The organism is Mycobacterium sp. NPDC003323 (assembly GCF_053589535.1).
The window spans coordinates 1-50,129 of record NZ_JBSFSB010000026.1 but is presented as its reverse complement, the minus strand read 5'-3'; the positions used below and the strand labels follow the sequence as shown (position 1 = coordinate 50,129).

Below are 50,129 nucleotides of genomic sequence, written 5' to 3'. Positions count from 1 at the left end.
ACCGGATCTTGTAGGTGGTGTACCCGTCACGCTCCCAGCTGGAAAACGACCGCTTCGGCTCCCGCTCGGGCTCCTTGTCCGGGCGCGGTTCCTGCTTGACCCCGGTCCGCAACTGGGTCACCGTGGCGGTCTTGGCCAACTCGGCATAGTGATCATCGGAGCCATCGCCGGCATGCTCGGCGATCACCCCGAACTGATCGATCGAAAACCGCCCCTCCCGCAGACTCGCAGCCAACCGGGGAAACACCTCCAAACGCTGCGCGATCGCCACCACCACCTCGGCATTGCGCGGTGACATACCGAACCGCCACGCCACCAACTCCCCCAACGACCGACACCCGGTATGACCCCACAACGACGGACCCGCCCCGCCATCGATCTCGGCCACGATCTCCACCAACCGGCCATCCACGGCGTTACGTTGGCCGATCAGCTCAGCCGCCTCGTCATACAACCGCAACAACCGATCCAACACCGCATCGACCACATCAGTCGCGTATGGCGTTGTCGGAGGAGGCATATCACCATCCTAAAGAGGAGGTCCGACAAGCGCAGTCACCGCGGATTCAAACGGCGGCGGTTGTCGGATTCCGGCCCCGCCGCTACTCTGGTAACCGAATACTATCGATATAACGGTTACGGAGGTGGACCGATGCGCAACTCGACCAGGACCCGTCACCTTGATCGCACCGTCGACGGGCTCACCGTCAGGTACCGGGAGTCGGGCCTCCCGGCGAGCACGGGCATCGTGCTGCTGCACGGGTCCCCCAGTTCTTCGCACTCATTCCGAGAGATGCTGCCGATGCTGGGAGAGCACCACTACGTCATCGCCCCGGACCTGATCGGTTTCGGTATCTCCGACGCCCCCGACCCCGACGAGTTCGAGTACACCTTCGAACATCTGGCGGTCGTCGTCGAACAGTTCCTGGAAGGCCTGGGTGTCGACAGCTATGTCCTCTATGTGACCGATTTCAGCACACCGGTGGGCTATTACCTGGCCACCCGCCATCCGGAACGCATCCTCGGCATCGTGTTGCAGAACGGCAACGCGCATCCGGCCGGCCTCGGCCAGATATGGGATGCGGCCCGCCGATACTTCGCCGATCCCACACCGGAAACCCGCGCGGCAACGGGTGATTGGTTCAACTTCGAAGGCACTCGGGCGACCTATCTCGGAGGTGTGCCACAACGACTGGTGCCGTGGCACGCGCCGGAGGCCTGGGAATTGGATTGGCAGCGACTGTCGCGACCCGGCAACATCGACATCCACGAACGACTCTTACTCGACTATCGCCGCCATGTCGACCGCTTCCCGGTCATCGCCGAGTATCACCGCACCCATCAGCCTCCATGCCTGCTGTTCTGGGGACGCCACGACAACGCCTTCGACATCGCCGAGATCCTCGCCTTTCATGACGCGCTGGAAAGGGTCGAAGCCCACATCTACGATGGTGGTCACTTCCTCACCGAGACCCACAGCGTCGAGATCGCCTCCGCAATGTCCACTTTCGTCCGCGATATCCACGAGGCACGCCTGCAGCATGCCTGACCCGAACGGCACGGTGTGGGTCGACGACCACTTCATCGGCGGTCACGTCGCGCTGGATTTCTGCAACACGGTCTATCGGCGTCTTCCCGAACTGGGTGCCGACCTGCTCGACAGCCCGAAGACATTGCACCGCTGGCTCGTCAGAGCATCGCTGCTACCCGAGTCGGCCGGACCCATCGACGAAGGCGTGCTCAAATCGGCCGTGAAGCTCCGGGCCTCGCTCTGGGCCGCATTCGACGCTCAGTGCCGCGGCGCCACCTTCGGTCCTGACGTGCTCAAAGCTGTTCTGACACACGCCCGCCGAGGCGCTGAGCACGTTCACGTCGACGAACACGGCGCGGTCTCGGCCGACGCAGGCGAGGGCGCCGTTGCCGCGCTTGCCGTTTCCGCACTCCAACTGCTGTTGAGCCCGCCCTCGCCGCGCGCACGCACCTGCGACGGCTGCGGATGGTTCTTCATCGACACCTCCCGCGGTCGGCGTCGGCGCTGGTGCAGCATGAAGACCTGCGGTAACGAACACAAGGTCGCGCGGTTCCGCGCCGGGCAGCACACCGGGACCTGAGCTGACTCAGCGTTCTTGAGCCTCTGCGCCATCAGCGCGATATGTGACGGTCACCGGAAACGTCTCGGCTTGGATCCCCTCGCTGCACTCACATCGCCGCCAGAAGGTGCCGTCCCACGGGTCGTCATACCAGCGGATCATCATCGGGCATCGCGCACCGTGACTGCACTCCCCCGCTGCGCATCTGCTGCACTCGATCATCGCCGATCCTTGCTCCTGGCACGCACCCACGGCCTGTCGCCCCGAGTCGCTCCCCGGCGGAAAGGTACGGCGGGCGACGATGCCATCTGCAGATTGTCGCAGAGGCACACCGACGTATGCGCGCCGTGACCTGCCGAGCCCGAAATGCGGGGTCCACGCGATGCAGCTGGCTCGGCACGCCACAATCGATCCATGGCCGACACCACCGCCCTCCCGCTGAGTCCGCCGGGGCACACCCCGCGCCGGGTCATGACGATCGCCGGGTCCGATTCCGGTGGCAGCGCCGGACTGCAGGCCGATATGCGCGCGTTCGCGATGCTGGGTGTGCACGGGTGCGCCGCGGTGACCGCGGTGACGGTACAGAACACGTTGGGCGTCAGTGCGTTTCACGAGGTTCCGGTCGACGTCGTCGCCGGGCAAATCAGTGCGGTGGCCTCCGATATCGGCATCGAGGCCGCCAAGACCGGCATGCTGGCCTCCACTGCCATCATCACCACCATCGTCGACACCTGGCGGTCGGAGGGCCTGGCCGGCACCGTCCCGTTGGTGGTCGACCCGGTGTGCGCGTCCAACGTCGGCGAACCGTTGCTGCACCCCAGTGCGCTGGACGCCATGCGCGAGGAGTTGATCCCGCAGGCCACGCTGGTGACCCCGAACCTCGACGAGGTTCGACTGCTGGTCGGCATCGACGTCGTCGACGACGACACCCAGCGCGATGCGGCCCGCGCCCTGCACGCCCTGGGACCGCAGTGGGCGCTGGTCAAGGGCGGCCACCTGCGCACCTCGCGGATCAGTTCCGATCTGCTGTTCGACGGTTCCGAATTCCACCAGTTCGCCGCCGTCCGGGTGAACACCCGTGACGATCACGGCGCCGGTGACACCTTGGCCGCGGCGATCACCGCCGCCCTGGCGCACGGGCAGTCGGTGCCCGAGGCGGTCGGCTTCGCCAAGCTGTGGGTCACCGAGTGCATCCGGACCGCATACCCGCTGGGTGCAGGGCTGGGAACGGTCAACGGGTTGGCCCGGCTGCTGCACTAACCACGCACCGCGAGGCTTAGCGCGCGACCGAACCGGGTACGTCTCCAAGGCCATTCCCGCTGGGCTGGATATGAGGTCCGGCCCAGCGGTCGTACTAGCAGAATCGAGCCGTCACATGACCGTCCTTCGAATCGCCCGTACCTTCCCGCTCGCGGCCGCTGTGACGGGCGCAGTGCTCCTCGGCGGACTCACCGCCTGCGGTTCCGACAGTGAGTCGCCCGATACGACGACGGAGACCACCGAGTCGACGATGACGACGACCCCGTCGACCGGTCCCGCCACCACGACGCTGGCGCCGTCTTCCCCGGTTCCGCCGGCCGAGGGCGGCGCCGATGCCGGACCGGGTGGCGCGACCGCGAGTGTTCCGGGCGCCGACGCGGGTGCCGGCCCCGGCGGCGCGACCGCAGGTGTTCCGGGTGCCGGCGCGGGTGCCGGCCCCGGCGGCGCGACCGCAGGCGTCCCGGGCGCCGGAGCAGAAGCCGGTCCCGGCGGTGCCTCCGCGGGCGTCCCGGGGGCCGGTGCCGGAGCCGGGCCCGATGGCGCGGGCGCCTGCGTCGGCTCGGTGTGCGTCGGCACCCCGTAGCAGTCGCGAAACCTGGCGGCGCGTGCAGCGCCGCCAGGTTTCGAACACACTTGCGATGGGAAATCGAGGGGCATGAGCGATAACCCGACATCAGCACCGCGAGAGAACGCCGAGAAGGACACCTCCGACTGGGTGACCGGCGATGAACCCATGACCGGCGCCCAGCGCAGCTATCTGAACACGCTGGCCCAGGAGGCCGGCACCGAGGTCCCCGATGACGCGACGAAGGCGCAGGCCTCCGAACTCATCGACGATCTACAGCAGAAAACCGGCCGCGGCTGACACGACAGCGCCCGATTCGTAGCGTTGACCGTTACGAATCGGGCGCATCTGCATGCCGGACGTTACGTCGATGACACCTCGGTGGCCAGCCGCGACAGCGTGTCATTGAGCTGGTCTTCGGTGACCAACGGGAACTTCACCTTCTCCAGCAGCTTCTTGTCGGTGACCTTCGACCAGTCGTAGGTGTGCCGGACCAACGTCTCATTGGGTCCCTGAGATTCCAACTCCCACAGCCACTCCCAGCCGGGCGGCTCGGTGCCTGCGGGCGCGGTCTTCCATGCCAACAGCTTGTCCTTGGCATACCCGGACACATGGTTGTCGGTCTGATACTCGCCACCCATATGGTCGCCCTGCATGTTCATGGTGAACACCTCGCCGACCTTCTGGATCCGGTCGGCATGGTCCACGCTGCGCACGAACCCGGAGCCGTCGAGCGCCTGATGGCGCTCGGGATTGGACAGGACGTCGAAGATCGCGTCCACGGGGGCTGCAATGGTGCGTTCAACAGTGACTTTATCGTTCTCGCTCATAGGGTCACACTGCCCAATCTTGCGCTTCGGGAAACGCTTCGCCGGTGGGCGGCGCCGTTGAGGATTGAATGCTCGCCGGAACGGTTATCCGAAATGTGCACTGGCTCACAGCCGGTGCGGAACGTGTCAGAGCAAAGGGTGATATGGGCGGCGCAGAGTCCGAGATCGTCAAGTGGGATCCCGATGTCGCACGGCGCGTCACGAATCTTGTCGGACCGATCGTCGGTCGCTACTTCCGGGCCGAGGTCAAAGACCTGCCCAATGTCCCGTCCACCGGCGGAGCGTTGGTGGTGTCCAATCATTCCGGCGGAGTGCTCACCCCCGACGTGCTGATCTTCGCGCCGGCGTTCTACGACGCCTTCGGATACGACCGGCCGCTGCACATCCTCGCGCACTACGGCGTGCTGATGGGGCCGTGGGGTTCGGCACTGTCGCAAGCCGGCGCCATCGAGGCCTCGCCGGAGAATGCGTCCGCCGCGCTGCGCTCCGGCGCCGTCGTCCTGGTGTTTCCCGGCGGGGACTATGACGCGTTCCGGCCCACGCAGTCGGCCAATGTCATCGACTTCGAGGGTCGAACCGGCTACGTACGCACCGCGATCGAGACCGGTGTGCCCATCGTGCCGGTGGTCTCGATCGGCGGTCAGGAGACCCAGTGGTTCCTGGCCCGCGGCGATGGTCTGGCCCGGCGGCTGGGCCTGCACCGCATCCGCTTCAAGGCACTGCCGCTGACCTTCGGACTTCCCTTCGGACTGACGACGGTGCTGCCGGCAAACATTCCGCTGCCGTCCAAGATCGTGATGCGTGTGCTCGAGCCGATCGATGTCATCGAGCAGTTCGGCGAGGACGCCGATATCGACGAGGTGGACGCACACGTCCGAGCGGTGATGCAGACCGCCCTCGATGACCTGGCACGCCGACGCCGGTTTCCGATCCTGGGGTGACCGGCCGTCACACCGTGGCCGAGCACAGCACCTCGACCGTGGCACGACGTTCCGCCACCGTGCCGAAGATATCGGCGCACAGTTCGGTCACCCCGATGGACGCCAATTCGGCGAGCTTGTCGCCGATCTCGCCGGCACTGCCGATCAATGCGACGTCACCGGCGCGCGCGAGTCCCTCACGGTCGAGCATCGAGCGATAGGACGGCACATGATCGTAGGCCGCGTATGCCTGCCGCGCGGTTTCCGCGGCCGCCTCGACATCGCCGGTGACACATACGGGCAGGCCGGCGACGATCCGCGGACGGCTACGGTGGTGTGTGGCAGCCGCGGCGTTGATCGTCGGCACGATGTGACCGGCCAACGTGCGCAGTCCCGTCAACCACGTGACCGTTCCGTCGGCCGTCCCGCCGGCCAGCGTGAGCATCGCCGGCCCGAGTGCCGCCAGCAGAACCGGCGGCGGGGCGGATTCCGGGAAGCTCAGCGGCCGGACGGTGGCCGCAGACAACTCGTCACCGTGCACCCGGACCTCCTGACCGGCCATCGCCGGGAGGAGCGCCGACAGGTACTCGGCCAACCGCCGACGTGGACGATCGAACGGCATGCCCCACGAGTTCTCGACGATGAAGCGGTGCGACACACCGAGTCCCAACGTGAACCGGCCGCCGGAGGCGGCCTGCAGGCTCATCGCCGATGCCGCCATCGCCAGGGGATGCGTCGGGTACACCGGCAGCACTGCGGTGCCGAGATGCAGCCGACTGGTCTGCTGGGCGGCCACGGTCAACGCCGTCAACGCGTCCCAGCCGAAGATCTGCGGAGTCCACGCGCCGTGGAAACCGGCGTGCTCGCACTCCACGATATCGTCGACGAAGTTCGCGAATGTGCCCTCGGGGAACACCATTCGGCTGATCAGCATGTCTTTACGCCCTTAGGAATCGCCGGCAATCGCTCCGACAATAGACCGCCGCCGCGAGCCGATGGCCGCCGACGACCACACCGGGGCCAGCGGACGCACAATGCGCCGCCCAGTGGCGGTATCGGGCGTCGATCCCGCGACACGGTTGTACTGTTCAGGACATGCGCACGCCTCGTAACCCCGACGGTGACGCCCCATTGTGGAAGCGGATGGCCTTCGAGCTGAAGTGCTTCGTCAAGCGGCGGATCGCAGCCAAAGGCGTGCCGGTGGACCCGCCGAGCAAGCCATATCTGATCGTGCCGATCCTCGGGCAGTCCAATGCGTTCGGCATGGGACTGCCACTGGACCGTGAGGGTGCCGACAAGCCCCATCCGATGGTGCACCAGTGGGCCAACAGCGGGCCGTCGAAGAACACCGTCATCTTGGGAGCTGATCCGCTGCTGCACGAAACACCCGCACGCCGAGTCGGTTTCGGAGTCACTTTCGGCAAGGCGCTTGCCGATGCCACGAACCGAGCGGTGCTGCTGGTCCCGTGCGCACGAGGTGACACGTCCTTTCACCCCAAGAACGGTTACACCTGGGATATCGCCGACACCGCGACACGGCGCAACCTGTATCGCGAGGCGACCCGCTCGATCGATGCCGCCCTGGCGAGTCATCCGGGCAGCACCGTCGCAGTGGTGCTGTGGCATCAGGGCGAATCCGATGTACCCCTGATGGACGGGCCGACCTACCAACGCAAACTCGACGCGCTGTTCGACGATCTGCGCGCCCGATACGGTTCCGACACCCCGATCATCCTCGGCGGGATGGTGCCCGAGGAGATGGAGCGCAGCGGCAAGGACTATCCGGTCATCAACGCCGTCCACGAGGACACTCCCCGTCGCAAACCCCGCACCGCCTTCGTGCCAGGTCACCGCGACTCTTTCAACAGTGACATCGACCGCCACTACAACGCCGAAGGCATCCGGGCGATGGGCCGCGACATGTGGCTGGCGTACCAGCACATCGCCGCCGACGCACTCACCGGGTACCGGCACTGAATCAGTCCGGCTCGGGCACCTCGGCCTGCCACCGGACTCGACGCTGCTGATCGGTCTGCTCCCACCACGGCGGCTGCCCGCGTTCGCCGAGGGCGACCTTTGCGGCCTGCAAACCGGCGCGCGCGGCGGCCTCGTCCGGCGTTCCCTTGACGCGGCGCACCTGCCGGCGCCATGCCATCAGCACCCGCACCAGCTCGGCTCGACGATCCTCGGGGATCGCCGGATCCGTCGCCCGCCAGCGTCGTCCGTCGACGACGAGATAGCGCCCGTCATCGGTGATCTGGGGTTCGCCCACCACCCAAGGGTATGCCGCGCACGGTGGATCGAACTCTTCCGCAACGAAAAAGGGGCGGGACCGTCGCGCGGTCCCGCCCCCTGATTCGGTTCGGTTCGATCAGTCCAGATCGAAGCGGTCGTTGTTCATCACCTTGACCCACGCCTTGACGAAGTCCTCGACGAACCTGGCCTGGTTGTCGTCCTGGGCGTACACCTCGGCGACGGCGCGCAGCACCGAGTTCGATCCGAACACCAGATCATTGGCCGTCGCGGTCCACTTCACCTCACCGGTGCCGCGGTCGTAACCGGTGTAGACGTTCTCAGCCGACTCCGATCCCTTCCACTCGGTGCCCATGTCGAGCAGGTTCACGAAGAAGTCGTTGGTCAGCGCTCCCGGCCGCTGCGTGAACACACCGTGCTTGGTGCCACCGTGGTTGGCGCCGATGGCCCGCAGGCCGCCGATCAGCGCCGTCATCTCCGGTGCCGTAAGGTTGAGGAAGTAGGCCTTGTCCACCAACAGCTGCTCCAGCGGGGCCTTCTCCCCCGGCCGCACGTAGTTACGGAAACCGTCGGCCTGGGTCTCCAGCACCGCGAACGATTCCACGTCGGTGTTCTCCTGGGTGGCGTCGGTCCGCCCCGGCGCGACGTGCACCTTGACGTCGTAGCCGCCGTCCTTGGCCGCCTTCTCCACCGCCGCGGAACCGGCCAGCACGATCAGATCGGCCAGCGAGACCTTCTTGCCCCCGGCCGCCGAACCGTTGAAGTCCTGCTGGATCTTCTCCAGCACCGGCAGCACCTTGTCCAGCTCCGACGGCTCGTTGGCCTCCCAGTTGCGTTGCGGCTCAAGGCGCAACCGGGCACCGTTGGCGCCGCCGCGCTTGTCGGTGCCGCGGAAGCTGGCCGCCGACGCCCAGGCGGTCTTCACCAGCTGCGGAACCGACAGCCCGGATTCGAGCACGGTGCTCTTCAACGACTCGATATCGGCCTCGTCGATCAGCGGGTGGTCGACGTCGGGCACCGGATCCTGCCACAGCTGCGGCTCGGCGATCCACGGACCGCGGTAGCGGCTGATCGGCCCCATGTCGCGGTGCATCAGCTTGTACCAGGCCTTCGCGAACGCCGCGTCCATCTCCTCGGGATGGTCCAGCCAGCGGCGGGTGATCTCGCCGTAGATCGGATCGACGCGCATCGAGACGTCGGTGACCAGCATGGTGGGCTTGCGCGGCGGACCGCCGAACGGATCCGGAATGGTCGCCTCGGCGTCCTTGGCCTCGAACTGCCAGGCACCGCCCGGGCTCTTGGCCAGCTCCCACTCGTAGCCGTACAGGTTCTCCAGATAGGCGTTGCTCCACTCGCTGTTGGTGCCGGTCCAGATCACCTCCAGGCCACTGGTGATGGTGTCGTTGCCGTTACCGGAGCCGAACGGGCACTTCCAGCCCAGACCCTGCTGCTCGATCGGCGCACCCTCGGGCTCGGGACCGACATCATCGGCGCTGGCACCGTGCGTCTTGCCGAGGGTGTGTCCACCGACGATCAGCGCCGCGGTCTCCTCGTCGTTCATCGCCATCCGGCCGAACGTCTCACGGATATCGTGCGCGGCGGCCAGCGGGTCCGGCTTTCCTTCGGGCCCTTCGGGATTGACGTAGATCAGCCCCATCGTGGTGGCACCGAACGGCTCGGCCAGGGTGCGGTCGCTGTCGTTGGTGCCGCCGTAGCGCTTGTCGGTGCCCAGCCAGGTGTCCTCCTGGCCGTAGAGGATCTCCTCGGGCTCCCAGATGTCCTCGCGTCCGAACCCGAAACCGGCGGTCTCGAACCCCGACTGCTCCAGCGCGGCGTTACCGGCGTAGGCGATCAGATCAGCCCAGGAGATCTTGTTGCCGTACTTCTGCTTGATCGGCCACAGCAGCCGGCGGGCCTTGTCCAGGTTGGCGTTGTCCGGCCAGCTGTTGAGCGGAGCGAAACGCTGCGCTCCCTCACCGGTGCCGCCGCGTCCGTCGTAGATCCGGTAGGTGCCGGCGGCGTGCCAGCTCATCCGGATGAACAGGCCGGCGTAGTTGCCGTAGTCGGCAGGCCACCAGTCCTGCGAAGTCCTGATCACGTCGATCACATCGGCCTTGAACGCCTCGAGGTCGAGCTTGGCGAACTCGGTGGCGTAGTCGAAGTCCACACCGAGGGGATTGCCCTTGGGGTTCTGCTTGTGCAGCACGGACACGTCGACCTGCTCGGGCCACCAGTCCTTGTTGGTCAGCGGCGCATGCGCCTTGGGGTGCGGCGAGTCGATGGCCGGGTTCTCGGACTCACTTCCGCTGTCGGTCTTGCTGTCCGAATGCGGAGGCCGGGCATCGGAGGTGTCGGACATCTTCTCGCCTTTCATCGGTTTTTGTGCGGGCTGCACTTCTGGTAAAAATTCGCGGTCGAAATCAGGAGGGTTGGTTCTCGGAGGTCCGGGCTTTCAGGCAGTCGGGACACAATCCCCAGTAGATGACCTCGGCCTCGTCGATATCGAAACCGAGATCGTCGGACGCGGTCAGGCACGGCGCCTCACCGATGGCACAGTCGACATCGCCGATGGTGCCGCAGGAACGGCACACGACGTGATGGTGGTTGTCCCCGACGCGGGTCTCATAGCGTGCGGTGGCCCCGGCCGGCTGGATGCGGCGCACCATCCCGACCGCCGTCAGTGCATTGAGCGCGTCGTAGACCGTCTGCCTGGAGATATCGGGCAGTTGGCGGCGCGCAGCAGTGAAGATCGTGTCGGTGTCGGCATGCGGGTTCATGTCGACGGCGTCCATGACGACGAGACGGGGCCGCGTCACGCGCAGTCCGGCCGCCCGCAGCGTCGTCGCACTCTCTTTGGCGTCAGCCATCTCTCCCAGTGTGGCCCCTTATGTGGAAACAATCAAGAAATCGACGAAATTCGTTGCGAATCTTGCCCGCTGGATGCGCCCGTCAAGGCAGATAACGCACACACGAAGCCGGGCGGCGAGCCACCTGAGGGGAGGCGCGCCGCCCGAACATCGTCAGAGTCGTTGACGAACAACGAGATTCATCGCGTGCGTCAATGGACCTGCGGATCCGGCGGGTTGTCGGCCGCTCGGCCCGACGCGGCGTCGCGGACGTGGTCCATGGTCGCCGCCACCATCCCGACCGTCTTCAGGGCGCCGGGAGTGGGCGGCGTGTCCGGATGCGGACGGGTCGGGGCGATCTTCTTCGCCCGTTCCAGTTTCTCACCCAGTTTGACCAGCTCGTCGTGGCTCACCGCGGCCCGAAACTTCGGCCACACAACGTCCTGCTCGAACGCGATGTGATCACGCCCCAACGCCACGAAGCGCTGCAAAGCCTCCTGATATTCGGGTTCACCGGGGGCGCTGTCCTCCAGTTGTTGCAGCAGGTGCTTGCCCTCCTGCTCCTGTTCGACGGCGCGGTCGGCCAGCTCGTCACCGTCGTCGAGTGCGTCGCGGACGGCCGGCCAGAAGTACTGCTCCTCGATGGCCTCATGCTGGGATTCGGCGATGACCAGATTGGTCACCATCGTCTGCAGGCCGCTGCGCTGCGCACCCTCCCCGGCGGGGGCGCCGTCGAGGACCTCCAGCATGCCCAGCACGCTCTTGTGATCTTCACGCAGGAATGTCAGTGCATCCATGTCTGTCTCCCGGTCACGTCGTAGCGGTGTGCTGTTCGTGGGTGAACGGCTTCTCGCCGTCGACCGCGGGCTGGCCGTCGGGGTTGTTCTCCGCGCCGGTGTTGTTACGCAGCGTCGTGCCCAGCCACTGCTGTTCGGGCTTCTCGACGTAATCCCACTCGATGCCCTCGGGCCACGGACCCTGTCCCTCGTTCCACGGGCCCCGTACCGAGCCGTCACCGTTGCTCATGTTGAATGCGACATTCTCGAAGCGCGGGTCACCGGGCAGCTGGCCGGGCGGGAAGTTCACCGGCAGCTCGTTGAGTGCGGCGGTGAACTGCTGGTAGTGCGCGATCTCGCGGGTCATCAGGAACGTCAGGGTGTCCTGCACACCCGGATCATCGGTGAACTGCTTCAGGTACTCGTAGACGACCTTGGCCCGCGACTCGGCGGCCAGGTTGTTGCGCAGATCGACGGTCGGATCACCGTTGGCGTCGATGAATGCGCCGGTCCAGTTGTTGCCGGCGGAATCCTTGACGTCGGGTCCACCACCGCTGAGCACCAGGAACATCGGATTCACGGCCACCTGGTGGATGGCCTGCTCCTTGCCGGTTTTGCTGGCCACCGCGGGCATCCAGTCACACCGCTGATGCGCCACCTTGAGGTCGTCGTTGAGGCCGTCGAGCAGCATGGTGATGGTGGTGCCGACGATTTCGAGGTGACTGAGTTCCTCGGTGGCGATATCCATGAACAGGTCGTACATCTTCGGGTTCTTCTCCCTGAGCACGAACGCCTGGGTGAAGTACTGCAACGCGGCGGTGAGTTCGCCGTTGGCCCCGCCGAACTGCTCCATCAGCAACGACGCGAATCGCGGATCAGGCTCGCTGACCCGGACTTCGAACTGCAGATCTTTGTTATGAGTGAACACGATGCCTCCCGGCTCGGTCGACAAGATGACCTCGACCGGGGCATTCGGTCGCAGGTCTGGAGGGGAACCTGCGGTCCGACTGGGCTGTAGACCGCGGTATCAGCCGTGTACCCACGACCGCCCAACCCAAACACGCACCTCACACGGGGTACGTCGCGGGACGAGGACCGTCGGACGAACGCCGACAAATCGAAACCTGTTGCAGCGCAGCATGTTCAGCGGCGGTCGGCACCGACGCCGAGCACGCCCGCGGATCCGGGCCGGCTTGGATCAGAACAACTGCGGTACCTGCGGAGGGATATCGTCGAGGAACGCCGTCACCATCGGGACCAGCACCGCCGACGCGCCTGACAATCCGATATGCGACATCGCCGGCAACACGACCAGCCGGGCCGCGGGCAGCCCGTGCAGGACACCGGTGCTCGCAGCGTGCTCGTCACCACCACCGCGTAGGCGGAACAACGCGATGGCATGTTCCAAAGTCAGTGAATCCGCATCTCCGACGATGACCATCGTCCTGGCGGTGATGGCGCGTATCTGCGCCTCGGGGATCTCCTGGTCCTCGGCGTTGAGCGTCTTCATCTTCTCCAGATAGGCGGCGAAGGCGCCCTCGCCGGGGTTGTGCTCAAGGAAGGTCCGCTGCATCGGCGTGCCGGCGAAGCTGTGCACCTCGAGCTGCGCCATGCCCGCCGCCATCGACGGATGCCAGCCGTCGCGATGGAAGCTGGCCGACATCGCCACCAGTTTGTCGACCATCGACGCATGCCGGATGGCCAGCTGCAAGGCCACGCCGCCGCCCTGGGAGTAGCCCATCACATCCGCACGCGCGACGCCCAGTTCGCCGAGCAATGCCGCCGCGTCATCGGCGAACTGTTCATAGCTCATCACCCGGTCGATGTCCGGGGTGTGGCCGTGCCCTTGCTGATCGAACGTGATGACGGCTCTGCTCGTCGCGAACGCGCTCACCCAGTCCGGCATCGCATCTGCCGCCATGAACGCCCCGGGTATCAACAGCAGCGGCGGCTTCGGACCGGCGAGCGTGCCGTACACCTCATAGTGCAGGTGCAAACCGTTGATCGGAAAGTGGCCGTGCCGCATGGGCGTCGTCATCGCGCGCTCCTCGTCGTCGGATGGTCATATGACCATCCGACCAAGAGAAACTCATCGCCGGCCGGTGCCCGATGCCATGTCGACGGCCTCGCCGTCTTGACCTGCGTCCGCGCCCGCGATCCGGGTCGCGGTGTACTCGGCGGCCTGTTCGACCATCCCCCGCGACACATAGGCGTTGTGGGCGTTGTGGTCGCCGCCGCCCGGTGCGCAGACCGGATCTTCGGGGATGCACAGATCCAACGTCCTGGGCGCGTACCGCGATCCGACCGTGATCGGCGGTGCCCCGTTGTGGATCATCTGCAGGAAGCCACTGGAGGGTTTGCCGAACAATGCCACCGCGGCGACGTGGTCGGCGACCGGTTCGGGCATCGGGCCGGTCAGCCCCGGCGGCAGGGCGAAGCCTTGCGGCACTTCGTCGGCCGTGATGTACGCGGCCACCGCGGCGCCCTGCGAGAAACCACCGAGCACGACCTCGGTATCCGGGCAGGCCGCCGACGTCTGCTGCACCCTGTTGGCCGCGTCGACCACACCGGCGGCCGCAGTGGCAAAGTCGAGAGACGCCGGATAGTTGACCGGGTAGACATCCATCGATTTGCCAGGTGTCTTGGCGCGCAACGCGTCCACGAAGGCCTGCCCGGTGCCGCCGACGCCGGGAGGTTCGAAGGTCCCGCGCGCGAACACGACCTGGATATCCGGGCAGGGATTAGCTGAGGCCTGACCCGCGACCGCCACCGACCCTGTCCCAGCGAACACCGCCGCCGCCACCGCACCCAACCAGCGATCGATCCTGTTCATCAACACCACCAATGTTGTTGTCCACCAGTGGCGGCTGCGCTGTCTTGCACCACGCGTCGCGGGTGAGCCCGCCGCCTGACCTATTCAAGCGCGGCGGACCGGGATTCGCAGCGCTCCTACCGAAGAGCGCCGAGATTCTCGACCGATCTGCGCACATCCGAGGTCAGCACCTTGGCCACCAGCGAACCGATCGGACCGCTGAGCAGACCGCCGGTGAACTCCGCGACGAGATGCAATGCCGATCCCGGCTTGCCGTCCGTCACGGTCATCTGCAGTGCGATGTGCACACCACCGCGGCCGGTGCCGCGCAACCCGATGAGCCGAGGTTCGTCGTATTCGGTGACCTGCCAGTGAATGGTGTTGCGGAAGCCCTTGACCTTGATCAGCGACGACACCTGGGTACCGACCTCGATAACCTCTGGCGGAGGACTCCGCCAGCCGGCGAAAATGGTCAGCCATTCATCGAATCGCCGCAGTTCCGAGGCCAGTTTCCAGGCCTGCTCGGGCGTCAGACTCGACGAGACCGACACATCGACTTTCGCCATATCAACTCCGTGCGGTAGGGGGTGTGCAGGTTTCGGTTACCCTGCGCCACCGCGCCCCACCACCATGACATGGATCACAGGCTGCGGCTACCGGTCGTCGGTGCCGGCCGCCGCATCCGGCGCGGCGACCACTTCGCCGCGACGAACGCGCACCTGGAATCGCTTGATGCCCCACGTGTCCGACACCGCGAAATGGACGCGTTTGGGATTGCCGAACACCGTGGTCGTCGTGACCGTGCCGACCGCGCCGGCCGGGACGATCGGAACATCGACTCCTTCGATGCGGCGGCGCGCGGCCACCACATCACCCTTGTGAAACCCTGTCATGGAACTCCCCCTCGACGTGCATGCCACGAGCGCCGTGCACCTACCCCGACCTCCATGCTGACGGCCCGCCACCGGGCTTGCAAGCCATTAACGTTCGGCGCGAGCATGTTTGGGTCGAGCACCGTCGCTCAGCAACGACAAGCGAACGGGCGCAACACGATCCGACCGGCCGCTGCGCGACAGGTGGCACCGGGTTTGCCCGCGGCATACCTGTCGGCGGGCGGCGACACCGGCGAAGGTAGCGTGGCCAGGGTGAACACGCCTCGCCTGCCTGCCGCTGTCACCCTGGTCGCCTGTGCCGCCGCACTCGCCACGACCCTGGCCGCCTGCGGCTCCGATACGGACACACCGGCCGCCTCCACGTCGACCTCGTCGGATGTGTTCAGCCCGCCGAGTGCTCCCGCGGTCGAACCGACGGCCACCGAACAGGGTTGCCCGAGTACTCCGCCGCAGTCCGGCGGGACCCCCGAGTGGACGCTGTCGGGCGCCACCGGCAGCGTCGCCGTCATCGGTTCCACCGATACCGCGGCACCCTCGGTCACCGTCGAGGGGCCGTTCAGCGTGACCGAGACCCAGGTGCAGACCCTGAAGCCCGGTGACGGCCCCGTCGTCGCCGAGAACGCGACCGTGCTGGTGTGCTACATGGGTGTCAACGGCCGCGACGGGTCGGTCTTCGACAGCAGTTACCAGATGGGTGCGCCGGTGGACTTCCCCCTCGACGGCGTGGTCACCGGATTCCAGAAGGCCATCGCGGGGCAGACCGTGGGTTCGACCGTCGCGGTGGCGATGACTCCCGAGGACGGTTATCCCGAGGGCCAGCCGGCCGCGGGCATCCACAAGGGCGACACCCTCGTCTTCGCTATCAAGATCCTCGACGCGATGAGCTGAGCTCGCTCAGCGGGCTCGCCGGGCCAGCTTGGCCGGCTCCAACACGAAGATCGTCTTGCCCTGCTGCCGGATCCAGCCACGATTGGCGAATTCCGACAGCGCCTTGTTGATGGTCTCGCGTGAGGATCCGACCAGCTGGGCCAGCTCGAGCTGGGTCAGTTCATGGTCCACCCGCAGCCCCTCCCCGTCGGCGCGTCCGAACCGTTTGGTCAGGTCCAGCAGCTGCTTGGCGACCCGGCCGGGCACATCGGTGAAGATCATGTCGCACAGGTCGTCGTTGGTGCGGCGCAACCGGCGTGCCAACACGCGCAGCAGTTGCGCGGCGATCTCCGGCTTGTCGGCGATCCACGCGCTGAGCGCCTGGCGGGGCACCGCCGCCACCCGCACCTCGGTCAGCGTCGCCACGGTGGCGGTGCGCGGTCCCGGGTCGAACAAAGCCAGTTCACCGAAGGTGTCGCCCGGCCCCATCACGGCGATCAGGCTCTCGCGCCCGTCGACCGAACGGCGTCCGACCTTCACCTTGCCCTCCACCAGCATGTACAGCCGGTCCCCGGGCTCACCTTCGACGAAGATCGTGTGATTGCGCGGGAACGACAGCCATTCCAACTCCGCGGTGAGGACCTCCATGGCCGCAGCATCGACGTCCTGGAAGATGGCGGCGCGGCCCAGCAGGGCGTTCGAGGTGACGGGATTCGACGAGCCAGGGTTCAACGTGCTTCCTTTCCCGCGTGCGGTGCGGCGACATCCTGCCCGCAGCCGGGAACGGCTCGACAAGCACTATGGAGCACTTTACAGGTGTGCGACATTTCGTAACTCCGAGGTTCGGTGTGCCGCGCGGTCCGGAGCATCCGGCCGACCCGCGGAGGAATATCATGATCATATTCATGTTCAGCGGCACCTGCCCCGTGGCCGCCCATCGGGTGGCCGGGGCTAGGCCGACGCATCACCGGGAGGCCCGAGCGGATGACTTTTCCTTGGCGGCGTTGTGTCCAGGGTGCGGCGACGGTCGCGGCGCTGACCGCCCTGACTGCCGGCACCGCGGTGCCCACCACGGCGCCGCGCGCCCACGCCGAGCCCGCGTGCCCGGACGTCGAGGTGGTCTTTGCCCGTGGCACGACCGAACGCCCCGGCCCGGGCAGTGTCGGGACCGCCTTCGTCGATGCGCTGCGCACGCAGGCCGGCGGCAAGTCCGTCGACGTGTACCCCGTCAACTACCCGGCCAGCCATGACTGGCCCACCGTGGTCGTCGGTGTCAACGACGCCGGCGCCCGGATCCGCCAGATCGCGGCCCAGTGCCCCGACACCAGCGTCGTGCTGGGGGGCTTCTCCCAGGGTGCGGCCGTCGCGCAACTGGTCACGGCCGACCCGCCGGCGATCCCGCCCAACTCGTTCGCGTACGGCACGACCTCGCCGCTGCCTGCCGAGGTCGCCGACCGTGTGGACGCCGTGGTGCTGTTCGGTAAGCCCAATGACCGGATGCTGTTCCTCATCGGACAGCCGAACGTTCCGGTCGGCACCGCGTTCCTGCCCAAAACGCTTGATCTGTGTGCGATCAACGATCCGATCTGCTCCGGCGGCCTCGACCCGGTGGCACACAACCTCTACACGGCCAACGGGATGGCCACCGACGCGGCGGCATTCGTCGCCGCGCGGGTCTGAGCACCGACCACGCAGTTTCAAGGGTTCGCCGACCGCACGCCGCTGCGACGCTTGATGTACACCATCGAGAGAGGCAGAAGGCAGTGAATGTTTACGACGCGGTCCGGAGCCGCCGCGCAGTCCGCGGGTTCACCGACGAACCCGTGTCCACCGACGTGCTCGAACGCGTGCTGACGGCCGCAGGGTGGGCGCCCTCGGGCGGCAACATCCAGCCGTGGCGCATCTACGTCATGACCGGCGAGCCGTTGGCCCGGCTGAAGAAGGTCGCCGTCGCCCGTGTCGCGGCCGGAGACCCGTGGGACGAACGGGAGTTCCAACTGTATCCGGAGAATCTCGCCTCGCCCTACTACGAGCGTCGATCCCAGTTCGGCAAGGAGCGCTACAGCGCGCTCGGTATCGCACGTGAGGACTGGGAAGCCCGGCAGCGCGCCGCCATCGCCAACTGGGATTGTTTCGGCGCCCCTGCGGCCCTGTTCTGCTTCATCGACCGCAATATGGGCCGGCCCCAATGGGCGGACCTCGGCATGTATCTGCAGACGGTGATGTTGCTGCTGCGTGCCGAGGGGTTGCACAGTTGTCCGCAGATGGCATGGTCACAGGTCCGTGCCAGCGTCGAAGAGGCACTGGATCCGCCGCCGGAACTGATGCTGTTCTGCGGAATGTCGATCGGGCATGAGGATGCCGATGTCGACTACATCCGCACCGGCCGCGCACCACTGTCGGAGATCGTCACCTTCGTCGGTTGACTCTGACAGCGCGCCACCGCACGGGCACGGGTAGGGCTAGCCGGTAGCCGGCACTGGAGCCTGCGTCAATGCGCTACGCGCGCGAGCACGGGATGCTGAGCGCAGTTCAAGATCACCCATGCAAAGGATCCCCATGTCTGCGTTGAGAAGAACCCGCATTCGCCGTATCGAACACCTGATCGTCGCCACGCTGCTGGTGGTGGCGGTGCTGGGACCGTGGGCGACCGCACGCGCGTTCGCGGAACCCGATGCGCAGTGCCCGGATGTCGAAATCGTCTTCGCGCGCGGCACTTTCGAGGCACCCGGCGTGGGAGCCACCGGTCAAGCCTTCGTCGACGCCCTCACCGCCCGGCTCGGCGGCCGTTCCGTCGACGTCTACCCGGTGAATTATCCTGCATCGCTGGACTTCCAGGCGGCGGCCAACGGAATCACCGACGCGGGCAACCGGATCGAGCACATCGCCGACACCTGCCCAGGGACCAAGATCGTGCTCGGCGGGTATTCCCAGGGGGCGGCCGTGGCCGGATACACCACCTTCGACGCGGTTCCGGCCGGCCTCACGCTACCCCCAGGCCTCACCGGGCCGATGCCGCCGGCCGTCGCCCCGCACGTTGCGGCGGTGGTGCTGTTCGGGACGCCGGACAACTGGTTCCTCAACCTGGTGGATCATGGTGCGCCACCGATCACCGTCGGTCCGCTCTACGCCGCCAAGACCTTGCAACTGTGTGCACCCGGGGATCCGGTGTGCGCCCCGGGTGGCCTGGACCGCAGCGCGCACAGCGCCTACAAGGACAACGGCATGGCAGTTCAGGCCGCCGATTTCGCGGCCGACGCGGTGTCGGCGGCACCGGCGACGGACTGAACGTCCGACCCGGGATGACCACACCGGCGGGGTGGCGTTCGAGTCCATGAGTGGGCGCGACACAAGGGAGAGGCCGGCAGATGAAGATTCGTGAACAACAGGTGGCGACATCGGTTTTGGTCATCGGATCCGGCGGTGCCGGCCTGCGCGCCGCGATCGAGCTGGCAGAGTCGGGCACCGACGTGCTGGTTGTCGGCAAAAGACCGAAAGCCGATGCCCACACCACCCTGGCCGCCGGTGGTGTCAACGCCGCGTTGGCCACCATGGACCCACAGGACACCTGGCAGCAGCACGCCGCGGACACCATCACCGAGAGTTACCTACTCGCCGATCCGCGTACCGTGCAGATCGTCACGCAGGGCGCCGCCGAGTCGATCGCGGACCTGGAGCGGTTCGGCATGAACTTCGCCCGCGAGGCTGACGGCCGAATCTCACAGCGTTTCTTCGGCGCGCACACCTACCGGCGAACGGCCTTCGCCGGTGACTACACCGGATTGGAAATTCAGCGCGCACTGGTCACGCGAGCCGAGCAACTACGGGTGCCGATCATCGATTCGCTGTACATCAGCCGGCTGCTGGTATCCGGTGACGTCATCTTCGGCGCGTTCGGTTTCGACATCGACGACGGAACCCGTTACACGATCCGCGCCGACGCCGTCATCCTGGCCGCCGGTGGCCACACCAGGATCTGGCGACGCACCTCGTCCCGACGAGACGAGAACACCGGTGACTCATTTCGGTTGGCAGTACTGGCGGGTGAGCGGATTCGCGACCCCGAATTGGTGCAGTTCCATCCCTCGGGCCTGATCGAACCCGAGGATTCGGCCGGCACGCTGGTCTCGGAGGCGGCTCGCGGCGAGGGCGGCATCCTGCGCAATGACCTCGGTGAGCGTTTCATGACACGGTACGACCCGCAGCGGATGGAACTGTCCACTCGTGACCGCGTTGCGCTGGCCGCCTACACCGAGATCAAGGAGGGCCGGGGCACAGCGCGTGGCGGCGTCTGGTTGGACGTCACCCATCTGCCTCGCGAACAGATCATGCAACGGCTCCCCCGCGTCTATCACACGGTCATGGAGCTGCAGCTTCGCGATATCACCGAAGAACCCATGGAGATCGCACCCACCGCGCACTATTCGATGGGCGGTGTGTACGTCCACGCGGAGGACCACAGCACCGACGTGGCCGGTCTCTATGTGATCGGCGAGGCCTCGAGCGGACTGCACGGCGCCAATCGACTCGGCGGCAACTCCCTGATCGAGCTACTCGTCTACGGCAAGATCACCGCCCGCGCGGCCGGCCGGTACTCACGGGAGCTAGCCGTCCAACAGCGCAGCGTGGCAGCCGTCGCGGAGGCCGGCGACGAGATTGATGCGCTGTTGGGCTCGCCGGGGTCGCACAACATCCGGGTACTGCAGCGGGCACTGCGCAACACCATGACCGACCACGCGGGCGTCGTTCGCGACGAGTCTGGACTCCTCGCCGGTTTGCGCCGACTCGAAGATATCGAGTCCCATCTGGACGACTTGTCGGTCAACCCCGACCTGGCCGGATTCGCCGATCTGGCGCACGCTTTCGATCTCAAGGCCTCAGCCCTGGCGGCCCGGGCGACGCTGGAGTGCGCGCTGGAACGTCGGGAGACCAGAGGTTGCCATAATCGCGCCGATCATCCCGCCACCGACGATGCCCTGCGGGTCAACCTGGTGTGGTCGGGGCCGGGAAAGATCGCGCACGATCCGATACCGAATGCGCCACCGGAGATCTCTGATCTGATGCACTCCGTGTCGGCAACCGGAAAACTCGTGGAATGATCCAGATGCGCGATCTCAGAACAGATCTCGCACCCTGGCGATGTCGTACTCGGCCACTGCCGCCGACACGATGACCGCGCTCTGGTCGTCCCCCGGCCCGCTTCCCCGGAACGCCTCGACCGCCGCCTGCGACTCCCATCGTTCATAGACGTTGATGCGTCCATCATCGAGCAGATCGGCACCGATGGCGAAGTCGAGACAGCCGGGCGCGGCGCGGGCAGCGGTGACGATGCCTACACATCCGGCCAGATAAGCGTCTCGGTGTCGAGGCTCGACGGCGAGGTGCCCGGCGACGATGACCACTTCCGCTCCCTTCTCCCGGTCGTGTTCGAACTCTTCGGTTAGACCCGACCGCGGCCGAAAACTCATCGAGGCACTGTGCACAGCGAACACTGCGGGTAGCATCCCGGGCATGGGAATTCGGCATTCGCGCCGGTTGTTGGTCATCGGCGCGCTGGTCGCTTCAGCGCTGGCTACCGGCGGTACGCCGGCCGCGACCGCGCAACCCTGCCCCGATGCCGAGGTGGTGTTCGCCCGCGGCAGCGACGAACCGCCCGGTGTCGGTATCACCGGCCAGTCGTTCGTCGACGCCCTGCGTGCCGCCGCCCCGGGCAAGTCGGTCGACGTCTACGCGGTGAATTATCCGGCCACCGGCGACTTCGAGAACCGGGCAGTCTTTCCCGCCACCATGTTCGACGGTGTGCGCGATGCCGGTGCCAGGGTGCGGTCCATGGCCGCCAGCTGCCCGGATACGAAGTTCGTGCTCGGCGGATACTCGCAGGGCGCCGCGGTGATCGCCTACGCGAGCAACGAGGATCTGCCCGCCGACCGGATCGCCGGAGTGGTGCTGTTCGGCAAGCCGACGGCGGCCATGCTGTCCGGGTACGGCGCCCCCGCGGCGAACATCGGACCGCAATACGCGGGCAAATCGCTGGATCTCTGCGCGCCCGGCGACAGCATCTGCGACGGTTCACAGCAATCACTGCTCTCGGTCCTGGCCCACGGGCTCTACCCGCTCAACGGCCTGACCACCGCGGCTGCTTCCGCGGCCGCCGCTCGGCTGTCCTGAACCGTCGGCGAATCCGAGCCGACCACGAGCACGGTTTCGGCAGCAAACCACCCGGGTACAGATTGGCAGGCCGCCCGCTGTCATCAGGCATGCGCGCCGTACCCGAAGGAGTTCAACGATGAGTCTTCGCAAATCCGCACAGTTCCTCGGCGCCGGCGCGCTGATCGCATCGGGTCTGGCGGTCGGCGCCGCGCCGGCCGCCACCGCCGAACCCTGCCCCGACGTCGAGGTGGTCTTCGCGCGCGGCACCGCCGAGGCGCCCGGTGTCGGGGGTACCGGCCAGGCCTTCCTGGATGCGCTGCGCGCGCAGACCCCCGGAAAGTCGGTGGCCGTGTATCCGGTGAACTACCCCGCCAGCGACAACTTCGGCGACCGAATCGCATTCGGGCGCACCGTCGTCGACGGGGTGCGCGATGCCGGGTCGCACATCCAGGCCACCGCCGCGGCATGCCCGGACACCCGTGTGGTTCTCGGCGGCTTCTCCCAGGGCGCCGTGGTCGCCGGCTACGTCACCGCCGATGCCATACCGGACGGCGTGCCGGACGAGTATCGCTCCTACATCCCGAACCCGCTGCCCGACGATGTGTCCGACCACGTCGCCGCGGTCGTGTTGCTCGGCAACCCGTCGGACGCGTTCCTGAACCAGTTCGGCGCGCCGATCGGGACGGTCGGTCCGCGGTACGCATCGAAGACCCTCGAGCTGTGCGCCCCCGGCGACACCATCTGCGATGGCACGCCCGGCGGTATGCCCTCGATGGCCCATGCGCTGTACGCCGTCAACGGCTTGACCAACGAGGCTGCGTCCTACGCCGCCGCGCGGGTGATGACGCCCGCGCCCTGACGCCGACGGCGGGGTGCGCGATCATGGGTCGATGGAGTCGACGCGCATCGACCGCTGGCTATGGGCGGTCCGGCTGACCAAGACCCGTCCCGACGCGGCGACCGCGTGCCGCGGCGGCCATGTCCGGATCAACGACCGGGTGGCCAAGCCGTCGACCACGGTGTCCCCCGGTGACCGGGTGCAGGCCCGGGTGGGCGACCGCACCCGCATCGTCGACGTGGTGCGGGTGATCCAGAAGCGTGTCGGCGCCGCCGATGCGGTGACCTGCTATCTGGACCGCACCCCGGCACCGGAACCGGTCAAGGACATCGCCGTGGCCGTCCGCGACCGCGGTGCCGGGCGCCCGACCAAGCGGGAACGGCGCGCCCTGGAGAAATGGCGGGCGAGCCTGCGCTGAGCGCTACTGGTCGGCGATGATCGTCGGCGGCAGCGGCGGGCCGACCGGAACCGGAGGCGGCGGCGGTGCCGCCGGATGCGGAACACCGGCCGGCGCAGCACCCGGCGCCCCGACCGGCAGAACCTCCGGAGGCGGGGCCGGATCGGACAGCGACACGAATCCCGGTGGCAGCGGCGGCCCACCGACATTCGGAACCCGTTCGGTGGCCGGCGTCGAGGATGCCGGATCCGTCAGCGAGGTGTAACCGGGCGGAAGTTTGGGCGCCGGTCCGGCCCCCGGAGGCGCCCCGCTCGGCACGCCCTCCGGTCCGGTCATCAACGCGTCCATCGGATTACCGTTGTTGAAGGCGCGCCACAGGTCCCTGATGTAACCGCCCGCGCCCGGAGTCTGTCCCTGCCCGTAGACGGGATTGTTGATCTCCGGCACCGGCGGTGCGCCCACCGGAGGCGGGGCCGGAGCGGCCATCGGCATCTCACCGGGCCCGAGCACCACCGGTTGCCCCGGCGGGATCGGCTCACCGGGTGGCACCGCGGGCTCGGCACCGGCGGCCGCGGCCGCGGCCAGTGCGCCACCGGCCACCAGCGCACCCGCAACCGCGAGCCGGAATCCGACCCGTCCTCGTTCGGTCATCACCGATACACGTCCTCTCCGGTCAACCCGGTGCCCGATATCGCGCCTCGGGCACGCCTGCGAGAAGGCTAGCGTCTCACGGCCCTCCCGTCACACGATGCACGCAGGTAACTGTCCGGCAGGCAAACCGCAGGTGAACGGATCCACCCCGCGTGCGCCCCGATGGGCCCGGTCTCCAAGGATGTCGCCATGCACAGCTCAGATCTGGTCGTCGTCGGCGCCGGCATCATCGGGCTCGCCCACGCCGCCGAAGCCGTGCACCGCGGCCTGTCGGTACAGATCATCGAACGCGACACCGAGGCCGTCGGCGCCTCGGTGCGCAACTTCGGGCATGCCTGCATCACCGCCCAGGACACCGCTCTGGTCCAGATCGCGCAGCGGTCCCGGCGCGGATGGCTGCGCACGGCCGAGCTGGCGGGATTCTGGGCGCCCGAGGCGGGTGCGATCGTGCTGGCCCGCAGCGCCGCCGAGGCCGCGCTGCTGGAGGAATTCCGCGATGCGCGCGGCGAGGAGGCGGTGCGGCTGCTCACCGCCGACGAGACGAGGTCACGGCTCAGCGGCCCCGATCGGCCCGCCGACCCGGATATCGTCGGTGCCGCCTGGTTGCCCGCCGATCTGCGGGTGGATCCGCGCAGCACGGTCGCGGCGATCGCCGACTGGCTCGCCGCGCAGCCCGAAGTCCGGTTCCACTGGCGCACGACGGCGCTGGGATGCGCCGACGGCGTGGTGCACACCAGTCGCGGCGAGGTGCGCGGCCGGCACGTCGTGGTCTGCGTCGGCCACGATCTGGACCGGCTGTACCCGGTCACCGCCGAGGAGAACGACGTCCTGCGCTGCCGACTGCAGATGGCGTTGGTCGACGCACCCACCGGATACACCCAGGACGCGGCGGTCCTGACCGGAACCTCGATGCTGCGCTACGGCGGGATGGCCGGACTGCCGTCGGCGACCGCGGTGCGGACCGAACTCGAACACAACAACCCGGAGCTGCTGGCCCTGGGCGCCAACCTGATGTTCACCCGCCGCCCCGACGGGAGCCTGCTCGTCGGCGATTCGCACCATTACGGGATCACCGCGGACCCGTTCATCGACGAACAGGTTTCCGAGCATCTGCTCGCGGGCGTGGCGCGCATCCTCGGTGTGGACCGGCTGCGGGTGTTACAGCGCTGGCAGGGCGTCTACGCGTCCAGTGCACGCACCGACATCCTGCGCGCCGAGCACGGGCCGAATGTCAGTTCGGTGACGGTCACCACGGGCTTGGGCATGACGCTGGCCTTCGGGCTGGCCGCACAGACCCTGGACGCGCTGTAGCACCGTCAGACCTTGTCCGGCTCGACGTCCTGGGTGCCGTCGCCGGTTTGATCCGCCGTTTCGGGTTCCAGGGCGACGCTGCGTGCCCGCGCGACGGCCGGCCCCGACGTGGACGGGTTCTCCGCCGGCTGTAGGCGCACCACGCGACCGACCGCGCGCCGCAGGCCCGGCGGCCCTTCGATCCGGACGAAGTCGCCGATCCGGCCCGCGCGATAACGCAGCGGTGATCCGATCAACTCACCCATCACCACGCCGCTGCCGATGGCCAGCGCGATGGCCACCGCCGACATCAGTTGCGCGATCCCGTCCAAGAAGCGCTCGTCGACGGCGAGGTAGAACACTGCCCGGAAGACCGCCAGACCCGGCAGCAACGGGGTGATACCGGCTGTCGCCGTCACCAGCGCGGGTGCTTGCCGGCGGATCGAGATGAAGGTCGCCAGCAGACCGACTCCGACCGCGGCGATCCCGGTCGCGAAAACCACGCCCACCTGGATATGGCCCAGCCCGATGAGCACGGCCTGCGCCGCGCCGGCCGCGATGCCCGCCGGCACCACCGATCGCACCGGCGCGTAGCAGGCAAGGGTCAGACACACTCCGGCCAGAGCGGCGCCGAATATCGCGACGCCGATCTCCACCGGCCCGCTCGGCACGATGATCGATTGCGTCGCATCGACGTGCAACGCGATGGTGATACCCGCCACCGCCGCGAGCTGCAGACCGGCCACGATGCCCACGACGATGCCCGCGGTCAGGAACAGCGCGTCACCGAGTCTGCCCACCGCGGTCACCATGTGCCCGGTCAGCGCGTCCTGCACCGAGCCCACCAGCGTCATGCCCGACAGCAGCACGACGATGCCGGTGGCCACCAGGGCCGTCGGGCCCTGATCGGCGAGGCGATAGGCGGCGACGGCGACCAGGGTGGCGATGGCGGCACCGACGGCGTGCTGGAAGAAGAACGGCGTGCCGAACCGGTTCAGCACGCGGCCGACTCGGTCGATGACGGCCGACGTCAGTGCGGCAAGGATGCAGACCAGCCAGTTGCCACCGAGCAACATCGCGATGCCCAGGGCGAAACCGGCCCAGTAGACGGTCGACAACCAGCGTGGGTACGGATGAGGACTTTCGCTCAGTACATCCATCGCCTCATGGGCCTGCTCGACCGTGACACCGCCGGAGGTGATGCGTCGCACCAGCTTGTCCAATTCGGCCAGTCGCGTGTAATCGGTTGCGCGGTGCCGCACGGCCCGGACGATCGTCACCGGCGGGCTGTCGGCGGTGGGCAGTGCCGACACGATGATGGTCGAGAAGGTGATGTCCACGACGCAGTCGCTGAGCTGATAGGCCTGCGCCACGTCCTGCGCCGTCGCGACGATGTCGGCGGTGCCGGACCCGGAGGACAGCATGACCTCGGCCAGCCGAATGGTCAGGTCCAACACCTTGCGGGTGTGCACATCACCGACCCGATTGGTACTGCGTCGGCGTTGTCCGGCGATCGGGGCGGGGTCACGTCGCCCGCGCAACGCGCCGCGCAGGCCGCGGCGCGCCCGCGCGTTGTCCGCGGTGTCTTCCGTGTGATCGGGAGCCATTGCCGACACCATACTGACGCTCGGCGCGGTCGCGGTACCACCGGCGCGCCAGAGCGCGATCAGCGCCGCCAGAACACGTGGTGGGTCACACCACTGGGGCTGGGCACGACATCGCGGTGGAACGTATCGAGTAACTCGTCGGAGGACCCCCACAACCGCGATCCGCCGCCGAGGTCGATCGGCGCGACCGCCACATGCAGGGTGTCGATCAGCCCGGCGTCGAGGAACTCGCGAATGGTCTGCGCCCCACCGCCGAGCCGGACATCCTTACCCTGGGCAGCCGCCTGTGCCTGCGCCAGCGCAACCGCGGGCTCGGCGTCGATGAAGTGGAAGGTGGTGTCCGACAGGGTGAACGATGGCCGCACGTGGTGGGTCAGCACGAACACCGGGGTGTGAAACGGCGGTCGATCACCCCACCAACCCCGCCATTCGTGATCGGCCCACGGGCCACGATGGGGGCTGAACTTGTTGCGTCCCATGATCTCTGCGCCGATATTGCGGGCGAAGTCCCGGGTGAAGTAGTCGTCGATGCCGCGGGTGCCGCCGGGTTCGGTGCGGTTGGGCCAGCTCGCGGTGGCCCCCGCCCACGACATCATGACCTCCGGATCGGCATGGCCGAAGGGCCGCTCCGGACTCTGATCGCGGCCGGCGCCGTAGCCGTCGCGGGACACCACGAAATTCTGTACGCGCAGCAATTGGGCCATCGGTTCCTCCTCGACGTCGGTGCTGGTGATCAGACCAGCATGCGCGCAGAAATTCATCGCGACCGGATCGCAGGCAGGGCCGCTGATACGCAGAACCCCCGTGCCGCCGGAACCGGCTGCACGGGGGTTCGTAGGACGCGCGGTCTAGAGCGCGGTGACGCCGACGGCCTGGGGGCCCTTGGCGCCCTGGGTGATGTCGAACTTCACTCGCTGGTTCTCCTCCAGGTTGCGGAATCCGCCGGACTGGATCTCGGAGTAGTGCACGAAGACGTCTGCTGCGTCGCCGTCAGGAGCGATGAAGCCGAAGCCTTTTTCGCTGTTGAACCACTTGACGGTTCCTTCTGCCATGGTCGTACTTCCTTCTTTTTCACATGGCCGAATGTCATGACGGCCAAGTCTGGTGGAGCGATCGACGATCGCCGGGTCGAGGCAATGCTCGCGGTGGGGTGCAGTCGCCGGCACGGGTTGTTCGAGGGTGGTGCTGACACCCGGCCGCGACTCGGCCGAAGACAGACACGTCGTGATCGATTCGCGACGTACCGGCCCAGCCTACCCATGCGTGGCGCGATCACCTAATCAAGGCGACGCGCCGGTACCTCACTGCGCGAGCACCCATGCGTATCGGTGGACGATTTTGCCTGGGCGAGCGAGGCAATCAACCGATCGGCGAGCGCAGGCCATCGGGTGCATCGTCATCCCGGCTTTTGTCCCGCTCCGCGCCAATCGTTGCGAACCGAACGATATTTGCGCGTTCGGCCGCTCCGCGACCGCGGCTGCCGAGGCGCCGAACACCGATGTGCGCCGGCTGCGCAGACGTCCCTATGATCGGCGAATACATCGTGCTCTCAAGCTTTTTGCGCAGCCGGCCGACGGCCCCTGCGTCCGTCAGAGAAGGGCTCACAGGTGACCTGGGTTCAACGCCGCGTCGTCGTGCTGCGTGACAATCGCACCTCGGGTATGCGACTGCGGATGGTCGACCTGGTTCGCCGCATCGGGGAACTGCCGGTGTGCGCCCGGCACCGGGAGCGGTGCGCGGCGCGGCATGATGCCGCGCTGCCGGCCCTGCGCGATCGGGAAGAACAACTCGTGGACCGGTTGAACGTCGAGGGAGTGGCCAGCCGGCAGGTGCGCATGAACTGCGCGGCCCGCCACGAGATCGCCCGGGCCATCGAAGAACTCAAGACCGCCGCAACCGATCAACCGGTGGCCCATCTGCCCCTCGACCGGCCGGACACCGTCGAATCGCTGTACCGGTGGGGGTTGGCCGAGGCCAACCTCGACATCGCCGAACGACTGATCGGTCAGCCCGTGCGATATCTGGGATTGGAGGTGAAGGTCGAACGGGTACGGACGGCGCAGGGGATGCAGCAGGCACGGCAGTGGCATCTGGACGCCGAGGACCACCGCATGCTGAAGATCATCATCTATCTCAACGATGTCGATTGCGGCACCGGGCCCTTCCAGTATCTGCCCGTGGCGGCGAGTGCGACCGCGCGCCGTGCGCTTCGTTGCCGTCCGGGGATCACATTCCTCACCGACGATGCCGTCGCGGCCGTCTCGCCACGCATGGGGTGGAGACAGGCGACCGGGACGGCAGGCACCGCCGTGTACGCCGACACCGGTCGTGTCATCCACCGGTTGAAAGCTCCGACGCGGCAGGACCGTTATTCGGTGACGTTCGTGTACACCAGCGATCGACCGTATGCGGTGTTCACGCGCTTCATGCCTCCGCGCGCCCTCATCGAGGCGGTGGCGGCGACGTCCACACCGCGGCAGCGCCGCGCCCTCCCCGATCGGGACTGGCTACGCTTCCAGCAGCCCGGCACCGCAACTTCGCCGTCAGATCATCTGGCGCTCAGCGAATCCGCGAGCTGATCGGCGGTCTTGACCCAGCCCGCGTGGAAGTTGTCGTACTCCTCGGGCGGCAACATCGCATGGTCGATACGCATCAGCGTCTGATCATCCTGCACCGGCTCCAAGGTCACCGACACCACGCTGGCGGCGGTGGGATCCGCCCAGTACGAATTGGCCCAGGTGAACCGGAGCAGCCGCGGCCGCTCGATGGTCAGGAACTGCCCGGTGATGAGCACGCTGACACCCTCGTCATCCAGATCGAAGCGGTACGCACCACCCACCCGTGGCTCCACGGTGACCGCGAGAACCCGAGTCGGACGCGGACACATCCAGTCCCGCAACGCATCCGGGTCCAACCACTGGTCGAACACGTCCTCGGGAACGGCAGGCATGATGCGCTGCACCCGCACGGTCGGCGCCTCGGTCACCGGTCGGCCTTCTTGCGGCGCAACCGTGCGGCCAGCGCATCGGTACGCGTCGACCAGAAGGCGGTCTGCTCGCCCATCCACTGAGCCGCCTGTGACAGACCGTCCTGGCGCAGCGAGAGCCAGTGCTCGCGTCCACGCACCTCTCGGGTCACCAGTCCGGCGTTCTCCAACACCCCGATGTGGCGGGACACCCCGGCGAAAGTCATCGGCAACGGCGCGGCGAGGTCGGTGATGCGGGCGTCACCGTCGCGCAGCACCTCAAGGAGTCGACGGCGGGTCGGATCGGCCAGCGCCGCGTAGGCCCGGTCCAACACTTGATCTTCAACCATTCTGTTGACCATACCCGGGTCGGTGTGATGTGCTCGGCAATGGATTCATTCAATCGATCTGTTGAACGATTGTGTCGCTTCGATCGGAGGACGAGATGCAGACACCACCCATCGTCGGCGCCCAGGAGTGGGCCGCCGCCCGCGCCGAACTCCTGGTCAAGGAGAAGGAACTGACCCGGCTCAGAGATGCCCTGGCCGCCGAGCGCCGGCGGATGCCGTGGACGCCGGTCTCGGGGTCTTACGCGTTCGACGGACCGCAGGGTCGGGTCACCCTGGCCGATCTGTTCGACGGCCGCCGCCAGTTGATCGTCTACCGGGCATTCCTGGACCCCGGGGTCGAAGGATGGCCCGAACACGGCTGTGTCGGTTGTTCGTTGATGGCCGACCACATCGGCAACCTCGGCCATCTGAACGCCCGTGACACCACCCTGGTCTACGTGTCACGCGCCGAACAGGCCGATATCGACCGGATCAAGGAACGCATGGGTTGGCACCATCCGTGGTTCACCATCGCGGCGGACAGCACCTTCGACGCCGACTTCGACGTCGACGAGTGGCATGGGACCAACGCCTTCTTCCGGGACGGCGACGACGTCTACCGGACCTACTTCATCGACAACCGCGGTGACGAGGTCTTCGTGAACACGTTCGCCTTCCTGGACATGACCGCCCTCGGACGCCAGGAGACCTGGGAGGACTCCCCCACCGGTTATCCGCAGTCCCCGCCGTATGAGTGGTGGCGCTGGAACGACGCCTACGAGCGACCCGCCGGTGGCTGCCGATCGTGCGCCGGGTGACACATCGGTCATGATCGAACGGTGACGCCGCCGCCGCTGACCGTTCCCGCCCTGCTCGCCGAGCGCGTCCGCGCCGCCGGGCAGGACACCTACCTGGTCACGCCCGACGGCCGGCTGTCCTATCACGATGCCGATGCCCGATCGGCCGAGATCGCCTGCCGACTGCTGGGCGCCGGCATCGGCAAGGGCAGTCGGGTCGGGTTGTTCTTCCCCAATGACATCGACTGGGTGCTGTGGTGGCTGGCATTGTCACGGGTGGGTGCGTTGGTCGTCCCGCTCAGCACGCTGTATGCGCCGGCCGAGATCGCAAAGGTGCTGCGGCTGGCCGATATCGGCACACTGATCGCCCCTGGCCGGGTGCTGAGCATCGACGTCGGTGAACGCCTCGAGACGGCGCTACCCGGACTCGGCCGGCAGCATCACGGTCGCCTGGCGGTGACTGCCGCGCCGTATCTGCGTCAGATCGTCATGACCGAGACCGGCGATCACCAGTGGGCCACCGGATGGGCAGACCTGACCGAGGCGGTGTCTCCGGACATCCTGGCCGCCGTCGAGGCCGAGGTGTCACCGGCCGACCTGGCCGTCATGGTGCACACCTCGGGCTCCACCGCCGACCCCAAGGGGGTGTTGCACAGCCACGGCACGCTGGTTCGTCAGACCTCGGGCTGGCCCGCCGCGGTACGGGCAGTCACCGGATACGCCGCACAGCCGGCGCAGCGGCCCCGAATCCTGTGTGCCATGCCGTTCTTCTGGATCGGTGGACTGCTGGCAGCCATGGGCGCGTTGCACGACTCGATCACCCTGCTGGTGCTGCCGAAGCTTGATCCCGGCACCGCGCTGGACCTCGTGGAGTCGCAGCGCGCGACCGGAGTGGTCGGCTGGCCCGCCTTCACCCAGCGCCTGCGCGAGCACCCGAGCTTCGCCGGGCGCGATCTGTCCAGCGCACCGATGCTGCGCGAGGGCCCCTTGGACATCGCGATGACCGACGTCCCCGACGGTTATCCGGTGCATCGCACCATGTCCGAGACCGCGGGCGGATTCGTGCACACCGAGCTTGCGATCGTCGACGAGCAGGGTCTGTCCGTCCCCGACGGGCAGACCGGTGAACTGCTGATCCGCGGTGTCGGGGTGATGGCGGGATACAACAAGCGTGAACGACATGAGGTATTCGATGCCGACGGCTGGTATCACACCGGCGACCGCGTCTACCGACGAGACGGCGACCCGCGCCTGTTCTACGTCGGTCGTGCCACCGATCTGATCAAGTCCGGCGGTGCCAACGTCTCACCGCTGGAGGTGGAGGCGGTCATCGCTGGGCTGCCGCAGGTGGCGCAGTGCGTCGTGGTGGGTGTCGAGCATGCCGAGCGCGGCGAGGAGGTGTGCGCGGTACTGGTGCCCGCCGAGCCGGAGATCGATGTGGCGGAATTGCGCACGCAGGCGCGCGCACAGCTCTCGGCATACAAGGTCCCGACCCGCTGGGTGCTGGCCGACGGTGACCGGATTCCGACGCTGCCCAGCGGCAAGTTCGACCGCAAGAAGCTGCTCGCGATGGTGCTCGAGGGTGAGTTGCCGACGGTGTGAGTCAGTCCAGCAGCGTGCGGAACGTACCTGCGGGCAAGGTGTTTGCGCCCGCCGCGCGTACCCGGTCGGCCAGCGCGGCATCCGAGGTGACGACGACGAGACCGCCCGGGTCGGTCGCGGCGCACACCAGACGCACGATCTCGTCATCGGCGGAGTTCGCCGCGGGTGCGGGCGCGTGGGCGACCGTGATCACCGCGGAAACGATCGGCTGCGGTTTCTCCAGTACCACCGTCACATCGATCCCCTCGGCGGTGGCCCAGACCTCCAATCTGGCCACCAGGGCGCGCAGCGCGCCGGGGCGATCGCGCCACCAGCCGTCCGGCCGGGCCCCGACCACGTTCATGGCATCGACGATGTAGCGCACCGTGGTGACGGTACGTGGCAACATCACCATGGTGGCGGGAGTGGATGAGGCGCGGCTGCGCGAGTTGCGCCGGATCACCGTCACATCTGCAGGCACCACCATCCGAATCCAGGAGTTGCCCTGACCATGCCGCATGCTGCCGACAGTCACGACGTGATCCGGGTGACCGGAGCGCGGGAGAACAACCTCAAGAACGTCGACATCGAACTTCCCAAGCGGCGCCTGACGGTGTTCACCGGAGTGTCGGGCTCGGGTAAGAGCTCGCTGGTCTTCGACACCATCGCCGCGGAATCCCAGCGGTTGATCAACGAGACCTACAGCGCGTTCGTGCAGGGCTTCATGCCGACTCTCGCCCGCCCGGACGTCGACGTGCTCGACGGCCTGACCACCGCGATCATCGTCGACCAGCAGCGGATGGGGGCCGATCCGCGCTCCACCGTCGGCACCGCCACCGACACCGGCGCGATGTTGCGCATCCTGTTCAGCCGGCTCGGGCAACCGCATATAGGCTCGCCGCAAGCATTCTCGTTCAATGTCGCCTCGGCCAGCGGCGCCGGTGCGGTGACCGTCGAGAAGGGCGGCCGCACGGTCAAGGAACGTCGCGAATTCAGCATCGTCGGCGGCATGTGCCCGCGATGCGAGGGCCGTGGCGCGATCAACGACATCAACCTGACTGCGCTGTACGACGACACCAGATCGCTCAACGGCGGAGCCTTGACGATTCCCGGATTCAGCATGGAGGGCTGGTACGGCCGGATCTTCAACGGCTGCGGCTTCTTCGACCCGGACAAGCCGATCAACGAGTTCACGAAGAAGGAACTCGACGCGCTGCTGTACAAGGAGGCGACCAAACTCAAGATCGATGGTGTCAACCTGACCTATCTCGGCTTGATCCCGCAGATCAAGAAGTCCTTTCTGTCCAAGGATCTCGACGCGATGCAACCGCATATCCGCGCCTTCGTCGAGCGCGCGGTCACCTTCACCACCTGCCCGGACTGCGACGGGACCCGCCTGTCGGAGGTGGCACGGTCCTCCAAGATCAACGATGTCAGCATCGCCGACGTATACGCCATGCAGATCACCGACCTGGCCACATGGATCGCCGATCTGGCGGCCCGGACATCATCGAAACAAGTGGCGCCGTTGCTGTCGGCGCTGCGCGACATCCTGGACTCCTTCGTCGAGATCGGTCTGGGTTACCTGTCGCTGGATCGTCCGGCCGGCACCCTGTCCGGCGGAGAAGCGCAGCGGGTCAAGATGATCCGACATCTGGGTTCGGCACTGACCGATGTCACCTACGTGTTCGACGAACCGACCATCGGGCTGCACCCCCATGACATCGCCCGGATGAACAATCTGCTGCTGCAGCTTCGCGACAAGGGCAACACCGTGCTGGTGGTCGAACACAAACCCGAGACCATCGCCATCGCCGACCATGTGGTCGACCTCGGCCCGGGCGCGGGCACCGCCGGCGGTGAGGTGGTGTACCAGGGTTCGGTCGATGGTCTGCACAAGAGCTCCACCGTGACCGGTCGGCACCTCGACGACCGCGCCGCGCTGAAGGATTCGGTGCGCGAACCCACCGGCACGCTGGCGGTACGCGGCGCCGACACCCACAATCTGCGCAATGTCGACGTCGACATCCCGCTGGGTGTACTGGTGGTGATCACGGGGGTCGCCGGGTCGGGTAAGAGCTCGCTGATCGACGGTTCGGTGGCGGGTCGCGACGGTGTGGTGTCCATCGACCAGACGGCGATCCGCGGATCGCGGCGCTCCAACCCGGCCACCTACACCGGCCTGCTCGACCCCATCCGCAAGGCCTTCGCGAAGGCCAACGGGGTGAAACCGGCGCTGTTCAGCTCCAATTCAGAGGGTGCATGCCCAGCCTGCAACGGCGCGGGTGTCATCTACACCGAACTCGGCGTGATGGCCACCGTGGAGTCACCCTGCGAGGAATGCGAGGGGCGGCGGTTCCAGGCCGCGGTGCTCGAATACACCCTGGCCGGTCGCAATATCGCCGAGGTGCTCACCATGCCGGTCAGCGAGGCCGTCGCATTCTTCGACGACGGCGAGGTTAAAGTCGCCGCGGCGCAGAAGATCCTGGGACACATGGCCGATGTGGGGCTCGGTTACCTGACGCTGGGACAACCGCTGACCACCCTGTCCGGCGGTGAGCGGCAGCGCCTGAAGCTGGCGGCGCGTCTGTCCGACAAGGGCGCCGACGCCGGAACACTGTTCATCCTGGACGAGCCGACCACCGGCCTGCATCTCGCCGATGTCGAACAACTGCTGGCACTGCTGGACCGCCTGGTGGACGCCGGGCGCTCGGTGGTGGTGATCGAGCATCATCAGGCCGTGATGGCGCATGCCGATTGGATCATCGATCTGGGTCCGGGCGCCGGTCATGACGGCGGTCGCGTCGTCTTCGAGGGACCTCCGCGCGATCTGGTTGCGGCCGGTACGACGTTGACGGGCGAGCACCTGGCTGCCTATATCGGCTGATTGAGAGCTTGACACCTGTCAAGTATGCTGTCGGCATGCTTGCCCAGGATGTGCTGACCACCGTGCCCACCACCACCGCCGAGGCCACGGCCGCCTTCGACGCCGCGCCACCGGTCGAACCGGCCTTCATGATCGGCACCTGGCAGGGTGCCGAGCTGCCGACCGCGCATCCGATGGACGGACTACTGGAGGCCAGCGGCTGGTGGGGCAAGCAGTTCGTCGACGAGGAGACCGTGCACCCGCTGCTGTTCCCCAAGGACGGCGGCACGGCGCTGTGGGCGCTGAACCCGGTGCTGGCCTTCGGCGGCCTGGGCCTGGCGACCAAGGTTCCCGCTGTACGGAATCTGTCTCTGGTGCAGCCGATTTCGGCATTGCGACCGGCGCTTCGCACCCGCTCGGCCAAGGCGCGGTTGCGCACCACGCGTTACCGCGACGTGGACAGCGCCACCATGATCTATGACAACCTGCCGATCAATGACGTCTTCCGCAAGGTGGACGACGACACCGTGCTGGGCGCGATGGATTACCGCGGCGCCACCCGGCCGTACTTCTTCGTGCTGCGGCGCAACAACTCACTACCGGTGCAGTGACCCTGGCCGGTTTCACCGCTCCCGGGCACGCCATTCGGTGATTCTGCGGCCCAGCGAATCCGCGGCGGTGGTGGCCGCCTGTCCGACACCGTCGAACAGCCCACCGAGACCGTCGCGGATCCCCCGGATCAGCGGATCGTCGGACTGGTCGAAACCGTCCTTGTACTGACGTGCGGCCGCGCTCACGTCCTCGGTCCAGCCGACCGAGTTGTCATCGGCCCGACGCGGATAGTCACCGGCCAGGATCGCGCCGTAACCTCCGCTGTCGACCCACTGCGTCAGCGCGGCCGCCCGCAGCACCGAGAACGGATGGGTCTGCAATTCGAGGTTGAGCAGCTTCAGCACGCCGTCACGCATGTCGCCGGATCGTTCATACTCGCGGGCCTGCGCCAGGAACGCCTCGGAGTCCAGCTTGTCCAGGCGGGCGCCGCCGGCAAGTTTCATCTCGACGCGGATCGCGGCATCGAAATCCTGCGAGCACAGCAGACCGGCACGGTCGCCCGAGAGTTCGGACTTGCGTTGCCATTCCAACAAAGCCGCGACAATGGCGCGCACCGCCCACCCACCGATCGGGACGAAGCCGAACGACGAGGCCAGCCTGATCAGGTGCATGAGCATGGTGCGGTAGACCGAATGTCCACTCATCGCATGTCCCAGCTCATGGCCGATGACGCAGCGCATCTCGTCGTGCGACATCAACTCATACAAACCCGACGTGATGACGATGAACGGTGTGTCCATGCCGATGCAGTAGGCGTTGACGATCGGTGACTGCTGGACGAACAGTTCCGGACGCACCGGGGCATCGAGCACGTGGACGCACTCGTCGAGCAGGGCGTCCAGATCGGCGAACTGACGGGGCCCGACCCGGGCCGCATTGGCCAGGTAGAGCAGGCGGTGCTGTCGTTCGCGCAGGGCTCCCGATATCAGCTTGAGCAGCTGGTCAAATCCCTTGAGCCGGCGCAGCGCCGTCAGCGCCGTCCGATCGGCGGGATGCTCCCAGGCCCGTGAACTGATATCCGGGAACGCAATCCGCTGTGTTGCAGGTGTTTCGGCCACCGAGCCACCCCCATCGTCACAAGATGACTCCACAGTACGGCGCGACGACTCAGGCGATGATGCGCACCAGGTAGGGAGTCATCGAGGCGGTACGCACCGGCGACACCGCCACACCGGAGTCGGTGGCCTCCACCATCTGACCGTTGCCGACGAACAGCGCCACGCTCTGGGTGCCCTCGGGTCCGTAGAAGACCAGATCACCGGGAAGCGCCTGGGCCGGCAGAACCTTCTGCCCCACCTTGTACATCTCGCCGGAGGATCGCGGCAGCTTGACCCCGACGCCGGCGAAGGCGTAGACGACGATGCCCGACGCGTCGAAGCCCACGACGTTGGCCACCGGCTCGGGGACGGTGGCGGCGCTCGGGAACAGCGGGGACGCGACCGGCGCCGGCGGAGCCAGCCCGGGGAAGTTCAGACCGGGGACGCCACCGGGCATCGGGGCCGCGGCAGGTTCCGCGGCGGCGGGCGTCTCGCGGACCGTGCCCAGTGTGGGGCCGTTGGCATCACCACCGCCGTAGGCGAACGGCACCCCGCGCTGGGACAGCGCGCGCTTGATCACGAGGTCGACGGCCTGCTGGTTGCGCACCGGCCGGGTGTTGAACGGATCGGCCGCGGCGACACCAGGAGTCGCTGTCAACACAACCAGGCCGAGCAGCAGGGCAGCGAAGCGTCTCATGGCGAAGTCAACTCTTTCGATCAGGCGGGAACCAGTGGCGACCGCTAATTGACGGCCGCCACTGGTATTTCTACCGGCCGTTTACGCCTGCAATCGGATATGACTGTGGCACAACATGAATGAGATGCCGATCCGTGACCGTTAAGTGACCGGCGTGCCCGTTTCGTGATCGGGCCGGCATCGGCGCGAGACCCCCGGACCCGATGCCGCAGAAACGTCAACGGCACCGGCGAGCGCTGCCCGAGGGCGGCGCGCACCGGTGCCGGGAACGAGGTGTGGTTACTGCAGCGCAGCCAGCGCGGCGTCGTAATCGGGCTCCTGGGCGATCTCGGGAACCAGCTCGGTGTAGGCAACCTTGCCGTCGGCGCCCACGACCACGACGGCACGACCGAGCAGACCGGCCATCGGTCCGTCGGTGATGGTGATGCCGTAGTCCTCACCGAAGCTGTCGCGGAACGCGGATGCGGTCACCACGTTCTCGATGCCCTCGGCGCCACAGAACCGATTCTGCGCGAACGGCAGATCCTTGGAAACATTCAGCACGGCCGCGCCGGTCGCAGCGGCACGCTCGTTGAAGGTACGCACGCTGGCGGCACACACCGGGGTGTCCACCGACGGGAAGATGTTGAGCAGCACGGGCTTGCCGTTGAACTGGTCGCTGCTGACCGCTCCCAGATCGGTGCCGGTCAGGCTGAACGACGGTGCGGAGGCGCCGACCGCGGGCAGCTCACCGGACGTGTTGATGGGGTTTCCCTTGAGCGTTATCTGTGCCATGCCGATCAGTCTGTCAAAGGTGGTACCGATCGCGCATCAGCGGGGTCGATGACCGGGCATGGCAGCATCGATACGGTGATCGACCTGCCGCACGGAGTACGGGCCATGGCCGCCCGCGGGCCCGCCTGGCAGCGCTGGGTGGATGCCCTGCCGAAGCTGACCGAGGGCGCGCTGCGCGACTGGGAACTGCGCGTCGACGGTGACGCCCTGTTCGGCTTCTGTTCGATCGTGCTGCCGGTGCGGACGGCCGAGGCGATACCGGCGATGCTCAAGATCGCGTTTCCCGATGACGAATCCGAGCACGAGCACCTGGCGCTGCGCCGGTGGGACGGGGCGGGCTCCGTCCGGTTGCTGCGCGCCGACCCGCATCGGCGGGCGATGCTGCTGGAACGGCTGCACCAACGAAACCTCAACGACGTCTGGGATATCGAGGCCTGCGAGATCGTCGCGGGTCTCTACGGGCGCATCCATGTGCCCGCGCTGCCGCAGCTGCGTCCGCTGGTGGGCTTCATCGAGAAGTGGAATGCCGACCTGGCCGCGCTACCCCGCAGCGCCGCCCTCCCGCACCGGCTGGTCGAGCAGGCGGTGTCGCTGGGTCGGGATCTGGTGGCCGATCCCGCCAGCGTCGGCACCCTGATCCACGGCGACCTGCACTACGAGAACGTCCTGGCCTCCGATCGGGAGCCGTGGGTGGTGATCGATCCCAAACCGATGAGCGGTGACCCGCACTACGAACCGGCGCCGATGCTGTTCGACCGGTTCGACGAGTTGGAGGGTTATGTCCGCGACGGCGTGCGGCGGCGTTTCTCCACGTTGGTCGAGGCCGGCGGTCTGGACTTCGACCGGGCCCGGGCGTGGGTGATCGTGCGGATGATGCACGACGCCATGTGGGAGCTGACCGAGAACGCCGTGCCCGACGAGCGGTACCTGACGACGTGTGTGGCCATCGCCAAGGCGGTGCAGGATTAGCTAGATATGCACCGGTAGCGACAGCATGCCGCGCAGCGTCACGTTCGGTTTGTACTGCGGCTCGCCGGCGAGTTCCGCGTTCGGGAAACGTGCGGTCACCGCCGACAGTGCGATCGAGGCTTCCAGCCGGACCAGCGGTGCGCCCAGGCAGAAGTGGGCACCATGACCGAAGCCCAGATGCCGGATGACGCGTCGGTCGGGATCGAACACGTCGGGATTCTCGTTGGCCGCCGGATCCCGATGGGCCGCGGCCAACAGCACGATCATGGTGTCGCCCTTGGGGATGTGGGTATCGCCGAAGGTGATGTCCTCGGCCGCCACCCGGCCCAGCAGCTGCGCGGCCGGATCGAATCGCAGGGTCTCCTCGATGACCCGTGGCGCCCGCGTCGGATCCGCGCCGAGGGCGGCCCACTGCCTCTTGTCGCGCAGCATCGCCAGCACAGCGGTCGCCATCATGCTGACCGTGGATTCGTGGCCGGCGATGAGCAACAGGTTGCAGGTCGAGATGATCTCGTCCTCGGTCAGCTGGTCCCCGGACTCTTCGACCGCGATCAGGGCCGAGATGAGGTCCTTGCCGGGATTGCGGCGCCGGCTGGTGATCAGGTCCCGGAAATAGGTCCGCAGCCACTTGCCGGCCTCGATGCGGTCGGTGAATCCCTCGGGAACCTCGCCGGTGGCACTGAGGAACGGGTCGACCGTCTGGGCCAGCAGCGTCGACGCGATGCCGAACTTCGGTTCGTCCTCGACCGGGACGCCGAGCAATCGACAGATCACGGCCACCGCCACCGGGTACGCCAATCCGGTGACGGCATCGAACTCACCCCGCTCCTGCGCGGTGTCGAGCAACGCGTCGACGGTGGCGACGATCTCGTCACGCAGTTCATTGATGACCCGCGGCGCGAACGCCTTGGCCACCAGACGACGCAGCCGGGTGTGATCGGGCGGATCGAGGAACAGGAACGCCGGGGTGCGGCGCCGGTCCACCAGGCCCGCCAGGCCGAACGGACGCGGTTGTTCCCCAGCGGCGATCTGCCGCTGGGCGATCGCCGACTTCATCCGGTCACTGGCCGAGGCCGGGTGCCGCAGCGCGGCGTCGCAATGTGCATACGACGACAGCACCGTCAGGCTGAGTTCGGGCAGTTGCAGCGGCCCGTATTCACGCAGCTCGCGGTACACCGGATAGGGGTCGACCCGATTCTCCGGTGCGAGCGCGCGGCCGAGCAGAACCTGCGGTGTGGACACGGAGGTCATGCCTTCATTGTGCAATCGCGGTCTGCAGGCGTCTGCGCCACCACCGGATTCGGTCCGGATCTGCCTGCGTGAACCGGTCCAGCACGTCGCGCGATGGTGCCGGCGACATCGGGGCGACCGGCAGCATCCCGCCCACCGGGATCAGCGACCGAGAAGCCGCCACCACATCGGTCGCCAGGATGGTGCCCGCGCTCACGTCGCAGCCATGGTGCAGGTCCGGCAGCGCCCCGGCCAGCGCCACCCCGACCGCGGCGCCGATGCTGGTCTGGGTGCCGGAGGTGACCACACACGGGAGGTCGAGCGATTCGGCGACCCGCAGCGCGCGCCGCGCCCCGCCGAGCACCCCGCAATGTAGGACGGCGATATCGGCGCACACCTCCGACCGGTCCTCGAGGATGAGATCGGCGGGCAGTGCGACGGGGACCGTGACGAGTCGGCGGACCGCGGCCGAACGATGGGCATCCGGGCAGGGATGAGCCACGAACTCCATTCCCCCGGCGGCGCCGTCCAGCGCGGCGATCGCGGTGACGGCTTCGGCGGTTTCCCATCGGCCCTTCGCGTCGCAGCGCACCGCGCCGTCCGGTCCGAGGGCTTCGCGGACGGCCTGCACGCGGGCGACGTCGTCGTCGATCGTGTGGCCCGGCGCGGCAACCTCGACGACGGCGGTCCGGCACCCCGATGTCGCCGTCATGGCGCGGGCGGCCTGCGGGTCCACCGCACCGATGCGCACAGCCGCCGGGATCTGGCCGCGTTTGGGGTCCGGCCAGCCGACGGTGCCGGCCTCGGTGGCCGCGGTGAGCCAGCGACCGAGGCGTTCATCGGGACACTGCGGCGGTGGGCTGAACTCGCCCCAGCCCTGTGGGCCCTCGAGCAGGATGCCCTCGTGGATGCCGCCGTCGCGCAACGGGACGGCGAACACCGGGGCGGTCTCGAGGTCGATCAAGGTCTGCACAAGCAGTGGACGCTAGTGCCCTGCGCCAAAGGTGTACAACGGCACCAGCATTTCGGCCGATGTCAGCGAACCGTGGTGCCCGAGTAGATGGGACTGCAACGGCTCGGCGGCGGCGCGGATCACCGCGCGATCGGTGTTGGACACCACGACGACATCGCCGATGCGCGACGCGGCGGGCTCCAGCACGGTGGGCCCGAACCACCCGGCCGCGATCACCTCGGTGCGGGTGAGCACCGTGAAGTCCCGGCCGAGCTCCTCCCGCCAGGCGGCCGCCACGTCCTCGGCCGCCCCCGGTTCGGTGTAGACGTGCCGCGCACGCGGCTCACCGCCCAGGGTGCGCACACCGGCCTGCAACGGTGGCGAGCTGTCGAAGTCCACGGGGTCGGAAACCTGCACCATGCCGTGATCGGCGGTGACGATCAGCGCCGAGGCGGGCGGTAGGCGCTCGGCGATGAGCCGGACGGTGAGGTCGATCTGCTGCAGCTCCAGCGCCCAGGACTCCGAGTTCGGCCCGCGCACATGCCCGGTCATGTCCAGGTCGCCGTGGTAGGCGTAGACCAGTGTGCGGTCGGCGGCCGACAGCGCGGTCAGGACGCCGTCCACCAGGTCGCCGGAGGAGAAGGTGGGACGGAAGTCACCGCCGCGCAACGCCGCTCGCGTCAACCCGGAGCCGGCCTGATAGGTCGGTGCCACCTGGGTCACGACCACACCGTCGGCGGCGGCCCGCTCGAATGCCGTGGTGGCCGGCTGGAACTGTTCGGGCACAAGCTCTTTGAGAAGATCGACCTTGGGTCCCTGACCCATCAGGCCCCACTTCAGCGGATTCATCAGCCGGTCGTGATCGGGTACTGCCAACAGATATCCAACCAGACCGTGCTCGCCCGAGGGCATCCCGGTGCCCAGCGAAGCCAGACTGGCCACCGTCGTGCTGGGAAACCCCGCCGTCAGCGCACGGTCGGGCCGCGCGGCCAGCAGCGGCGCGATCTCGGCGCGCGCGGCCACCAACTCCGCACCCATACCGTCGATCAGCAATACCGCGACCCGTCGGACACCGTCGAGCGCGAGTCCCACGCGGTCGGTCTCCCCGGGCACACCGAGGATCCCGAGTACCGACGGGATGAGGTCGGCCAGGGCACCGTCGCCGTACCGCGGAGTGACGAACACCGAACCAGACTAGGCTCTGGCGCATGTCGCGCGTGCTGACGGTCAACATCGCCCACCCGATGACCAACCCCGATACCCACAAGAAACCGACCGGTATCGACAAGCGCCCCACCGATGAGCCGGTGGCGGTGCGCGCTCCCGGCCCGATGCGCGGCGGACTGGGCAGCGGACTGACCGGCGATCTGGTCAGCGAACAGAAGTATCACGGTGGTGACGATCAAGCCGTGTACGCCTATGCGCGGGAGGATCTCGACCACTGGGAACGCGAACTCGGCCGGGATGTCGGCAACGGCGTCTTCGGGGAGAACTTCACCACCGCAGGAATCGACGTCACCAACGCCGTGGTGGGTGAACGCTGGCGGGTCGGGTCCGACGGTCTGGTGTTGGAGGTCACCCGGCCGCGGACACCGTGCCGGACCTTCGCGGCATGGTTGCAGGTCGACGGCTGGATCAAGACCTTCACCCGGCACGGCGTCCCGGGCGCGTATCTGCGCGTCATCACCCCGGGATCGGTGCGCTCCGGCGACACCGTCGATATCGTCGACCGACCCGAGCACGGGGTGACCATCGGCACGGTGTTCCGCGCGATGACCGTCGAGCCGAAACTGTGGCCCTCCCTGCTGGCCGCCGACGCCCTGCCCGAACCTCTGAAGGAGAAGGCGCGCAGGCACGTCAAGGCGTCGTGAGCCCGCAGGGCTAGCGACTGGGTGTCAGCTGCGCGCCCATCAGCCGGGCGATCTTCTCGGCCATGTAGAGGTGGCCGGCGTCGGTGGGATGGACGCCGTCGGCGGCGATCAGATCAGGCCGCCCGACGAACCAGCCCTCGGCCAGCGGGTCGACGAAGCGGGCACCGACAGATCGGGCCACCGCCGCCAGCGCGTCCCGGATGCGCAGGATCTCCACCGGCACGTCCGCCGTCGGCCACGGCGGTCCGATGACCAGCATCCTGGCCCGCGGTGCAATGGCACGGGCCAGTTCGAACACCGCGCGGGCCTGGTTGACCACCTCGGTGACCGGAACGGGTTGATCATTGCGCGAACCGAAGAAGACGATCAGCCGGTCGTCCGGTCGCACCGCCCGGGTGGTCAGATCCCAGAAGAGACTGCCCCGGTCGCCGCGTACGCCGTAACCGGCACGCCCCTCGGCGGCCACATCGGCGACCACCGGACGACCCTGAGCGGCCATGATGTCCCATGCTCGGGCCGGCCAACCGGCCCCGCCGATCCCGCCCCAGTCGGTTCCGTTGGTGTAGGAGTCGCCGATGACGGCGACCCGGCTCAACGGGGTTTCGACGGTCAACGGACGCAGCTGGGTCGAGGGCCCCGGGATCGCTACCCACAGCAGCGCCGCCACCAGCAGCAGCGGGGGGAACCGGCGCACGGCATCCTTCGTGATCATTGGGGGTCAGCCTACTGGACGGGGCTGAGTTACTGTGTGGCGCAGAGCATGTCGCGGCTCACGCAGACAGCCTGGTCTCGGTGTCGACCGAATGGACCCGCGAGACCGTGGCCCGGGTGCCGACCATGCGGCGCATCCAGTGCCGGGCCGGTTCCTCGACGAGGTGATACAGCGCGACCGACCCGGCCAGCACCACCGCGAACACCGCGGCGAGCCACCACACCCCGCCCGGGCCGGCCATGCTGAGTTGGAACTGTTGAGCGGCCCAGATCCACGCGGTGTGGACCAGCTCGTGGACCATGTACAGGCTGAACGAGATCTGCCCGCCGTAGACCAGCACCCGGTTCGACAACAGTTGCGGTAGCGTGCCGGCGCCGATGGACAGCGTCACCACCAACGGGACGAAGAGCAGATCGACGACGCCGCCGCTGTCGATCACATCGGGGATCGGATGCGCGTCGAGCCAATAGAGGCTGCCGACGATGGTCGCGGCGATGGCGATGGAGGCGACCCCGGCGGCGGTGCGGGCACGATCGGTGGGATGCAACCGGCGCACCGCCGCGCATGCGATGACACCGGCGGTGAACTGCATGAGGATGCGGGGCAGCCAGCTCCAGGGCGTGTAGAACTGACCGCTGGCCAGCAGGAACATCACCGGCGGTAACGTTGCGGCGAAGGACAGCAACAGCAGGCTGCGCGCCCGGGTGGCCGCGGCCATCCGGAAGATGACCAGCGCCAGGAAACCGAAGACCAGATAGGCCAGCCATTCGGCGCTGATCGACCAGGCCGGGCCGTCCCAGCTGGATCCGTCGAAGTACGGCTGGAACCACAGCTGGACCAGGAACAGTTGGCGGATATAGCTGGTGGCCGTCAGTGTGTCGGCGTGTTCGGAGGGCACGTGACCGACGTTGAGCGTGAAGATGATCCAGAGCGCGGCCAGATGCAAGGTCACCAGATATACCGGCCACACCCGCGCCAGGCGCATCCAGAGGAAGTGCACAGTGTCCCTGGTCGACCAGGCCGGCCCCATCCGGTCCAGATAGTTCCAGGCCAGTACGAACCCGCTCAGGATGAAGAACAGGTCGACACCCTGGGCGCCGCTGTTGAGGATTGGCGCCACCGCGGTGTTGATATCCGGGATGGCCTCGGCCAGCATCGGCCGGAAGTGGAACAGCACCACCCAGATGGCGGCGAAGAGGCGAAGTCCCGTGAGGGCCTTTATTTCTCCGCTGCGCACAACACTCTTTCCGCGTTCCGATGACGTTCGCGTTCCCCGCTGACCGGGCGGACCACTCCCCTAGGTCCTCACTTCCGGCTCACGCAGGATAACAGCGAAGCCGGCTGCGGTGGCGCACCCGCAGCCGCGGGTCGCTAGGGCGCGGGTAGCGCGGGCGGAGGTTGATTGGCCTCGAACTGCTGCGCGTTGCGGTTGAGCGTGTCCAGGTAGAGCTTCATCCGGATCGCGGCGATTGCCGGATTCATACCGGGTGGCGGTGGCGGCTGATTCGTCAGCGTCCAGGTCTGGCACTCGGTGGTCTTGAACGAGCCGTCGGTCGGCAGGATCTGCACGACCTGCGGTTGCTTGGTGAACGCACGGTCCAGAGTTTCGCCCTGCTCGGCACCCTCGACGATGGGCGCCATTCGCCGCCACGAGCAGGTGCCCTCGGGGAACGGTCCGGCCGAGACGTACACGCCGGGCACGATGTCGACGCCGACGGTGTAGGTGCCGTCCTTGTCGATGACCGTGGCGGGCGCAGGTGGTGCGGCGGCGGGATCCGCGGTCGCCGGCGGAACGGGCGGAGTGGGCGGAGTGGGCGGCGGCACGGACGGCGCCGGTTCGGCGACCGCGGTCCCGGCCGCGGCGATAGCGGCCAGCGTCAATGCGGCGGCAACGGCCGCCGGAAGTTTGAGCGCCATGTGACCAGAGTAAGCGCGCCGCCACCGTCGCCGAAACCTCTCGACCACGTTCCGAACGCCCTCCGGCGGGATATCTGCAGCTAGACGAATCGCATCGCGATCCGCGGCGGCCACCGTGATTCTGCCGACAGCGCTACACGATACCGCTGCGACGTAACTCTGTTATATGAGCTAAGCTCCTGCTTACCTAAGCTAAGTGTGGCGGCGGTAACAGTTTCTCATCGCGGCTCGTCAGATCACGCGGCACCGGTGAGATCGGCGGAGCAGCGGGGGATCTCGATTCTCGATGGCAGTGTTGAAGCGGATCTGGATTCCGCTGGTCATAGTGGCCGTGGTGCTGGTCAGCACGTTCACGGTGATGCGGGTGCGCACGTTCTTCGGGACCGGCCCGGGCTATGTGTCCACCGAGAACAGCGCCGCCGATGACACCGAGCCCTTCGATCCCAAGGTCGTCAAGTACGAGATGTGGGGCGAGCCGGGCGCGACGGCCAACGTGAACTACATGGACCTCGACGCCAAGCCGGTGCGGGTGGACAACGTGACGCTGCCGTGGGAGATCACCTTGAGCACGACGGCTCCGTCGGTGTTCCCGACGATCTCGGGTCAGGGCGACGGCAGCACGCTGTCGTGCCGGATCACCGTCGATGACGAGGTCAAGGACGAGCGCACCGTCGCCGGGGTCGGCGCGCACACCTACTGCCTGGTGAAGTCCGCATGACGAGGTTCTCCGGCCCTGACGAGCCCCGCACCGACGCCATCCCCACCACGGCCGGTCCTCCTCCGCGCCGCGGCGGCATCGCCGGCGCCATCCGCACAATGGCCGTGCCGATCATCATCGGCTGGATAGCCCTGATGGTCGTGCTGAACACCATCGTCCCGCAGCTCGAGACCGTGGGGCAGATGCGTGCGGTGTCGATGAGCCCGGACAACGCCCCGTCGATGATCGCGATGAAACGCGTCGGTGCGGTGTTCGAGGAGTTCAAATCCGACAGCTCGGCGATGATCGTGCTCGAAGGCGATGAGCCCCTCGGCCAGGCCGCACACGACTTCTACGACCAGATGATCGACAAGCTGGAGGCCGATACCACCCACGTCGAGCATGTCCAGGATTTCTGGGGCGATCCACTGACCGCGGCCGGCGCGCAGAGCAGCGACGGCAAGGCCGCCTACGTGCAGGTCTATCTGGCCGGCAACCAGGGCGAGTCACTGGCCAACGAGTCGGTGGAGGCCACCCAGGAGATCGTGCACAGCCTCACCCCGCCACCGGGTGTGAAGGTCTACGTGACCGGTCCCTCGGCGCTGGCCGCCGATCAGCACATCGCCAGCGATCGCAGTGTGCGGGTGATCGAGATGCTGACCTTCACGGTCATCATCGCGATGCTGCTGATCATCTACCGGTCGGTGGTCACCACCGTGCTGGTGTTGGCGATGGTCGTCGTCGAACTCGGCATCACCCGCGGGGTGATCGCCTTCCTGGGCTATCACGAGATCATCGGGCTCTCGACGTTCGCCACCAACCTCTTGGTCACGCTGGCCATCGCCGCAACCACGGACTACGCGATCTTCCTGATAGGTAGGTATCAGGAAGCGCGCGGTGACGGTGAGGACCGCGAGTCCGCGTACTACACGATGTTTCACGGCACCGCGCACGTCGTGCTCGGTTCGGGTCTGACCATCGCCGGTGCGACTTTCTGTCTGCACTTCACGAAGCTGCCCTATTTCGTGTCGTTGGGCATCCCGTTGTCGATCGGCATGGTCGTCGCCGTCCTCGCGGCGTTGACGCTCGGTCCCGCCGTCATCTCGGTGGCCTCCCGGTTCGGCAAGACGCTGGAACCGCGGCGCACCATGCGCACCCGCGGCTGGCGCAAGATCGGCGCCGCCATCGTGCGCTGGCCCGGCCCGGTGCTCGTCGCCACGGTCGCGCTGTCATTGGTCGGCCTGCTGACGCTGCCCGGCTACGAGACCAACTACAACGATCGCAATTATCTCCCCACTGATCTGCCTGCCCAGGTCGGCTACGCCGCGGCGGACCGGCACTTCTCGCAGGCCCGGATGAATCCCGAACTGCTGCTGGTGGAAAGCGATCACGATCTGCGCAACTCGGCGGACTTCCTGGTGATCGACAAGATCGCCAAGGCCCTGTTCCGGGTTCCCGGTGTCGGTCGGGTGCAGGCGATCACGCGTCCGCAGGGCACGCCGATCGAGCACACCTCGATCCCGTTCCAGATCAGCATGCAGGGCACGACGCAGAAGATGAACGAGAAGTACCAGCAGGACATGATGGCCAACATGCTCAAGCAGGCCGACGATATGCAGACGACCATCGCGAGCATGGAGAAGATGAACTCCATCACCGTGCAGATGGCGGAGACGACATCGTCGATGGTGGCCAAGATGAAGACCATGTCGCTGGACATCGCCGAATTGCGGGACAACATCGCCAATTTCGACGATTTCTTCCGGCCGCTGCGCAACTACTTCTACTGGGAACCGCACTGCTTCAACATCCCGGGGTGCTGGGCCATCCGGTCGATCTTCGACACCCTCGACGGGATCGACGTGATGACCGATGGGATCCAGGATCTGATCCCGGACATGGAGCGCCTCGATGCGCTGATGCCCCAGATGGTCGCGTTGATGCCGCAGATGATCGCGACCATGAAGAACATGCAGCGCTACATGCTGACCATGTATCAGACCCAGAAGGGCATCCAGGATCAGATGTCGGCGATGCAGGACAACTCGTCGGCCATGGGTGAGGCCTTCGACGCCGCCCAGAACGACGACTCCTTCTATCTGCCGCCGGAGACCTTCGAGAACGAAGACTTCAAGCGCGGTATGAAGAACTTCCTGTCACCTGACGGGCACGCGGTGCGCTTCATCATCAGCCACGACGGGGATCCGCTCAGTCCCGAGGGCATCGCGAAGATCGACGCCATGAAAACCGCGGCCAAAGAAGCGATCAAGGGCACTCCGCTGGAGGGCTCCAAGATCTACCTCGGCGGTACCGCGGCCACCTTCAAGGACATGGCCGAGGGCAACAAGTACGACCTGATGATCGCGGGGATCGCGGCGCTGTGCCTGATCTTCATCATCATGCTCATCATCACCCGCAGCATCGTGGCCTCGGCCGTGATCGTCGGGACCGTGCTGATCTCGCTGGGGTCGGCATTCGGCATCTCGGTGCTGATCTGGCAGCACATCATCGGCATCCCGCTGCACTGGATGGTGCTGGCCATGGCGGTGATCATCCTGTTGGCGGTGGGCGCGGACTACAACCTGCTGTTGGTGGCGCGCCTGAAAGAGGAGATCCACGCCGGGCTGAACACCGGCATCATCCGCGCCATGGGCGGCACCGGTTCGGTGGTCACCTCGGCCGGTCTGGTGTTCGCCTTCACGATGATGTCGATGGCGGTCAGTGAACTCACCGTGATCGGTCAGGTCGGCACGACGATCGGTCTGGGTCTGTTGTTCGACACGCTGGTGATCCGGGCGTTCATGACGCCCTCGATCGCCGCGCTGCTGGGCAAGTGGTTCTGGTGGCCGCAGATGGTGCGCCAGCGACCGGCGCCGGCGCCGTGGCCGACGCCTCCGGCCGAACATGTGGGGAGTTCACAATGATGCCAATGAGATTCGCGGCTGCGCTGGCCGGTGCGTGTGCGGCGGCCGGGGTGGCGCTCGCCGCGCCGGCGCAGGCCGATCCGGACTCGGCGTTCGCCGAGGAGTTGCAGGGCTACGGGATCTACGGCCAGAAGGACTTCAACGCCTGGATCGG

At 67.2% G+C, this 50,129-nt stretch carries 55 protein-coding genes and 1 pseudogene; 26 read left to right on the top strand and 30 right to left on the bottom strand.

Features of this window, described 5'->3' with window-relative positions; translation table 11 throughout:
- On the bottom strand, positions 1 to 520 hold a 520-nt coding region (locus ACWDUN_RS29095; protein ID WP_449934254.1), incomplete at its 3' end, for a DUF222 domain-containing protein.
- A gap of 132 nt (positions 521 to 652) precedes the next feature.
- On the opposite strand from ACWDUN_RS29095, the gene ACWDUN_RS29090 reads away from it, so the two are divergent.
- From ACWDUN_RS29090 to ACWDUN_RS29070, 5 genes are all read left to right on the top strand, one after another.
- Entirely contained in the window at positions 653 to 1,549 is an 897-nt protein-coding gene (locus ACWDUN_RS29090; RefSeq protein ID WP_449934252.1) for an alpha/beta fold hydrolase, read from the top strand.
- On the top strand, positions 1,542 to 2,111 hold the full coding sequence (locus tag ACWDUN_RS29085; RefSeq protein ID WP_449934250.1) for a CGNR zinc finger domain-containing protein: 570 nt from the start codon (positions 1,542 to 1,544) through the stop codon (positions 2,109 to 2,111). Before ACWDUN_RS29090 ends, ACWDUN_RS29085 begins: the two co-directional genes overlap by 8 nt.
- A 393-nt stretch (positions 2,112 to 2,504) precedes the next feature.
- Positions 2,505 to 3,350, top strand: a complete 846-nt coding sequence (gene thiD / locus ACWDUN_RS29080) for a bifunctional hydroxymethylpyrimidine kinase/phosphomethylpyrimidine kinase (RefSeq protein ID WP_449934248.1) — start codon at positions 2,505 to 2,507, stop codon at positions 3,348 to 3,350.
- 115 nt (positions 3,351 to 3,465) lie between these two features.
- Positions 3,466 to 3,933, top strand: coding sequence for a hypothetical protein (locus tag ACWDUN_RS29075; protein ID WP_449934246.1), 468 nt, complete (start codon positions 3,466 to 3,468; stop codon positions 3,931 to 3,933).
- 72 nt (positions 3,934 to 4,005) lie between these two features.
- Positions 4,006 to 4,215 (top strand): DUF3072 domain-containing protein, encoded by a 210-nt coding sequence (locus ACWDUN_RS29070; protein WP_449934244.1) that lies wholly within the window; start codon positions 4,006 to 4,008, stop codon positions 4,213 to 4,215.
- A gap of 62 nt (positions 4,216 to 4,277) precedes the next feature.
- Here the strand turns inward: ACWDUN_RS29070 and ACWDUN_RS29065 are convergent, their stop codons facing one another.
- Complete coding sequence (locus ACWDUN_RS29065; protein ID WP_449934242.1) at positions 4,278 to 4,745, bottom strand: SRPBCC family protein; 468 nt, start codon at positions 4,743 to 4,745, stop codon at positions 4,278 to 4,280.
- 143 nt (positions 4,746 to 4,888) lie between these two features.
- Here ACWDUN_RS29065 and ACWDUN_RS29060 point away from each other — a divergent pair, with 143 nt between their 5' ends.
- Entirely contained in the window at positions 4,889 to 5,686 is a 798-nt protein-coding gene (locus ACWDUN_RS29060; RefSeq protein WP_449934240.1) for a lysophospholipid acyltransferase family protein, read from the top strand.
- A 7-nt stretch (positions 5,687 to 5,693) separates the two neighbouring features.
- Here the strand turns inward: ACWDUN_RS29060 and ACWDUN_RS29055 are convergent, their stop codons facing one another.
- A complete protein-coding gene (locus ACWDUN_RS29055) occupies positions 5,694 to 6,599 on the bottom strand; it encodes a TIGR03564 family F420-dependent LLM class oxidoreductase (protein ID WP_449934238.1) in 906 nt (301 codons plus the stop codon).
- 161 nt (positions 6,600 to 6,760) lie between these two features.
- On the opposite strand from ACWDUN_RS29055, the gene ACWDUN_RS29050 reads away from it, so the two are divergent.
- Complete coding sequence (locus ACWDUN_RS29050; protein ID WP_449934236.1) at positions 6,761 to 7,642, top strand: sialate O-acetylesterase; 882 nt, start codon at positions 6,761 to 6,763, stop codon at positions 7,640 to 7,642.
- 1 nt (position 7,643) lies between these two features.
- Here ACWDUN_RS29050 and ACWDUN_RS29045 read toward each other — a convergent pair whose 3' ends face one another.
- The 9 genes from ACWDUN_RS29045 to ACWDUN_RS29005 all read right to left on the bottom strand — a co-directional run bounded on the left by ACWDUN_RS29045 (position 7,644) and on the right by ACWDUN_RS29005 (position 15,245).
- A complete protein-coding gene (locus ACWDUN_RS29045) occupies positions 7,644 to 7,937 on the bottom strand; it encodes a hypothetical protein (RefSeq protein ID WP_449934235.1) in 294 nt (97 codons plus the stop codon).
- Positions 7,938 to 8,036: 99 nt separating this feature from the next.
- Positions 8,037 to 10,277 (bottom strand): catalase/peroxidase HPI, encoded by a 2,241-nt coding sequence (gene katG / locus ACWDUN_RS29040; protein ID WP_449934234.1) that lies wholly within the window; start codon positions 10,275 to 10,277, stop codon positions 8,037 to 8,039.
- A gap of 61 nt (positions 10,278 to 10,338) precedes the next feature.
- The gene (locus ACWDUN_RS29035) at positions 10,339 to 10,785 is read right to left on the bottom strand and encodes a Fur family transcriptional regulator (protein WP_449934232.1); all 447 of its coding nucleotides are present in this window, start codon (positions 10,783 to 10,785) and stop codon (positions 10,339 to 10,341) included.
- 191 nt (positions 10,786 to 10,976) lie between these two features.
- Entirely contained in the window at positions 10,977 to 11,561 is a 585-nt protein-coding gene (locus ACWDUN_RS29030) for a hemerythrin domain-containing protein (protein WP_449934231.1), read from the bottom strand.
- A 13-nt stretch (positions 11,562 to 11,574) separates the two neighbouring features.
- Positions 11,575 to 12,468, bottom strand: a complete 894-nt coding sequence (locus ACWDUN_RS29025; protein WP_449934230.1) for a manganese catalase family protein — start codon at positions 12,466 to 12,468, stop codon at positions 11,575 to 11,577.
- Positions 12,469 to 12,738: 270 nt separating this feature from the next.
- Positions 12,739 to 13,578 carry an alpha/beta fold hydrolase gene (locus ACWDUN_RS29020; RefSeq protein ID WP_449934228.1) on the bottom strand — a complete coding sequence of 280 codons (840 nt, stop codon included), beginning with the start codon at positions 13,576 to 13,578 and terminating at the stop codon, positions 12,739 to 12,741.
- Positions 13,579 to 13,629: 51 nt separating this feature from the next.
- On the bottom strand, positions 13,630 to 14,373 hold the full coding sequence (locus ACWDUN_RS29015; RefSeq protein WP_449934226.1) for a cutinase family protein: 744 nt from the start codon (positions 14,371 to 14,373) through the stop codon (positions 13,630 to 13,632).
- A 116-nt stretch (positions 14,374 to 14,489) separates the two neighbouring features.
- On the bottom strand, positions 14,490 to 14,918 hold the full coding sequence (locus ACWDUN_RS29010; RefSeq protein ID WP_449934224.1) for a type II toxin-antitoxin system Rv0910 family toxin: 429 nt from the start codon (positions 14,916 to 14,918) through the stop codon (positions 14,490 to 14,492).
- A gap of 87 nt (positions 14,919 to 15,005) precedes the next feature.
- Positions 15,006 to 15,245, bottom strand: a complete 240-nt coding sequence (locus ACWDUN_RS29005) for a hypothetical protein (protein ID WP_449934223.1) — start codon at positions 15,243 to 15,245, stop codon at positions 15,006 to 15,008.
- A 252-nt stretch (positions 15,246 to 15,497) separates the two neighbouring features.
- Between ACWDUN_RS29005 and ACWDUN_RS29000 the strand changes: the two genes are divergently transcribed.
- Entirely contained in the window at positions 15,498 to 16,133 is a 636-nt protein-coding gene (locus ACWDUN_RS29000; RefSeq protein WP_449934221.1) for an FKBP-type peptidyl-prolyl cis-trans isomerase, read from the top strand.
- A 6-nt stretch (positions 16,134 to 16,139) separates the two neighbouring features.
- Here the strand turns inward: ACWDUN_RS29000 and ACWDUN_RS28995 are convergent, their stop codons facing one another.
- A complete protein-coding gene (locus ACWDUN_RS28995; protein ID WP_449934260.1) occupies positions 16,140 to 16,760 on the bottom strand; it encodes a Crp/Fnr family transcriptional regulator in 621 nt (206 codons plus the stop codon).
- Positions 16,761 to 17,096: 336 nt separating this feature from the next.
- On the opposite strand from ACWDUN_RS28995, the gene ACWDUN_RS28990 reads away from it, so the two are divergent.
- From ACWDUN_RS28990 to ACWDUN_RS28975, 4 genes are all read left to right on the top strand, one after another.
- Positions 17,097 to 17,792 (top strand): cutinase family protein, encoded by a 696-nt coding sequence (locus ACWDUN_RS28990; protein WP_449934219.1) that lies wholly within the window; start codon positions 17,097 to 17,099, stop codon positions 17,790 to 17,792.
- Between the two features lie 83 nt (positions 17,793 to 17,875).
- The gene (locus ACWDUN_RS28985; RefSeq protein ID WP_449934217.1) at positions 17,876 to 18,538 is read left to right on the top strand and encodes a nitroreductase; all 663 of its coding nucleotides are present in this window, start codon (positions 17,876 to 17,878) and stop codon (positions 18,536 to 18,538) included.
- A gap of 133 nt (positions 18,539 to 18,671) precedes the next feature.
- Positions 18,672 to 19,400 carry a cutinase family protein gene (locus ACWDUN_RS28980; RefSeq protein ID WP_449934215.1) on the top strand — a complete coding sequence of 243 codons (729 nt, stop codon included), beginning with the start codon at positions 18,672 to 18,674 and terminating at the stop codon, positions 19,398 to 19,400.
- An 80-nt stretch (positions 19,401 to 19,480) separates the two neighbouring features.
- Positions 19,481 to 21,211: an FAD-dependent oxidoreductase gene (locus ACWDUN_RS28975; RefSeq protein WP_449934214.1), complete on the top strand. Its 1,731-nt coding sequence runs from the start codon at positions 19,481 to 19,483 to the stop codon at positions 21,209 to 21,211.
- A gap of 15 nt (positions 21,212 to 21,226) precedes the next feature.
- Here the strand turns inward: ACWDUN_RS28975 and ACWDUN_RS28970 are convergent, their stop codons facing one another.
- Positions 21,227 to 21,514 carry a putative quinol monooxygenase gene (locus tag ACWDUN_RS28970; RefSeq protein WP_449934258.1) on the bottom strand — a complete coding sequence of 96 codons (288 nt, stop codon included), beginning with the start codon at positions 21,512 to 21,514 and terminating at the stop codon, positions 21,227 to 21,229.
- A gap of 109 nt (positions 21,515 to 21,623) precedes the next feature.
- On the opposite strand from ACWDUN_RS28970, the gene ACWDUN_RS28965 reads away from it, so the two are divergent.
- The 3 genes from ACWDUN_RS28965 (at position 21,624) to ACWDUN_RS28955 (ending at position 23,518) form a co-directional block, all read left to right on the top strand.
- Positions 21,624 to 22,280 carry a cutinase family protein gene (locus ACWDUN_RS28965; RefSeq protein WP_449934212.1) on the top strand — a complete coding sequence of 219 codons (657 nt, stop codon included), beginning with the start codon at positions 21,624 to 21,626 and terminating at the stop codon, positions 22,278 to 22,280.
- 118 nt (positions 22,281 to 22,398) lie between these two features.
- Positions 22,399 to 23,121 carry a cutinase family protein gene (locus tag ACWDUN_RS28960; RefSeq protein WP_449934210.1) on the top strand — a complete coding sequence of 241 codons (723 nt, stop codon included), beginning with the start codon at positions 22,399 to 22,401 and terminating at the stop codon, positions 23,119 to 23,121.
- A 31-nt stretch (positions 23,122 to 23,152) separates the two neighbouring features.
- A complete protein-coding gene (locus ACWDUN_RS28955) occupies positions 23,153 to 23,518 on the top strand; it encodes an RNA-binding S4 domain-containing protein (RefSeq protein ID WP_449934209.1) in 366 nt (121 codons plus the stop codon).
- Positions 23,519 to 23,521: 3 nt separating this feature from the next.
- Here ACWDUN_RS28955 and ACWDUN_RS28950 read toward each other — a convergent pair whose 3' ends face one another.
- Positions 23,522 to 24,148 (bottom strand): hypothetical protein, encoded by a 627-nt coding sequence (locus ACWDUN_RS28950; RefSeq protein ID WP_449934207.1) that lies wholly within the window; start codon positions 24,146 to 24,148, stop codon positions 23,522 to 23,524.
- 189 nt (positions 24,149 to 24,337) lie between these two features.
- On the opposite strand from ACWDUN_RS28950, the gene ACWDUN_RS28945 reads away from it, so the two are divergent.
- Positions 24,338 to 25,459, top strand: a complete 1,122-nt coding sequence (locus tag ACWDUN_RS28945; RefSeq protein WP_449934205.1) for a TIGR03364 family FAD-dependent oxidoreductase — start codon at positions 24,338 to 24,340, stop codon at positions 25,457 to 25,459.
- Between the two features lie 5 nt (positions 25,460 to 25,464).
- On the opposite strand, the gene ACWDUN_RS28940 is transcribed toward ACWDUN_RS28945, so the two are convergent.
- From ACWDUN_RS28940 to ACWDUN_RS28930, 3 genes are all read right to left on the bottom strand, one after another.
- The gene (locus tag ACWDUN_RS28940; RefSeq protein WP_449934203.1) at positions 25,465 to 27,045 is read right to left on the bottom strand and encodes a threonine/serine ThrE exporter family protein; all 1,581 of its coding nucleotides are present in this window, start codon (positions 27,043 to 27,045) and stop codon (positions 25,465 to 25,467) included.
- A gap of 59 nt (positions 27,046 to 27,104) precedes the next feature.
- Entirely contained in the window at positions 27,105 to 27,749 is a 645-nt protein-coding gene (locus tag ACWDUN_RS28935) for a dihydrofolate reductase family protein (protein ID WP_449934201.1), read from the bottom strand.
- Positions 27,750 to 27,893: 144 nt separating this feature from the next.
- Positions 27,894 to 28,097, bottom strand: a complete 204-nt coding sequence (locus ACWDUN_RS28930) for a cold-shock protein (protein ID WP_449934199.1) — start codon at positions 28,095 to 28,097, stop codon at positions 27,894 to 27,896.
- Between the two features lie 555 nt (positions 28,098 to 28,652).
- Here ACWDUN_RS28930 and ACWDUN_RS28925 point away from each other — a divergent pair.
- Positions 28,653 to 29,624, top strand: a complete 972-nt coding sequence (locus tag ACWDUN_RS28925; protein WP_449934197.1) for a hypothetical protein — start codon at positions 28,653 to 28,655, stop codon at positions 29,622 to 29,624.
- Here the strand turns inward: ACWDUN_RS28925 and ACWDUN_RS28920 are convergent.
- Positions 29,594 to 30,031: an SRPBCC family protein gene (locus tag ACWDUN_RS28920; RefSeq protein WP_449934196.1), complete on the bottom strand. Its 438-nt coding sequence runs from the start codon at positions 30,029 to 30,031 to the stop codon at positions 29,594 to 29,596. The two genes, ACWDUN_RS28925 and ACWDUN_RS28920, sit on opposite strands and share 31 nt — an antisense overlap.
- Positions 30,028 to 30,360 carry an ArsR/SmtB family transcription factor gene (locus ACWDUN_RS28915; protein WP_449934194.1) on the bottom strand — a complete coding sequence of 111 codons (333 nt, stop codon included), beginning with the start codon at positions 30,358 to 30,360 and terminating at the stop codon, positions 30,028 to 30,030. The genes ACWDUN_RS28920 and ACWDUN_RS28915 overlap by 4 nt, the downstream gene beginning before the upstream one ends.
- 95 nt (positions 30,361 to 30,455) lie before the next feature.
- Between ACWDUN_RS28915 and ACWDUN_RS28910 the strand changes: the two genes are divergently transcribed.
- On the top strand, positions 30,456 to 31,157 hold the full coding sequence (locus tag ACWDUN_RS28910) for a DUF899 domain-containing protein (RefSeq protein WP_449934192.1): 702 nt from the start codon (positions 30,456 to 30,458) through the stop codon (positions 31,155 to 31,157).
- Between the two features lie 21 nt (positions 31,158 to 31,178).
- Positions 31,179 to 32,738: a class I adenylate-forming enzyme family protein gene (locus tag ACWDUN_RS28905; protein WP_449934190.1), complete on the top strand. Its 1,560-nt coding sequence runs from the start codon at positions 31,179 to 31,181 to the stop codon at positions 32,736 to 32,738.
- 1 nt (position 32,739) lies between these two features.
- Here the strand turns inward: ACWDUN_RS28905 and ACWDUN_RS28900 are convergent, their stop codons facing one another.
- Positions 32,740 to 33,102, bottom strand: a complete 363-nt coding sequence (locus ACWDUN_RS28900; RefSeq protein WP_449934256.1) for an NYN domain-containing protein — start codon at positions 33,100 to 33,102, stop codon at positions 32,740 to 32,742.
- 126 nt (positions 33,103 to 33,228) lie between these two features.
- Here ACWDUN_RS28900 and ACWDUN_RS28895 point away from each other — a divergent pair, with 126 nt between their 5' ends.
- Both ACWDUN_RS28895 and ACWDUN_RS28890 read left to right on the top strand, forming a co-directional pair.
- Positions 33,229 to 35,604, top strand: coding sequence for an ATP-binding cassette domain-containing protein (locus ACWDUN_RS28895; protein ID WP_449934189.1), 2,376 nt, complete (start codon positions 33,229 to 33,231; stop codon positions 35,602 to 35,604).
- 35 nt (positions 35,605 to 35,639) lie between these two features.
- Positions 35,640 to 36,194: a DUF4334 domain-containing protein gene (locus ACWDUN_RS28890; RefSeq protein ID WP_449934187.1), complete on the top strand. Its 555-nt coding sequence runs from the start codon at positions 35,640 to 35,642 to the stop codon at positions 36,192 to 36,194.
- A 12-nt stretch (positions 36,195 to 36,206) separates the two neighbouring features.
- On the opposite strand, the gene ACWDUN_RS28885 is transcribed toward ACWDUN_RS28890, so the two are convergent.
- The 3 genes from ACWDUN_RS28885 to tpx form a co-directional block, all read right to left on the bottom strand.
- Complete coding sequence (locus ACWDUN_RS28885; RefSeq protein ID WP_449934185.1) at positions 36,207 to 37,253, bottom strand: M48 family metallopeptidase; 1,047 nt, start codon at positions 37,251 to 37,253, stop codon at positions 36,207 to 36,209.
- A 49-nt stretch (positions 37,254 to 37,302) separates the two neighbouring features.
- Entirely contained in the window at positions 37,303 to 37,929 is a 627-nt protein-coding gene (gene ripD, locus ACWDUN_RS28880) for an NlpC/P60 family peptidoglycan-binding protein RipD (protein WP_449934184.1), read from the bottom strand.
- A gap of 279 nt (positions 37,930 to 38,208) precedes the next feature.
- Positions 38,209 to 38,703: a thiol peroxidase gene (gene tpx, locus ACWDUN_RS28875; protein ID WP_449934182.1), complete on the bottom strand. Its 495-nt coding sequence runs from the start codon at positions 38,701 to 38,703 to the stop codon at positions 38,209 to 38,211.
- Between the two features lie 75 nt (positions 38,704 to 38,778).
- Here tpx and ACWDUN_RS28870 point away from each other — a divergent pair, with 75 nt between their 5' ends.
- The gene (locus ACWDUN_RS28870) at positions 38,779 to 39,672 is read left to right on the top strand and encodes an aminoglycoside phosphotransferase family protein (RefSeq protein WP_449934180.1); all 894 of its coding nucleotides are present in this window, start codon (positions 38,779 to 38,781) and stop codon (positions 39,670 to 39,672) included.
- Here the strand turns inward: ACWDUN_RS28870 and ACWDUN_RS28865 are convergent, their stop codons facing one another.
- Genes ACWDUN_RS28865 through ACWDUN_RS28855 form a run of 3 tightly spaced genes read right to left on the bottom strand, consistent with a single transcriptional unit; the run spans position 39,673 to position 43,039 of the window.
- Entirely contained in the window at positions 39,673 to 40,923 is a 1,251-nt protein-coding gene (locus tag ACWDUN_RS28865) for a cytochrome P450 (RefSeq protein ID WP_449934178.1), read from the bottom strand.
- 4 nt (positions 40,924 to 40,927) lie between these two features.
- Positions 40,928 to 41,875 (bottom strand): enolase C-terminal domain-like protein, encoded by a 948-nt coding sequence (locus ACWDUN_RS28860; RefSeq protein ID WP_449934176.1) that lies wholly within the window; start codon positions 41,873 to 41,875, stop codon positions 40,928 to 40,930.
- A 12-nt stretch (positions 41,876 to 41,887) separates the two neighbouring features.
- Positions 41,888 to 43,039: an alkaline phosphatase family protein gene (locus ACWDUN_RS28855; protein WP_449934174.1), complete on the bottom strand. Its 1,152-nt coding sequence runs from the start codon at positions 43,037 to 43,039 to the stop codon at positions 41,888 to 41,890.
- Between the two features lie 23 nt (positions 43,040 to 43,062).
- Here ACWDUN_RS28855 and ACWDUN_RS28850 point away from each other — a divergent pair, with 23 nt between their 5' ends.
- A complete protein-coding gene (locus ACWDUN_RS28850) occupies positions 43,063 to 43,725 on the top strand; it encodes an MOSC domain-containing protein (RefSeq protein WP_449934173.1) in 663 nt (220 codons plus the stop codon).
- A 10-nt stretch (positions 43,726 to 43,735) separates the two neighbouring features.
- Here ACWDUN_RS28850 and ACWDUN_RS28845 read toward each other — a convergent pair whose 3' ends face one another.
- From ACWDUN_RS28845 to ACWDUN_RS28835, 3 genes are all read right to left on the bottom strand, one after another.
- A complete protein-coding gene (locus ACWDUN_RS28845) occupies positions 43,736 to 44,437 on the bottom strand; it encodes an Rv0518 family GDSL lipase (protein WP_449934171.1) in 702 nt (233 codons plus the stop codon).
- Between the two features lie 58 nt (positions 44,438 to 44,495).
- On the bottom strand, positions 44,496 to 45,674 hold the full coding sequence (locus ACWDUN_RS28840; RefSeq protein ID WP_449934169.1) for an acyltransferase family protein: 1,179 nt from the start codon (positions 45,672 to 45,674) through the stop codon (positions 44,496 to 44,498).
- Positions 45,675 to 45,808: 134 nt separating this feature from the next.
- The gene (locus ACWDUN_RS28835) at positions 45,809 to 46,354 is read right to left on the bottom strand and encodes a hypothetical protein (RefSeq protein WP_449934167.1); all 546 of its coding nucleotides are present in this window, start codon (positions 46,352 to 46,354) and stop codon (positions 45,809 to 45,811) included.
- Between the two features lie 286 nt (positions 46,355 to 46,640).
- Here ACWDUN_RS28835 and ACWDUN_RS28830 point away from each other — a divergent pair, with 286 nt between their 5' ends.
- The 3 genes and pseudogenes from ACWDUN_RS28830 to ACWDUN_RS28820 form a co-directional block, all read left to right on the top strand.
- Positions 46,641 to 47,072: an MmpS family transport accessory protein gene (locus ACWDUN_RS28830; protein WP_449934165.1), complete on the top strand. Its 432-nt coding sequence runs from the start codon at positions 46,641 to 46,643 to the stop codon at positions 47,070 to 47,072.
- Positions 47,069 to 49,975 (top strand): MMPL/RND family transporter, encoded by a 2,907-nt coding sequence (locus ACWDUN_RS28825; RefSeq protein WP_449934163.1) that lies wholly within the window; start codon positions 47,069 to 47,071, stop codon positions 49,973 to 49,975. The genes ACWDUN_RS28830 and ACWDUN_RS28825 overlap by 4 nt, the downstream gene beginning before the upstream one ends.
- A 5-nt stretch (positions 49,976 to 49,980) precedes the next feature.
- Positions 49,981 to 50,129 (top strand): annotated as a pseudogene (locus ACWDUN_RS28820) (DUF732 domain-containing protein); the annotation flags it as partial.

What these genes read in the sequence shown, in the direction of transcription:
- katG (WP_449934234.1), bottom strand. Translation starts at nt 10,277, where the DNA reads ATGTCCGACACCTCCGATGCCCGGCCTCCGCATTCGGACAGCAAGACC.
- ACWDUN_RS28960 (WP_449934210.1), top strand. Translation starts at nt 22,399, where the DNA reads ATGAGTCTTCGCAAATCCGCACAGTTCCTCGGCGCCGGCGCGCTGATC.
- ACWDUN_RS28865 (WP_449934178.1), bottom strand. Translation starts at nt 40,923, where the DNA reads ATGACCTCCGTGTCCACACCGCAGGTTCTGCTCGGCCGCGCGCTCGCA.
- ACWDUN_RS28990 (WP_449934219.1), top strand. Translation starts at nt 17,097, where the DNA reads ATGACTTTTCCTTGGCGGCGTTGTGTCCAGGGTGCGGCGACGGTCGCG.
- ACWDUN_RS28915 (WP_449934194.1), bottom strand. Translation starts at nt 30,360, where the DNA reads ATGGTTGAAGATCAAGTGTTGGACCGGGCCTACGCGGCGCTGGCCGAT.
- ACWDUN_RS28975 (WP_449934214.1), top strand. Translation starts at nt 19,481, where the DNA reads ATGAAGATTCGTGAACAACAGGTGGCGACATCGGTTTTGGTCATCGGA.
- ACWDUN_RS28850 (WP_449934173.1), top strand. Translation starts at nt 43,063, where the DNA reads ATGTCGCGCGTGCTGACGGTCAACATCGCCCACCCGATGACCAACCCC.
- ACWDUN_RS28890 (WP_449934187.1), top strand. Translation starts at nt 35,640, where the DNA reads ATGCTTGCCCAGGATGTGCTGACCACCGTGCCCACCACCACCGCCGAG.
- ACWDUN_RS29005 (WP_449934223.1), bottom strand. Translation starts at nt 15,245, where the DNA reads ATGACAGGGTTTCACAAGGGTGATGTGGTGGCCGCGCGCCGCCGCATC.
- ACWDUN_RS28945 (WP_449934205.1), top strand. Translation starts at nt 24,338, where the DNA reads ATGCACAGCTCAGATCTGGTCGTCGTCGGCGCCGGCATCATCGGGCTC.
- ACWDUN_RS28930 (WP_449934199.1), bottom strand. Translation starts at nt 28,097, where the DNA reads ATGGCAGAAGGAACCGTCAAGTGGTTCAACAGCGAAAAAGGCTTCGGC.
- ACWDUN_RS28830 (WP_449934165.1), top strand. Translation starts at nt 46,641, where the DNA reads ATGGCAGTGTTGAAGCGGATCTGGATTCCGCTGGTCATAGTGGCCGTG.
- ACWDUN_RS28835 (WP_449934167.1), bottom strand. Translation starts at nt 46,354, where the DNA reads ATGGCGCTCAAACTTCCGGCGGCCGTTGCCGCCGCATTGACGCTGGCC.
- ACWDUN_RS28910 (WP_449934192.1), top strand. Translation starts at nt 30,456, where the DNA reads ATGCAGACACCACCCATCGTCGGCGCCCAGGAGTGGGCCGCCGCCCGC.
- ACWDUN_RS29050 (WP_449934236.1), top strand. Translation starts at nt 6,761, where the DNA reads ATGCGCACGCCTCGTAACCCCGACGGTGACGCCCCATTGTGGAAGCGG.
- ripD (WP_449934184.1), bottom strand. Translation starts at nt 37,929, where the DNA reads ATGAGACGCTTCGCTGCCCTGCTGCTCGGCCTGGTTGTGTTGACAGCG.
- ACWDUN_RS28980 (WP_449934215.1), top strand. Translation starts at nt 18,672, where the DNA reads ATGTCTGCGTTGAGAAGAACCCGCATTCGCCGTATCGAACACCTGATC.
- ACWDUN_RS28940 (WP_449934203.1), bottom strand. Translation starts at nt 27,045, where the DNA reads ATGGCTCCCGATCACACGGAAGACACCGCGGACAACGCGCGGGCGCGC.
- ACWDUN_RS29010 (WP_449934224.1), bottom strand. Translation starts at nt 14,918, where the DNA reads ATGGCGAAAGTCGATGTGTCGGTCTCGTCGAGTCTGACGCCCGAGCAG.
- ACWDUN_RS28825 (WP_449934163.1), top strand. Translation starts at nt 47,069, where the DNA reads ATGACGAGGTTCTCCGGCCCTGACGAGCCCCGCACCGACGCCATCCCC.
- ACWDUN_RS29030 (WP_449934231.1), bottom strand. Translation starts at nt 11,561, where the DNA reads ATGGATGCACTGACATTCCTGCGTGAAGATCACAAGAGCGTGCTGGGC.
- ACWDUN_RS29055 (WP_449934238.1), bottom strand. Translation starts at nt 6,599, where the DNA reads ATGCTGATCAGCCGAATGGTGTTCCCCGAGGGCACATTCGCGAACTTC.
- ACWDUN_RS29070 (WP_449934244.1), top strand. Translation starts at nt 4,006, where the DNA reads ATGAGCGATAACCCGACATCAGCACCGCGAGAGAACGCCGAGAAGGAC.
- ACWDUN_RS28955 (WP_449934209.1), top strand. Translation starts at nt 23,153, where the DNA reads ATGGAGTCGACGCGCATCGACCGCTGGCTATGGGCGGTCCGGCTGACC.
- tpx (WP_449934182.1), bottom strand. Translation starts at nt 38,703, where the DNA reads ATGGCACAGATAACGCTCAAGGGAAACCCCATCAACACGTCCGGTGAG.
- ACWDUN_RS28895 (WP_449934189.1), top strand. Translation starts at nt 33,229, where the DNA reads ATGCCGCATGCTGCCGACAGTCACGACGTGATCCGGGTGACCGGAGCG.
- ACWDUN_RS29075 (WP_449934246.1), top strand. Translation starts at nt 3,466, where the DNA reads ATGACCGTCCTTCGAATCGCCCGTACCTTCCCGCTCGCGGCCGCTGTG.
- ACWDUN_RS28995 (WP_449934260.1), bottom strand. Translation starts at nt 16,760, where the DNA reads ATGGAGGTCCTCACCGCGGAGTTGGAATGGCTGTCGTTCCCGCGCAAT.
- ACWDUN_RS28965 (WP_449934212.1), top strand. Translation starts at nt 21,624, where the DNA reads ATGGGAATTCGGCATTCGCGCCGGTTGTTGGTCATCGGCGCGCTGGTC.
- ACWDUN_RS29035 (WP_449934232.1), bottom strand. Translation starts at nt 10,785, where the DNA reads ATGGCTGACGCCAAAGAGAGTGCGACGACGCTGCGGGCGGCCGGACTG.
- ACWDUN_RS28935 (WP_449934201.1), bottom strand. Translation starts at nt 27,749, where the DNA reads ATGGCCCAATTGCTGCGCGTACAGAATTTCGTGGTGTCCCGCGACGGC.
- thiD (WP_449934248.1), top strand. Translation starts at nt 2,505, where the DNA reads ATGGCCGACACCACCGCCCTCCCGCTGAGTCCGCCGGGGCACACCCCG.
- ACWDUN_RS29015 (WP_449934226.1), bottom strand. Translation starts at nt 14,373, where the DNA reads ATGAACAGGATCGATCGCTGGTTGGGTGCGGTGGCGGCGGCGGTGTTC.
- ACWDUN_RS29065 (WP_449934242.1), bottom strand. Translation starts at nt 4,745, where the DNA reads ATGAGCGAGAACGATAAAGTCACTGTTGAACGCACCATTGCAGCCCCC.
- ACWDUN_RS28950 (WP_449934207.1), bottom strand. Translation starts at nt 24,148, where the DNA reads ATGACCGAACGAGGACGGGTCGGATTCCGGCTCGCGGTTGCGGGTGCG.
- ACWDUN_RS29090 (WP_449934252.1), top strand. Translation starts at nt 653, where the DNA reads ATGCGCAACTCGACCAGGACCCGTCACCTTGATCGCACCGTCGACGGG.
- ACWDUN_RS29060 (WP_449934240.1), top strand. Translation starts at nt 4,889, where the DNA reads ATGGGCGGCGCAGAGTCCGAGATCGTCAAGTGGGATCCCGATGTCGCA.
- ACWDUN_RS29085 (WP_449934250.1), top strand. Translation starts at nt 1,542, where the DNA reads ATGCCTGACCCGAACGGCACGGTGTGGGTCGACGACCACTTCATCGGC.
- ACWDUN_RS28845 (WP_449934171.1), bottom strand. Translation starts at nt 44,437, where the DNA reads ATGATCACGAAGGATGCCGTGCGCCGGTTCCCCCCGCTGCTGCTGGTG.
- ACWDUN_RS29020 (WP_449934228.1), bottom strand. Translation starts at nt 13,578, where the DNA reads ATGACGACGCCCATGCGGCACGGCCACTTTCCGATCAACGGTTTGCAC.